Below are 56,581 nucleotides of genomic sequence, written 5' to 3' on the forward strand. Positions count from 1 at the left end.
CCGGTAATCAGCTCTGCGAGTTTGCGCCAGACGCTCATGCGCGCTTATCTGCACCGCAAAACCGGCAAACGGAAGAGGCAAATGGGCGCAGACAGCACCGCAATGTGGGAGATCTGGATAGATCGTGGCGGCACGTTCACTGATATTCTGGGCCTCTCGCCCGATGGTGAGCTGCGTGCGCTGAAACTCCTGTCTGAAAGCGCAGCCTATGGTGATGCCGCCAGTGAAGGTGTGCGCCGCATGACCGGCATGGCGGACGGCACCCCCCTGTCAGCAAGCGCGGTGCGCGGCGTGAAGATGGGCACCACCGTGGCCACCAATGCCCTGCTGGAAGAGGACGGCGCGAAGACGCTTTTCATCGTCAATAAGGGCTTTGAGGACTGCCTGCTGATCCAGGACCAGACCCGGCCGGACATTTTCGCCCTGCGCATTGACCGCCCCCGGCCCCTGCCCGCCCGCATCGAAGGGATTGCCGGGCGGCTGGATGTGGAGGGCCGTGAGATCGCCCCGCTGGACACTGCAGAGCTGCAGGATGTCCTCGTTTCAGCCCGCGCGCAGGGCATCCAGTCAGTCGCGATTGCACTCATTAATTCACATGTGAATAATATGCATGAAGCGCGCGTGGCAGAACTCGCCCGAGAGGCCGGGTTTGACCATGTCAGCCTGTCCAGCGAAGTCAGCCCGCTGGTGCGCCTGATCCCGCGCGCCTCGACCACCGTGATCGACGCCTATCTGGAGCCGGTCTTGCAGGATTATGCCGCCCGCGTGGGCGCGGGCCTTGGCGATATACCGCTCTATTTCATGCAATCATCAGGCGGGCTTGCCCGTTCGGGCCATTTCCGCGCGCGTGACGCCGTGCTGTCCGGCCCGGCAGGCGGCGTGGTCGGCATGGCCGAGACGGCGAAAGCCGAGGGCATTAAGCGCGTTATCGGCTTTGACATGGGCGGCACCTCCACTGATGTGTCGCGCTATGACGGGCAGGCATTTGAACGCCGCGAGCAGGTCTCCATCAGCGGGCGTCTCCTGCGTGCGCCCATGCTCGCCATCCACACCGTGGCCGCCGGCGGTGGGTCCATCCTGCATTTTGACGGCGAGCGCGCCCGCGTCGGCCCGCATAGCGCCGGCGCACGCCCCGGCCCCGCCGCCTATGGGCTTGGCGGACCGGCAACTATTACGGATGCGAACCTTGTCCTTGGCCGGGTGCACCCGGACTGGTTTCCCCACGTTTTCGGGCCGGACGGGACCGGCCCGCTGGACATGGAAGCCGCGCGCGCAGCGATCCGCCCGCTGGCAGAGGCGATGGGCGCGAACAGCATCGAGGCGGCGGCCGAAGGCTTCCTCACCATCGCCGCCGAAGCCATGGCCGGCGCCATCCGCCAGATCACCACGGCGCAGGGCATTGATCCGCGCGATTACGCCCTGAACGCCTTTGGCGGCGCGGGCGGACAGCATGCCTGCCAGGTCGCCGCCGCGCTGGGCGTGTCGCGCATCATCATCCACCCCAAAGCCGGGCTGCTCTCCGCGCTGGGCATTGGCATGGCGGCCCTGATGGACACCCGCCAGGCCGCGCTGGAAATGCCTCTGGACACTGATGGCCTGGAGGCAGCGCGGACACGCCTGTCCGCGCTGGAAGAAGACGCACGCGCGGCCCTCGACGCGCAAGGGGCGCGAGAGGTCCGCGACGCCCATCAGCTGCACATACGCGTCGCCGGATCGGACACCGCCCTGCCCGTCGCCATGGGCGATATGGCAGATATCCGCGACGCCCACGCCGCCGCCCACCTGCGGCTGTTCGGTTTTACCGCGCCAGCCTCTGCGCTCATCATTGAATCGGTCTCGGTGAAGGCCGAATCCCCCTCCGCCGCGGCGTTGCCATCCACGCCGCATTCAGGAGAAGCCAACGTCCCGCCGGACGGCGAGACGCGCCTGTTCTCCGGCGGGCGCTGGCATGAAGCACCCATTTATTCGCTTGCAAAGCTTGGCCGGGAGCAAGTCATCACCGGCCCCGCCCTTATCATGGAACCGGGACAGACCATTACGCTGGATGCGGGGTGGACGGCGCGGCCGGGACGCACCGGCGCGCTGATTATCGAGCGGGCGGGAGGGGCTGCGAAAGCTGCCGGTTCCACCGCGCTCGATCCGGTCACGCTGGAGCTGTTCAACCGCCGCTTCATGGGCATTGCCGAGGAGATGGGCGTGGTGCTGGAGCGCACGGCCCACTCGGTCAACATGAAGGAGAGGCTGGACTTCTCCTGCGCCGTTTTTGACGCGCAAGGCGGGCTGGTCGCCAACGCGCCGCACATGCCCGTCCATCTGGGCTCCATGTCGGCCAGCGTCCGCGCGGCGCTGGACGCCCACCCGGATCTCGCCGCAGGCGAAGCCGTGGCACTGAACGCGCCCTATAATGGCGGCACACACCTGCCCGATATCACCATCGTCCAGCCCGTATGTGACGAAGCAGGCGAGCGCCTCTTCTTCGTTGCCTCGCGTGGACACCATGCCGATGTCGGCGGGATCGCCCCCGGCTCCATGCCGCCCTTCTCGAAAACAATTGAAGAAGAAGGCGTGGTCTTCGATAGCGTCAAAATTCTTTCGGATACGAAGTTTGAGGATGACGCAGTGCGCGAAGTGCTGGCATCAGACCCGTATCCGGCCCGCGCGCCGGAGCGCAATATCGCCGATCTCAAAGCCCAGCTGGCCGCCTGCGCACGCGGCGCGCAGGAGCTGCAACGCCTGATCGCCGAGCAGGGTCTGGAAATCGTGCGCGCCTATATGGGCCATGTGCAGGACAATGCCGAGCGCGCCGTGCGCCGCGTTATCGGCGCTCTGGAAAGCGGTTCTGCCGTGATGGAGATGGAGGGCGGAGAGCGCATTTGCGTTGCCATCACCACAAGGCCACAAGACGGCACGGCGACCATTGATTTTACCGGTACATCGGCCCAGCTTCCCAGCAATTTCAATGCGCCCAGCGCCGTGGCCAGGGCCGCCGTGCTTTACGTGCTACGCTGTCTGGTCGAGGATCAGATACCCCTGAACGAGGGCTGTCTGAAGCCGGTGGAGATCATCATCCCCGAAGGCTCGCTGATCGCGCCCCGGCCGCCTGGGGCCGTGGTGGCCGGCAATGTGGAAACCAGCCAGCTCATTGTCGACGCCCTCTTCGCGGCCACCGGCCGCATGGCCGCCGCGCAAGGCACGATGAACAATTTCACCTTCGGAAACGAAACATATCAGTATTACGAGACGATCTGTGGCGGCTCCGGCGCAGGGCTTCTGGCTGACGGGACCGGCTTTGACGGCGCGGACGCCGTCCACACCCATATGACCAATTCACGCCTCACCGATCCTGAAATCATGGAGCTGCGCTATCCGGTGCGAGTGGCGCATCACCGCGTGCGCGAGGGCTCTGGCGGGGCAGGTAAACAGCGCGGCGGGCATGGCTCGGTACGCCGGATCGAGTTCCTCGAACCCATGGAGGCAAGCCTCCTATCCGGGCGCCGGCGCGTGGCTCCGCCCGGCCTCAAGGGAGGCGGAGACGGCGCGCCCGGCAAGGCGCGCATCATCCGCGCTGACGGCACGGTGGAAGAGCAGCCCGCCCTGTTCTCGGTCCAGCTATCGCCCGGCGATTCAATCGAGATCGAAACGCCGGGCGGCGGCGGGTTTGGGAAGGTCTAAGCCCTACCTTTCGAACTTCTGGAACTTCACACGCGTAGGCACCAGAGCATCGGTGCCGAGGCGGCGCTTCTTGTCTTCGAGATAGTCCGAGAAAGAACCCTCGAACCACTCCACATGGCTGTCGCCCTCAAAGGCGAGAATGTGGGTGGCGATCCGGTCCAGGAAGAAGCGGTCGTGCGAGATGACCACGGCGCAGCCGGGGAAATCTTCCAGCGCCGCTTCGAGCGCGGAGAGGGTTTCCACATCGAGATCGTTGGTCGGTTCGTCGAGTAGGAGCAGGTTTCCACCTTCTTTGAGCATCTTGGCCAGATGCACCCGGTTGCGCTCACCGCCAGACAGCAGACCGACCTTCTTCTGCTGGTCGCCGCCCTTGAAGTTGAACGCGCCGACATAGGCGCGGCTGGGTACTTCATGCCCGCCAAGCGAGATCATGTCATGGCCGTTCGAGATTTCCTCCCAGACGGTTTTCTTCGCATCCAAAGCATCACGTGACTGGTTCACATAACCAAGCTTCACGGTCTCGCCGATTTTCACCGAGCCGCTATCGGGTTGCTCCTCGCCGACGATCATCTTGAACAGCGTGGTCTTACCCGCACCGTTGGGGCCGATCACACCGACCACGCCGCCCGGCGGCAGCTTGAAGGCCAGATCCTTGATCAGCAACTTGTCGCCAAACCCTTTGGATACATTGTCGAATTCCACCACATTGCCGCCAAGGCGCGGCCCCGGCGGGATGCGGATGGTGGCGGTGGAGATTTTCTCCCGGTCGGCCGCATCGCGCATCTCTTCGTATGATTTGATACGCGCCTTGGATTTTGCCTGACGGGCTTTCGGGCTGGAGCGGATCCATTCCAGTTCGCGGGCGAGCGCGCGCTGCTTGGCGCCTTCCTCGCGTGATTCCTGTTCCAGCCGCTTGGTCTTCTGCTCCAGCCAGTCCGAATACCCGCCCTTGTACGGAATGCCCTGACCGCGATCGAGCTCCAGCGTCCAGCTGGTGATGGAATCCAGGAAATAGCGGTCGTGGGTGACGATCAGCACCGCGCCGTCATAGTTTTCAAGATGATGCTGGAGCCAGGCAACGCTTTCCGCGTCCAGATGGTTGGTCGGTTCGTCTAGCAGCAGCATGTGCGGCTTGGAGAGAAGCAGCTGGCAGATGGCCACGCGGCGGCGCTCACCGCCTGAAAGGTTCGTTACCGAAGCATCGCCCGGCGGGCAGCGCAGGGCCTCCATCGCCATCTCGATCTTGGAATCGATATCCCACGCATCGCGCGCATCAACCTGCTCCTGCAGGGCGGTCATCTTCTCCATCAGCTCGTCGGAATAATCCTCGGCCAGCTGCATGGCGATAGCGTTGTAGGCGTCGTAGATTGTCTTGTCTTCGGAGCCTTGAATCACGTTTTCCCAGACGGTCTTGGCCTCATCGAGTTTCGGCTCCTGCGGCAGATAGCCGACGCGCACGCCCTTCTCGGCCCAGGCTTCGCCGGTGAAGTCATTGTCCATACCGGCCATGATCTTCAACAGCGTCGACTTACCCGCGCCATTGACGCCGACGACACCGATCTTGGCGTCGGGCAGGAAGTGCAGCGAGATGCCGGAGAAGACCTGCTTGCCGCCCGGATAGGTCTTGGCCAGCTTGTCCATGTGATAAACGTATTGATAGGACGACATGCGCCGGACTCCTCGGACCTGACAGGGGAAAGCGTGGCTTGCGCTATAGCGCAGCCGGGCGGGTCAAGGCAATGGAACGGGTGAGCGAGAGGAGATATAAAAACCCCGCCCGGACATTGATCCGGGCGGGGCTCTGCTGTCTGAACGGATGGAGCGGTCAGCCGTCAGATTTACCCGGCATGAGGCGCTCGAAAGTGACCATGGCAATCACCATAACCGACGCAGCCGCCAATACCGCGGCATAGCTGCCCAGGATCGCAGTCAGATACTCGCCGACAACCGGTATCGCTTCCAGCGCACTGGCACCGACCAGTAGGAAAATCGCGGCAATCAGCACGCCGCGCCTGTGGTCTGCAGAGACAAAAAACCCGCTTGCAAGGCCCAGAACCGCAAGTATGGCACCGCCATACTCGAAGGTCACAAAAGCCAGAACGATCGCCGCCAGAATGCTGACAGCCCAGACAATTTTCGCAATAGACATAAGTCTCCTCCCGTCTGTTCTTTTTTATATGTCGCGCCCCTTAAAAGCACGATGGTTAACGCTAAGCTGAGTTCTCGCGATTCCACAAGACATAATGGAGTTGCCCCATCTGGTTTCCCGATGACAGGGGTCTGGGCGGGAGGATGACAAAGGGCGAAGGCGCTGGGCAGCCCCCCAACGATGAAACCCCGGACGCGAAGCGATCCGGGGCTTCAATCTGCTTTATCCTGCATCGGTCCCGGATCGCACTGCGTGCGTCCGGGATTTCCAAACACACCAGACTCTAACGCCCGTCGGCTACATGCACATCCGGTCCCAGCGGCACGATGCCGGTCGGGTTGATGGTGTCATGGCTCTCGTAATAATGGCGCTTGGCGTGCTCGAGACTGAATATATCCGCAATGCCGGGCAGGCCATGCAGGCGGCGCGCATAGGCCGCGATATGCGGATAGTCGATCAGGCGTTTGAGATTGCATTTGAAATGGCCGTGATAGACCGGATCAAAGCGCACCAGCGTGGTGTATAGCCGCCAGTCAGCCTCGGTCAGCGTGTCCCGGCACAGATACTCGCGGCCATCGGACAGAAGGCTTTCCAGCCAGTCCAGGCTCTCAAACAGGGTGGTGACCGCCTCCTCATACGCGCCTGTTGATGTGGCAAAGCCGGACTTGTAGACGCCATTATTGACCGTGTCGTAGATGCGCGCATTGAGGGCATCGATCTCGCCGCGCAGATGCTCGGGATAGTAATCTCCCGGCGCGGCGCCCACACCGTCAAAGGCGGAATTGAACATGCGGATAATGTCCGCGCTCTCATTGGAGACGATGGTGTTGGTCTGCTTGTCCCACAGCACCGGCACGGTCACGCGGCCCGAGTAATCCTTCTTCGCGGCGGTGTAGACCTGGTGCAGGTAGCGCGCACCATGCAGCGGATCGGGGATCACGCCCGGCCCGTCCTCAAACGTCCAGCCATGCTCCTTCATGCGCCAGTGCACGACCGACAGCGAAATCTTGCCGGTCAGCCCTTTGAGATGGCGGAAGATCAGCGTGCGGTGCGCCCACGGGCAGGCCAGCGACACATAGAGATGGTAGCGCCCGGCTTCCGCCTTGAAACCGCCTTCCCCCGTTGGCCCGGCAGAGCCATCTGCCGTCACCCAGTTGCGAAACACGCTGTCCTGGCGCTTGAACTTTCCGCCAGAGCTTTTGGTATCATACCATTCGTCTTTCCAGACGCCGTCCACGAGCCGGCCCATATCCGGTCTCCTTTTTCTTCTGCTGCTGACTGGCTAACGCGCGGCGCTCAGAACCGTCCCATCTGGTAGTCCAGCATGGCCTGACGCACCTCACCTTCCGTGTTCATAACGAACGGCCCGCCCCACGCGATCGGCTCGCCAATCGGGTAGGCAGCCGCCAGGATGGCGCGCGCGCCTTCCGGGCCGGCCTCGATACGTACCGTATCACCGGGGCCGAACACACCCAGATGGGCTTCTGGCAGAGCAATGCCCGATACGCTGACCGAGCCGGTATGAATGGCGAGGATGGTGGTCTTGTCCGCCAGTATCACCTCCTCAAACACCGCGCCCGGCTCCATGACCAGCTCGGCGTAGAAAGGCTCGGTCGTGACATTCTTCACCGGGCCTTCAATGCCGGTGGAGGTGCGCCCGGCAACGATGCGGGCGGTCACGCCCTCGCGCTTGTCCTCAGGCACCTCGGCGGCGCTATACTCCTGATAGGCGGCAGGCTTCATCTTCTCGGCAGCCGGCAGATTGATCCACAGCTGGAAGCCGCTCATCAGCCCGTCTTCCTGCTCGGGCATTTCCGAATGGATGATGCCGCCAGCGGCCGTCATCCACTGCACGCCGCCCGGCTCGATCACGCCTTCATGGCCCTTATTGTCCTTGTGGCGCATCCGGCCTGCGACCATGTAGGTCACGGTTTCAAAGCCCCGGTGAGGGTGCTCGGGAAAGCCCGCCAGATAATCGTCCGGATTATCGGAGTGGAATTTGTCGAGCATCAGGAACGGGTCGAGCACGCGCAGTTCGGGCGTACCCAGAAGCCGCGTCATCTTCACCCCTGCCCCGTCGGATGCGGCCATGCCGCGCGTCAGTTTCACAAACGGGCGGTAAATTCCGGCCATGACGATATCTCCTGCGCTGGAATGCATTGCCTGCACACATGGACCTCCGCGCGCTCCAGGTCGAGGCTTTCACGTTGCAGATATATCTTTCCGGGCGGGAAGAAATTGACTTTACCCCTGCGAGAAGGCCCGATGGACGCCAGATGAATTGCGCGCTAAAGGCACGCCCGCAATCAGGATCAGGACGCCAGAGGCTTTTGAGGATTTGATGGATCAGCCATTCGTACTGGGTTGGGAAGAATGGGCGTCCTTCCCGGAGCTGGGCATTCCGGCGATCAAGGCCAAGGTGGATACCGGCGCGCGCACCTCTGCGCTGCATGCCGTGTCTGTGGAGCCGTTTGGCCCTGACGACGCGCCCCAGGTCCGTTTCGTCATTCACCCCATTCCCAGCCAGCCCGATGTGGAGATCACCTGCGCCGCCCCGGCCGTGGACCGGCGCGAGGTGACCTCCTCCAATGGCGAGTCCGAGCTGCGCTGGGTGATCGAGGCGATGGTGCAGGTCGGGGACCGGCAATGGCCGATCGAGCTGACCCTGACCAACCGGGAGAGCATGAATTACCGCATGCTGCTGGGCCGCACGGCCATACGCGACGGCATCGTGGTGAACCCGGCCGATTCTTATGTGCAGGGCAAGATCGGTTACAAGGTCTATTCCGATTATCCGCGCCAGAAGCCGGTCAAGCGCCCGCTTCGCATCGCCATCCTGACGCGTGAGCCGACGAACTATTCCTCCAAACGCCTGAAAAAAGCGGCGGAGGAGCGCGGCCATGTCGCCGAGATGATCAATACGGCGCGCTGCTCCATGGGCATCAACACGCTCTCGCCCGCGATCTATTACGATGGCCGCCGCCTGCCGCGCTTTGACGCGGTAATCCCGCGCATCGGCGCCTCGATGACCAATTACGGCATGGCGGTGATCCGCCAGTTCGCCATGACAGGTGCCTATATCCTCAATCCGGCTGCTGCCATCGGGGCCAGCCGCGACAAGCTCTACGCCCACCAGCTGCTGGCGCGCGCAGGCATCGGCATGCCCTCCACCGCCTTTGCCCACTCGCCCAAAGACACCAAGACGCTGATAGAGCTGGTCGGCGGCGCGCCGCTGGTGGTCAAATTGCTGGAGAGCACGCAAGGGCGCGGCGTGGTGCTGGCCGACACGAAAAAGGCCGCCGAGAGCGTGATCGACGCCTTCCGGGGGCTGGAAGCCAATTTCATCGTGCAGGAATTCGTCAAGGAGGCCGGCGGAGCCGACATTCGCTGCTTTGTCGTCGGCGGCAAGGTGGTCGCCGCCATGAAACGCCAGGCCCAGGCTGACGAGTTCCGGTCCAACCTGCATCGCGGCGGCACGGCCGAAGGGGTGAAGATCACGCCTGAAGAGCGCTCAGCCGCCGTGCGGGCAGCCAAGGCGATGGGCCTCTCGGTCGCGGGCGTCGATCTCTTGCGCTCCAATAGCGGGCCGAAAATCCTTGAGGTGAACTCCTCACCGGGTCTTGAAGGCATTGAACGCACCAGCCAGAAAGACGTGGCCGGCATCATCATCGAATACATGGAAGGCCAGGTGCAGACCGTCTCCCTGCCGCGCGCCTCAAGGCGCAAGGGCGTGCTCAAAGCGTCCGACGCGCCGGAAAACACCGAGCTGAAAGCAATCGAGGCCAGCGGCAAGGCCAGCGAAGAAGCCGGGGACTAGGCGGTCGGGAGCGGGCGAAGGGCCCAAACCGCTATCAGTTCTCAGGGCCATGGCGTGCTGCCGCCAGCGACGCGCTGTCCTCATTAAGCAGGATGCGTGCTGCTGCGTGGATGCGTTCAAGGTCCGCATTCATCAATCCACGCGCATTGTCTATGCCTAACCGCTCTTCCAGTTCGGCAATAACCCGTGCATTCGCGTATGAATGAGGCAGGGCGGGATTATCCGAGCGGTCCTCGTAAAACCGGGTAAGGGTCTTTTCCATTGTGCTGTTGGCCAGTGTCAGCTCGGTCAGTTTCGCACGGTATTCAAGATGCCATGACTCCAGCTCGTTCCATTGCGCATAGTCGGCAAAATGCTGTGCCTCATGGGCGAGAAAATTGACCTCAAATTCCTCACCTTCGAGAGAATCGTAGCTCGGCACCACAGCGAACAGGCCGTCCTCCCTTGCCCAGCCGCCCACATTTCTGGCTGAACAGCTGGCATAGCTGATCCAGCCACGGCTGGCGAAATCATCCATAAAAACAACCCGAACCTCCTGCGTGCTCTCGGGCAGTTCGACTGTCCGGATTTCCTCCTCCTGAGAGCGCCACACCATAAGGTCGTGCACGGTGCCTGTTATGCCCATGATCGCGTAGTGGCCCTCGGCCTCGATCTCGCTGATGGCGCGGGCGTGCAGCTCCGCCGGCCAGGCAAGGTCAGAGATATCCTCAATACCGCGAGCGGCCATCTCGCCGCGGACCGCGTCTTCCAGCGCTGCTTCAAGGAGCTCCGCCTCTTGCGAGCCGGTAAACAGTGCATTCCAGTACGCCCGGTATCGTGCCAGCAGCCAGTCGGTGAAGCCTGCATCTGCCTCGGCGGCATAACCCGGATTTTCAGGATCAAAACGATCGATCATGCAGGCTCTGAACGCCTGGCACTCATCTGGAAGCCCGTCCGATGGCAATTCCAGTAGCAGGTCTCGCGCAAGCGCGGCATCGCCCTGCAAGGCATGACCAATTGCCGGCGCGGCTTCGTGCGAACGGCACCTTGTATCAGTGCGCTCTGTTTCGTCCTCAGCGCCAGACTCCGAGGCAAGGCAAATGGCCGCAATCGCGGTGACAACAAGCTGATACATGACGCGCCTCCGGTTTGAACCCGTATAGAGGTCTAGGGAGGCGATATGCGCGCGTATTGTAATTTTCTGAACCTGCGCCATTCCATCGGGCTCAAGCCCGTCTCGGCCTTGAAACAGCGGTTGAAGTAAGGCTGATCGGTATATCCGGCAGTTGCCGCCACGTCGGCGAGCGGCACTTCTGTGCGTTCCAGCATCTGCCTTGCGTGATGAAACCGCGCACGCTTGCGATACACAGCAGCCGTAACGCCAAATGCCCTGCGAAATTGCCGCGCGGCGTAGGACGGCGAAATACCGTAATGGCGCGCCCAGCGCGTCAGGGAGAAGCACGGGTTTTCCCGGATATGTTGCGCTAGCACGCCCGGCAGGTCGTCAATCTCGCGAAGAACGGGGCGGGCAAGGCAGAAAAGCTGCTCAGACGCCGCGCGCAGATCGGCCTGGGAAAGCCTGGCAATCAGATCGGGATCGGCAATTTCATAGTGCGCATGGCCCGGCACCGGCGATGGCAAGGGCAGGTTCAGGAGCCGCACGGGCCGCGCGGCCGTCTCATTCCTGTGAGCGTCGAATTCAGAGTGTACCAGCACAGCGCCGGGGACCACATGGCAACGCCCGCCATCGCCTGACTCCAGATAGCTCCCCTCCAGAACAACCGTTACATACCCATCGCGATGTACATGATAGGGCAGTTGAAACTGAGCCGGGAGCGTCTGGATGCCGAAGCGTTCCACGCATCAAAGTCCGCATACTTGTTGGCAATAGCGCCAGTATCACCGTTCGCGGCGGTGAAGGCAATTCATCAGCGGCTCGCAGGAGCAGGCAAAAGGGCCCGCCACCAGGGAGCGTGGCGGGCCCTTTGACATGCCGAATCTATGGAGGGGATCAGTTCGGCAGGATGACGGCGTCGATCACATGGATCACGCCGTTGGAGGCTTCGATATCAGCGGTGATGACATTGGCGCCATCAACCGTGACCGAGCCGTCTTCACCGACGACGACGTTGACGGCCGTGCCTTGCAGGGTCTCCAGATCATACGTGCCCGGATCAACGCTGTCGGAAGTATAGCTGCCCGCCACCACGTGATAGGTCAGCACGGCCTGCAGCTGTGCCTGGTTTTCCGGCATCAGCAGGGTGTCGACCGTGCCTTCGGGCAGAGCTGCAAAGGCGGCGTCGGTCGGCGCGAACACGGTGAACGGGCCTTCGCCTTTCAGCGCATCAACAAGGTCGGCGGCCTGAACGGCGGCGACCAGCGTGTTGAAATCATCAGCGGCCACAGCCGTGTCGACAATGTCAGCCGGGCCACGGTGATGGTCGGCGAGCACAGGCGCGGCAAGAAGCGCGGCGGCAGCAGCAGTCGAGGAAATGATTGCAGTAAGGCGCATGGATGTTGTCTCCGTTTCGGTTGTCGAAACGAGGCAGCGTGTCCGGGGGAAAATCCGTCAGCCTCGCGATACCAAAGGGGTGGCATCACGGAGTCTTACGGAACCGGCCCACTGCCGGATCACCGGTGCTGGAGACCTGCCTGCCCCCGAACCCCCGGGGCGCATCAGCGTCCGTCGAAGCAAAAAATGAGGGTTCATCTGGCAGGAGAAGTGGCTGGAGCGGGTGAAGGGAATCGAACCCCCAGGGCGCGCCCGCGCCCGTCGAAACAAAAGATCGAGGGTTCGCCTGAAAGCCGGGGAGGTCTGGAGCGGGTGAAGGGAATCGAACCCTCGTCTTAAGCTTGGGAAGCTTCTGCTCTACCATTGAGCTACACCCGCAAGATGCCTTGCAGGACAGCGTTTTAAGGCTCTGGCAGGCACAATGGCAAGCCTGCAAATCAGGCATAATCCGGAACAAACGGGCTACTTCGTGATACTCAGTCCCGAAATAGTCCCGAACGGCATTCGCGCTGCGAGACTAACAGAATAGGGGCTTCTTGTGGAGGGGGATGCCGCTCACCTGTTACACGTATGCTTGTGCCTTAAACGGTTCGCGTCGTCGGGTATGGCTTAACCCATCGTGTCAGAAACGGGCGATTGATGATTTCCAATCTTACTCGCACCATCGCGTGTACAGCTTCCGGACGCTTATCCGGAATTCTCGTGAAGGTCATATGCAACGATTCACATGGGCCTTGAGGTTCATATTTGCTGTGCCGCTCACCAGTATTGTCAACAAGACTTACGATTTCCGGGTGGAGCGATTTGACGGCTGTGATCCGAATTTCTCCCGCTGGATCAACCGCTATAATGAAACGGGCAGTCTCTTGGTTTGTATCTTGAGCTTGAGCCAGCAGGCTCATCGTGACCGTGGGCGGAAAAAAGTAAGGGCGGAAAAAGGTAGGCAGGAAAGCACCGAGAGCGAAGCCAAGTACAGGGCCAGCTATTGTCCAAACCTTCAGTATGGCCTCCATGTTCAAACCTCCCAATCGATTCTCACCTTCCCCTGATTATCAATTTCTTAGCCATATGTCCCATGTTCGGCCTATCCCGTAGTTGGCTGCGAATTCCTCCAAACTAACCCCGCCGAACAAGCCCTACTGGTCGCGCGGCCAGCGTGCGCCTAAGTGTGATAGCACTCCTGCCACCGACACCCGAAGGAAGCCCCATGGCCGAAGCCCTTTCCACTGCGCCTGCAGGCGAAACGCTGGAACAAGCCTATGCCCGTGTGCGCGAAGAGATCGCGGCCATTGTGGCGGGCGAGACCAGCGAGACGGCGCGCTTTGCTACCGCCGCCTGCGTGCTGGCGCAAAATTTCGCGCCGCGCTTTTTCTGGACCGGGTTTTATGTGGTTGATCCGCTAAAGCCCGCAGAGCTGGTGGTTGGCCCGTATCAGGGTACGCTGGGCTGTTTGCGCATCCCGTTCGGCAAAGGCGTTTGCGGCGCGGCGGCGGCAAGCGGCGAGACGCAGCTGGTGGCAGACGTGCACGCCTTCCCCGGCCATATCGCCTGCGACAGCCGGTCAAACTCGGAGATTGTCGTGCCGGTGTTCCGGGCCGATGGATCGCTGGCAGCGGTGCTGGATGTGGATTCAGAAAGCCTCAATGCCTTCAGCTCCGAAGACAAAGACGGGCTTGAAGCGATCTGCCAAGTTTTGCTGACGGCCTAGAACAGCCCCAGGAATTTCTTGCGCTTGCGCGGCGCTTCTCGTTCCGGTGTGCCGTCTGCCCAATCCGCATCCGCGTCCGGCGCAACGGGCGACACGGCCTGCGCCTCGCCCGCAAAGCCCGCATCAACGCGCTCCCCGGCAATCGCCGGAGCGGGCTGCGCCTTCGGCCTGTCCGCCGCGCCGGTCTGAGGCGGTTCTGGCGTGCAGATATCGGCGTCGCACAGCGCATGGCCGATCACGCCCGACATGTTCAGCGGCAGGGGGGAATACGGCCCTTGCGTATCGGCAAGACCCAGCTGGCTGCGGAGTTCCATGCGGAACGACCCGGCGCGCGTGGCGATACGGTGGCGGCGCTCATCCTCTTCGCGCAGGCGCGACAGATCGGCCGGGCGCGGCGCGCGCACCGCAATGGCGCTTTCCTCGCGAGCCTTTGCCAAGGCGGCGCGGGCGCGGTCCAGATCAAGCCGGGACGGGGTGTCGTTCATGTCACTGCTCATCGATCAAGCTCCTTGCCCGCCAGCCATCAGGCTTTGCGAGCATACCATTCAACGCCACCTGTTTGCGAGATCATCACCACATCGACATCGCCGCCCACCCCGGTCTGGGTCTGGTGCAGGCTGCCTTTGAGGATGTTGAGCTCCACCAGCGCCTTGGAGGTTTCGGCGATCTGGCGCTTGCCGGAGGCCGAGACCACCTGGATGAACGGGTTGATAAACTCTTCCTGGCTGACCGCATGGGCTGCCTTGATGAAATGCCCTGTCAGGGCGGGCAGCGTGCCCTTGCCTATCCGCTCCATCACCTCAGCCGCGGCGGCCGCGTCCAGCCCCGCCTCGCGCAGGGCTGCATCGGCGGCGGCCTCATTGGTGATGAGGTTCATCGAGATCATCATGTCGAACATGAGCGGGTGGATGCCGCGCAGGAAGGCATGGGTCATGTCGGCCTGCGCAAACGTGCGCACAAAGGCGTTTGGCCCGTCATCCACCCCCACGGCCGTCGTCTCGTCATGGGCGCGCTTCATCACCCCGTCGACCAGGATGGAGGCATAGTGATGGACATAGACCGGGAAAATGTCCGCTGTCCCCAGACCGGCGAACACAAGGCCCGCATAGGGCTCCAGAAAGGCCGGCTTGGTGACGATCATGTAGGCAAAGTCGAACAGGCGCGCGCGCATCGCCTCTTCCTGCCCGAACGCGCCCAGCGCATCGGCGATCAGCTGGTCCAGCATCGCGCCATAAAGCTCGTAGAAGCGTTCGCGCGTAAGATGCCCGAACACGTCCAGATCTGCGCGCGGACGCCCGCTTTCGTCATGGGCGAGATGGCTGCGGTATAGCTCCAGCGCGGCCTCGAAGGCCGCCGCATCATCCTCATACCCGGCGCCGGGATAGCTCGCCATGGCGCGGGCATGGTTCATCAGGGTGAGGAAGGCCGCGCGCATCAGCGCCTCGAACTCCTCGCGTTCCTCGCGCTCGGGGAAAAGCTTGCGATTGCCATCCACGAAGGCGAAGAAGGCCGTCGCGCATTCGGCCACGCTTTCAAATTCGGCGCTGCCATGCTGCTGGCGGAAGGCATGGGCGATCTGCGACCAGGACCGGCCGAGCACATCGCCGCGCGAATAGACCATCAGGGCGACCGAGCCACTCAGCGGCAGGATTTTCTCCGCCTCCAGCGTGACGACCGGATCAGGGCCGCCGCCATAGGTGACAGCGCTGTCAGCGGCCAGTGCCACGGCCTGCCGATTCATAATCATCACTTCAGACGTCATCGGCCCTACTTCCCCTCACCGGCGCGTCTGTTACTGCACCGGCCCAGATCACGGTCCCTCCGCTGCCCGCCGGGCAGCCCGTTAACAGAAGGTTACCGCGAAAAATCGGGCAATGTTAAGGACAAAACCGCCGGTTAACCGCGATTGCACGGCCCGTATGTGCGCTAAATGACACGCCGCACGCCGCGCGGCGTCAGGCTGGCACCCTGGTCTCCCGGCGCGCCAGCCAGTGATCCACAGACCACCGCCCCGGCCCTGCCAGCGCGAAATGCAGCGGGATGAAGACCAGCACCAGCGCCGGCCACCAGTTGCGGAAATCTCCGCCCCAATGGACCATGGCAAGAGCCACCACGAAGTTGAACACCATCACCAGGCTGGCCGCCCGCGTGAGCGCACCCACAAGGATCAGCGCGCCGCATATGAACTGGGCATAGACCGAAAGCGGGGCCATCAGCTCGGGCATGATAAAGCCGTGATGGCCAACAAAGCCCACAAACTCGGCCATGCGCTCAGCCGACAGGATATTGTCCTGCGTCTCCCACATCAGAAAACTGCCAACCAGCAGGCGCAGCGCCAGCAGGCCAGTGTCGGCCGGCGCGCCCTGCGGCGGTGCGCCGCGTACGAACAGAATGGATTTGAGCATGTTTGCCTCCCCGGTATTTTGCCGGGAAGGCTAGAGCATGGTTGCTCGTTTGAATATCAAACCCTTGTGAGCCTACGCTGGGCCTACTCGCGCAAATGCCGGTCGAAGAAGGACATCTGTGTCCTGAGAAGATGGATCTGCAAGGGCGGCGGGCGGATGCCGTGGCGTTCACCGGGATAGGTCATTATCTCGAACAGCTCCCCGCGCTCCTGCAGTTCGGCAAAGAGACGCGTGGAGTGATCGAAGGTCACATTGTCATCGGCCATGCCGTGAATGATGAGCAGCGGCGTCTCATACCCGTCGAGATGGGCAAAGGCTGATCCGGCCTCATACCCGTCCGCATTATCCTGCGGGGTGGACATGTAGCGCTCGGTGTAATGGGTATCGTAAAGCGCCCAGTCGGTGACCGGCGCGCCCGCAATCCCGGCGGCGAACCGGCCCGGCGCCTGCAGCGTGGTCATCAGCGTCATGTAGCCGCCATAGGACCAGCCCCACAGGCCGACCCGGTTGCCATCAACAAAATCGCGCGCCTGCAGCCAGTCGAGACCGGCCAGCTGGTCCTCGACCTCCAGAACGCCCATGCGCAGGTGCAGCTCAGCCTCAAAGGCATGGCCCCGGTTCCACGTGCCACGATTGTCGACCTTGAAGAGCACATAGCCGGACTGGACGAGTATCTGGTCGCGAAGCGGCTGCCAGCCCGCGTGCACGGTCTGCACCAGCGGCCCGCCATAAACCTGCACGATGGCCGGGCAGGGATGGGCGGCTGTGCAATGATCCGGGCGGTACATCTGCCAGTAGAGCTCGGTCTCGCCGTTCGCCGCAGTGAGTGTGCCGTATTCCGGCGTCACATGGGAGGGCAGGAAGGGCGCGTAGGGGTGGGCGTCATCCAGCCGGTTCTCCTCCACCCAGGCGATGCGCGTCCCGTCAATGGCGTAAAGCGCAGTGTTTGGAGGCGTTCCCACACCGGAATGCGTGCCGATAAAGCCTGACCCGCCAGTGCCAACCGCTGCGACCCAGCGGCCATCGGCTTGCGTGATGCGCACCGGCTCCCCGCCCTCCAGGCTGACCGCATAGAGATGACGCTCCAGCGGGCTTTCCATCCAGCCGGTAAACCAGACCGTCCCGGTGTCCTCATTCACGCCCGCAATATCGTCCACCACCCATTCGCCGGAGGTGATGTTTTCCGCCGTGCCATCGGCGTGAACACGCCGGATATGGCGAAAGCCCGATTGTTCGGAAAGATAGAGCAGCCCCCCGCCGCTCGTGACACGCAGATCATGGGTCAGATTGATCCAGGTGTCAGCCGTTTCGGTGATGCGCCGTGTGGCATCTTCAGCTCCGGTCGTGGGGTTCAGCGCCAGCAAGTCCCACTGCGTCTGCGCGCGGTTCTGGCGCTGCACCCATAGCGTCCCGCCAGACTGGCTCCAGTCAACACGATTGAGGTAGATATCGGTCTCACGGCCCATATCCATGTCGGTGACCTCGCCAGAGGCCAGATCGATCACATGCAGGGTGACAATGGCGTTCGGCGTGCCGGCGCGCGGATAGCGCTGATCGGAGACAGAGACGCCTTCGGCGGAGATACCAAAGCGTTCGACCACCATGACCGGGTTTTCATCGACGCGGGCAACCGCGATGCGGCTGTCATCAGGCGACCACCAGTATCCGGTATAGCGGCTCATCTCTTCCTGGGCGACGAACTCGGCCATGCCCCAGCTGATCGCGCCGCCGCCTTCAGTGGTCAGGGCGCGCTCCTCACCGGTGGCAAGGTCGTGCACCCAGAGATTCTGCTCGCGGATGAAGGAGACATAGCCGCCGCGCGGGCTGACCTTGGCATCGGTCTCGAACTCTTCGGTTTCGGTGAGGCGGCGCGCCTCGCCGGTTTCCACATTGACGTAGAAGACATCACCATCCAGCGGCACCAGCACCGCCTCGCCCGCCTGATCCCAGTCATAGCTGACCACGCCTGTGGCGGTAATGCGCGCGCGTTCGCGATACTGGATTTCGGCCTCGGTCAGCTCGCGCTCTTCAGGTGCCAGCTGGTGCGCGTCAACGAGTACGTAGGTGCGCCCTGTCTCGACATCCATCGCCCAGAGATCCTGCACCGTGCGGTCATCCTCCTTGGCGCGCAGGAAGCTGATCCGGCTGCCATCAGGTGAGAAGCGCACCGAACGCGCCGTGGGGCCGGTGAGATCAGGCGAGCCATATAGCCGCTCGATTGTCAGGCGTTCGCCGGCAGCATGTTGTGTCCCGGCGGCGGGCGGCGCCTCACCGTTCTCGCAGGCAATAAGGGCAAGCGGCAGGAGGGCAGCAAGGGCAGCGCGCATGAAAAAACGTCCGGTCAGTTGAAACTGACCGGACGCTACTAGGCTGATCGATTATTGGCCAGAGTTTGAAGGCGCATACGTTTGATCCGTTGTCATCCTCCGGCCGCGTAGCGGTCCGGGGGACCCATGCCTGCAAGGATACCGCTAGCTCTCACTTCTCAGGCATGGATGGCCCGCATGAAGCGGGCCATGACACTTGTTAGGCAGCCTTCACCCCGCCTCGCGGAAATTGTCCACTTCGAGATCGTATTCGCGCACCTTGCGGTAGAGCGTGGAGCGGCCAAGGCCGAGCCTGCGCGCCACTTCCGCCATGCGGCCCGAATAGGTCTCGATGGCAAAGGCAATCAGATCGCGCTCAATGGATTCCAGGGGGCGCAAATGCCCGCCCGCATCGGTGATGTCCACCGGGAAGGCCGATGCATGACCGTTGGTCTCGCCCCCGGCCTCCTCCACCGGCTCAGCCGGCGCCGCCGTATCGGCAACTGGAGCCGGACGCTCGGTTTCAGCCGACCGCAGGGTCGGGTTGAGACCGGAAATCTGCGGGAAGTCCTCAGGGGTGAGATAATCGCCATCGCACAGCACCACGGCTCGGAAGACGGCGTTTTCCAGCTGGCGCACATTGCCCTTCCAGTGATGGCGGGCCAGCATGTCCATTGTCTCCGATGTGGCATCCAGCACGGTCTTGCCCTCTTGCGCGTTGAAGCGGGCGATGAAGTGGCGCACCAGCGCCGGGATGTCGTCCGCGCGCTCGGAAAGGCTCGGCACCTCGATCGGGAACACGTTGAGGCGGTAGAACAGGTCTTCGCGGAACGCGCCGGATTTGACCTGCTCAGCCAGATCGCGGTTCGTCGCCGAAATGATGCGCACATCGACCTTCACCGGCTTCTTGCCGCCGACCGGATCGACTTCGCCTTCCTGCAAGGCGCGCAAGAGCTTCACCTGCATGTCCAGCGGCAGCTCGCCAATCTCGTCGAGGAAGAGCGTGCCGCCATCAGCTTCCTGGAACTTGCCCATATGCTTGGCCACCGCGCCGGTAAAGGCGCCCTTCTCGTGACCAAACAGGGTTGATTCCACCAGATTTTCCGGGATCGCGCCGCAGTTCACGGCCACGAACGGACGTCCCGCCCGGTCAGACGCCGCCATGATGGAGCGGGCCACCAGCTCCTTGCCGACGCCGCTTTCGCCGGTAACAAGGATCGGGATGTTGGACTTGGCCGCCCGCTCACCCAGACGCACAACCTGGCGCATGGCAGGGGCAGACGCGATCATGTCTTTAAAGCCCAGCTGACCGGACTGGGCGCGTTTGAGGCGCGTCACCTCGCCGGTCAGATCCTTCACCTTGAAGGCATTGCGGATGGAGACCGCGATGCGCTCCGGGCTGGCGGGCTTCACGAAGAAGTCCACCGCCCCGGCGCGCATGGCTTTCACCACCGTCTCGATGCCGCCATGGGCTGTGAGGACAATGACCGGCAGGTCCGGCTCACGCGCCTTTATGGCTTCAAGCGTTTCCTGACCGTCCATGCCCGGCATGACCATGTCGAGCAGCACGACATCAATACCGCCGCGCCGGATACGCTCCAGCCCAACCTCCCCGCTCTCGGCCATTTCGGGGTGATGCCCCTGCTTTTCGAGAACCGCCTGCATCAGCCGGCGTTGCGTCGGATCATCGTCGACGATCAGAATAGTCTTGGCCATGTCACCCACACCCTTTTGTCCCACCTTGGTGAGGCGTGTCCCGGCCCTTGATGGCCGCCCCGCAGTGTTCTGCGTGAACGGCCAGGCTCTTGGTGGACCCGCCCCTGATGCGCACCGTTATGGGACACCTCCGGTTAAGGTCACGTGTAGAGGTCGGTGAGAATTGGTTAGGGTAAATAGAGGGTTAGCAATAGGTTGCCGGAGCTGTGAACCGCGTTGATTGACGCGGGCCTGCCTGCGGCCTACCCAGTGTCTCCCTTCCTTTGCCGGGTGCTGCACACCCCGCCCCGTTTTGCGAATGGACCTTGCCTCATGGCTGACCGCGAACGCCCGCCCTCCCCGCTTGCCGCTCTTAAAGGTGAAAAGCTGGCTGGCCCGAAATGGTTTGTGCGCACGCAGGAAACTGCATGCGAAACCGGACAGGCCGAGCGCCTCGGCATCGCGCTCAGCTGGAAGGCATGGGGGGAGCGCGGCGCACCGGGACTGATCCTTGTCCATGGCGGCACGGCGCATAAAGGCTGGTGGGATGCTATCGGGCCGTTTCTGGCGGCTGAAGGCTACCGCGTCGTCGCGCCGGATCTGGCCGGCATGGGCGATAGCGGCTGGCGCGACGTCTATTCCATGAATGACCATGCAGCCGACGTGCTGGCCGCCGCCGAGGCTGGCGGCGCGTTCGAGGCGGCCAAGCCCGTACTCGCCGGGCATTCCTTTGGCGGATTTGTCACACTGACGGCCGCTATTACACTGGGTGACCGGCTGCGCGCCGGAATCATTCTCGACAGTCCTATCCGCCCGCAGACCGAGCAGCGTGAAGGCTCACCGCCCCGGCGCGGCGGACGGGTTTACAAGGATACGGCTACCGCGCTGGCGCGCTTCCGCCTGCTGCCCGACCAGCCCTGCGAGCATCTCTGGCTGCTGGACCATATCGCGCGCGGCTCGCTGAAAGAGGCTGAAGGCGGGGTGACATGGAAGTTCGACCCCGATCTCTGGGCCAAGCTGACCTGGGAACGCCGCGACCCGGAGAAGGCGGCTGCCAGCCTGAAATGCCCGCTGGCCTTCGTGCGTGGCGCGCAATCGCGCCTGATGCAGGCAGAGACATGGGACTATATGCGCGGCGTGTTCACCCGCTCGCCCTTCATCAGCGTGCCTGACGCCAAACATCATCTCATCCTCGATCAGCCGCTGGCTGTGGCAAGTGTGCTGCAGGCTTTGTGCGAAGGCTGGGCACCGCGAGCGTAACCGCGCTTCTGCATGGTCTTGGCCACCGGACAAACCCATGCTACTTGCCGTTCAAACAGCCTCAATCGACCAGACGGAGTCCCGACATGGCATCTGATTATACCCGCGGCGAAATGGATATTTCCGAGCAGCACGGCATGTATGTCGGCGTGATGAAAGCGGGCGTGTCCTGCTCGCTGATACTGACCTATTCGATTGTGTTCCTGACTTTCGCCTTTGCCACCGGGACCGGCTGGTTCACCTCGCTGGGCATCGCCCTGGCGGTGGGTGTCATTGGCGGCGTCATCATGAAGCAGGGGCCGTGGTACTGGCTGACGACGGGTGTCCTGACGGTGCTGACGGGCATTGTTGGCCTCGCCATCGCGGTATTTGCAGGTTAGCGCCACGCTTAACCAAATTTCGTCTTTGCGCATCTGCGAGATTCGCGCATGGTGACACCCTGAACACTTCCCCTTCCGGGCCAGACAGGATGTCACCATGCGCATAGCCGTTCTCACCGAAAGCTTTCCCGGCGAAGCCCGTGTGGCCGCCACGCCGGATTCGGTGAAGGCGCTTGTGAAGGCCGGTGCCAGCGTTTCGGTCGAAAAGGGTGCCGGGCTGTCTGCCAGCGTCACCGACGCGGCGTTCGAGGCCGCTGGCGCGAAATGCGTCACGCGCGCCGCAGCCATCAAGGATGGCCAGCTTTTCCTCACCGTGCGCCGCCCCGATGCGGCAACCCTTGCCAAGCTGCCACGCGGCGCTGTGCTGGTCGGCCTGCTCGATCCCCATGGCGACAAGGATTTCGCCAAGGCGTGCGCGGATGCGGGTGTCAATGCGCTGGCGATGGAGTACACGCCGCGCATCACGCGCGCCCAGTCCATGGACGCGCTTTCCTCACAATCCAATCTGGCTGGCTACCGCGCGGTCATCGAGGCCGCTGCGCTATATGGCCGCGCTTTCCCGATGATGATGACCGCTGCCGGTACGGTTGCTGCCGCCAAAGCCTTCATCATGGGCGCTGGCGTCGCCGGCCTGCAGGCCATCGCCACCGCGCGTCGGCTGGGCGCGATTGTATCAGCCAATGATGTGCGCCCCGCTGCCAAGGAACAGGTCGGCTCGCTGGGCGCGAAATTCATCGCGGTCGAGGACGAGGAATTCAAGGCCGCAGAGACCGCTGGCGGCTACGCCAGGGAGATGAGCGACGCCTACAAGGCCAAACAGGCCGAGCTGGTCGCCGCCCACATCGCCAAGCAGGACATCGTGGTGACGACCGCGCTGATCCCCGGCCGCCCCGCCCCGCGCCTCATCACCAAAGCCATGGTGGAGACAATGAAGCCCGGCTCGGTCATCATCGATATTGCCGCCGGCACGGGCGGAAACTGCGAGCTGACCAAGGCCGATGAGATTGTCGAGCATGGCGGGGTGAAGATCGCCGGTTACACCAATCTGCCTGCACGCCTGGCCGCCGACGCCTCGCAGCTTCTGGCCAAGAATTTCGTCAATCTCGCCCCGCTTCTGCGCGGTGAGGATGGCGCACTCTCGCCTCAATGGGAGGACGAGATCATCAAGGGGATGACGCTGACGCGCGATGGCGCAATCGTTCATCCTTCCCTCGGAGGATAGTCCATGAAACGCCGCATTACCCAGATCGTGATGGCCGGTGTGGCCATTGTTACGCTGAGCGCCTTTGCCGCCGCAGCGGTTTTCCTCGGCTAGCAGACAGAACCTCTCTTGACGGGGCGGAGTGAGACGTATGGAAGCCATTGATCCGAACATCTACCGGCTGGCGATTTTCGTGCTCGCCATCTTCGTGGGCTATTACGTGGTGTGGTCGGTCACCCCGGCCCTGCACACGCCGCTGATGAGCGTGACCAACGCCATTTCCTCGGTGATTATTGTCGGCGCGCTACTGGCCGCCGGAGCCGCCGCCATCGGGCCGGACAGCCGGTTTGCACAAGGCACGGGCCTGCTCGCCGTGCTGCTCGCCTCGATCAATATTTTCGGCGGCTTCCTCGTCACCCAGCGCATGCTGGCCATGTACAAGAAGAAAGAGCGGCCTGCGGCAGCGCCCAAGGAGTCCGGTGAATGACCCCCAATCTTGCCGCCCTGTTCTATCTCGGCTCGGGCATTCTCTTCATTCTGGCGCTGCGCGGGCTGTCCAGCCCTGAAACCTCGCGCCGGGGCAATTATTTCGGCATGGCGGGCATGGCGATTGCCATCACCACCACGCTGCTCATGCTCAATATCGGCTTTACCGGCTTTATCGTGATCGCGGGCGCGATAGCCATTGGCGGCACGATTGGCGCGGTCGTCGCGCGCCGTATCGCCATGACGGCCATGCCCCAGCTGGTGGCCGGTTTCCACTCGCTGGTCGGCCTGTGCGCGGTGCTGGTCGCTGCCGCCGCGCTCTATGCGCCCACCGCGTTCGGCATTGCTGACGAGACCGGCAGCCTCAAGGCGCTCTCCCTCATCGAGCTGGGCATCGGCACGGCCATTGGCGCGATCACCTTCTCCGGCTCCATCATCGCCTTCCTGAAGCTGCAGGGCATCATGTCCGGCGCGCCTCTGGTGTTCAAAGGCCAGCACTGGCTGAACCTTGGTCTTGGCATTGCTTCGGCTGTCTTCATCGCCTTCCTGGTCGCGTCTGGCGGCGACGCGAAAATGGCGTTCTGGATCATCGCCGTTCTGGCGCTCGCGCTTGGCGTATTGCTGATCGTGCCGATTGGCGGCGCGGACATGCCCGTCGTCGTCTCCATGCTCAATTCCTATTCGGGCTGGGCGGCTGCCGCGCTCGGCTTCACGCTGGAAAACACCGCGCTTCTGGTCACCGGCGCGCTTGTAGGCTCATCGGGCGCGATCCTCTCATACATCATGTGCAAGGGGATGAACCGCTCCTTCATCTCGGTCCTGCTGGGCGGATTTGGCGGCGAGAGCGTCGCCTCCTCAGCCGAAGATACCGGCGGGCGCATCGTCAAGCAGGGTTCGGCCGAGGACGCCGCCTTCATCCTGAAGAACGCCGGCAAGGTCATCATCGTGCCGGGCTATGGCATGGCGGTGGCGCAGGCCCAGCATGCGCTCAAGGAAATGGGCGATGCGCTCAAAGCCGAAGGCGTGGACGTCGCCTACGCCATCCACCCGGTAGCGGGGCGCATGCCCGGCCATATGAACGTGCTGCTGGCCGAAGCCCAGGTGCCTTATGACGAGGTGTTTGAGCTGGAAGACATCAACTCGGCTTTCTCGCAGGCCGATGTGGCCTTCGTTATCGGTGCCAATGACGTGACCAATCCGGCCGCCGAGGACGACCCCTCCAGCCCGATTTACGGCATGCCTGTGCTGCAGGTGTGGAAGGCGGGCACGGTGATGTTCATCAAGCGCTCGCTGGGCTCTGGCTACGCTGGCGTCGAAAACCCGCTCTTCTTCCGCGACAACACGCTGATGCTGCTGGGCGATGCCAAGAAGATGACCGAGAGCATCGTCAAGGGCATGCACTAGGGGTGCTTTCCCTCGTACTTCGAGACGCGGCTTTCAGCCGCTCCTCAGCATGAGGGAGCTGCACAACACCCCTCACCCTGAGGGCGAGCGAAGCGAAGTGTCTCGAAGGGCGAGGGGCTACGCAGGCTGATCCACCCGCGTGTTGATCTCCTGGGTGATGCGCGCAATCACATCCTCCACGCTCACCGTGCCGAGATCGCCATGATCGCGGTGGCGCAGGGCCACCGTACCGGCTTCGGCCTCGGCATCGCCGACCACCAGCATGTACGGAATTTTGCGGTTCTGCGCGTTGCGGATTTTCTTCTGCATGCGCTCGCCAGCCAGATCCGCTTCCGCGCGAATGCCCGAATGCACAGACTTGGTCTCCGCGTTGAACAGGCGCTTTTCCACCTCTCTGGCGTAGTCCTCATGCCGGTCGGCAATCGGGATCACGACCGCCTGTACGGGCGCCAACCAGACCGGGAATTTGCCGGCATAGTGCTCGATCAGGAAGGCAACAAAGCGCTCGTGTGAGCCCAGCGGCGCGCGGTGGATCACATAGACCGGCTGCTTGGAGCCGTCTTCGGACGTGTATTCCAGATCGAAGCGCTTGGTGGCCATGAAGTCGAGCTGGTTGGTGGAAATGGCATATTCGGTCCCGACGACGGACTTCGCCATGAAGTCCACTTTCGGGCCGTAGAAGGCCGCCTCGCCATCAACTTCCTTGTACGGATAACCGGACTCGTCCATCGCCTCTTTGAGGATACCCAGCGCCTTCATCCAGCCTTGCGTATCGTCGACATATTTGTCGAGATTATCGAAATCGGGCAGGGAAAGCCGCATCCAGAAATCCTCGATGCCAAACATGCGGTAGTATTTCGCGTGCATGTGCATCACGGCCAAGAACTCGTCCTTGGCCTGGTCTTCACGGCAATAGATATGCGCATCGTTCTGGCAGAAGCCGCGCACGCGCATCAGGCCCGAAAGCCCGCCCGACGCCTCATAGCGATAAACCTGTCCGTATTCCGACAGGCGCACCGGCAGATCGCGATAGCTCCACTGGTCATGGGCGTAGATCATGTGGTGGTGCGGGCAGTTCATCGGGCGCAGGTAATACTCCTGCTCGTCGATCATGATCGGCGCGTACATGTCATCGGCATAGTACGGCAGATGCCCGGACTTGTGATACAGCTCGCCCTTGGTGATGTGCGGCGTGGAGACACGGCTGTAGCCTGCGGCGCGCTCTTCCTGACGGGCCAGATGCTCCAGCTCGTCGCGGATCACATTGCCCGCCGGCAGCCATAGCGGCAGGCCCGCGCCGACCTCTTCCACGATGGTGAAAAGCCCCAGCTCCTTGCCGATCTTGCGGTGATCGCGCTTGGCCTGCTCTTCAAGGCGCAGCACCTCGGCGTCCAGCTCTTCCTTGCTGTCAAAGCACAGGGCGTGGATCCGCTGCAGCTGGGGGTTTTTCGCATCCCCGCGCCAATAGGCACCGGCGATGGAGCGCAGCTTGAAATGACCGACCTGCCCCGAATGATCGACATGCGGGCCGCGGCACAGATCAACGAAATTGCCGAGCTTGTAGAAGCTGACGGAATCCAGGCCATCACCGGCCACGCTCTCATCACCCGTTTCCTTGGCAATCGCCGTCGAACCCTTGTCACGCAAGAGTTCGAGAAGCTCGACTTTGAAGTCCTGCCCCTCGCGGCGCATATACTCGATGGCGCTGTCAATCGGCAGCTCCTCGCGCACCATGGCGATACGCTCTTTGCGCATCTCTTTCATGCGCTTCTCGATCGTGGCGAGATCTTCCGGCGTCAGTGTATTGGGCAGGTTGATATCATAGTAGAAGCCGGTCGCGGTCGCAGGCCCCACACCGAACCGGGCCTCTGGCCAGATTTCCTTCACGGCAGCGGCCATCAAATGGGCCGCCGTGTGGCGCTTCGTATCAAGGGGGAAGTCTTGCTGTGACATGGGCTTCTTGACGGTAAAGGGTGAACGGTAAGGGACCGGATTTAAGCGCGTGCGCTGCACAAGTCCATGACCGGATTCCATGTAAGTGTAATATTATTACATTGTGGTGCGCCGGAGCGCATCCGCCCAGCCCGCCAGATGACGTGTCCGCCAGCCCGGATCAGCCGCCGGAGCAAAGCGCTGATCTGCCTTCCACAGGCTTGCCGCCTCATTGATTGAGGCAAAATGCCCGGCCCCGAGCCCCGCCAGAAAGGCCGCGCCCCAGGCGGTGGTTTCGGTGTTCACAGGACGCACCACCTCCAGATCGCAAATATCCGCCAGCCGCTGCAGGAAGGCATTATTGGCCACCATCCCGCCATCCACTTTCAGAGTTAGCGTCTGCGCCCCGTCGGCGCGCATGGCGGTTAGCAGGTCATGGGTCTGGAAGGCGGTGGATTCCAGCGCCGCGCGCGCAATCTCGGCCCGGCCTGCCCCGCGCGTCAGCCCGGTGATGAGGCCGCGTGCTTCGGGCTTCCAGTGCGGCGCGCCAAGCCCGGTAAAGGCTGGCACCAGATAGACCGGCGCGTCCGGGTCGGCCCCGGCCGCCAGCGCCTCCACTTCGGACGCCTTCGAGATCAGGCCCAGCCCGTCGCGCAGCCACTGGATCGTTGCACCCGCTGATAGCACCGACCCCTCCAGCGCAAACGCGGATTTGCCCTCCAGCCGCCAGGCGGTCGTGGCCAGCAGGCGGTTCTGCGAGGTCACGCGCGTCTCGCCCGTGTTGAGAATCATGAAGGCGCCGGTGCCATAGGTGGATTTCATCTCGCCGGGCGACAGGCATGCCTGACCGATGGCGGCGGCCTGCTGGTCGCCCGCCGCGCCAGTTATGGGTATCGTCTTGCCGAGCACCGATTTGTCAGCGACGCCCAGATCGCCCGCACAATCGACCACGTCTGGCAAAATGGCGCGCGGAATGTTGAACAGGCGCAAGAGTTCGCCATCCCAGCTCTGAGCCTCAAGATCATATAGGCTGGTCCGGCTGGCATTGGTGGCGTCGGTGATGTGGCGCTTGCCTTTTGTCAGCCGCCAGATCAGGAAGCTTTCCACCGTACCGAAGGCGAGCTTTCCGGCCTCAGCCCTTTTGCGCGCGCCCGGCACAGAATCGAGTATCCAGCCGATCTTGGTAGCGGAAAAGTAAGGGTCCAGCACCAGCCCGGTCTTGCCCGCCACCATCGCGCCTGCGCCATCGGCTGCCAGCTTCGCGCAAGCCTCGCCCGTGCGCCGGTCCTGCCAGACAATCGCATTGTGGACCGGCTCACCGGTCTGGCGGTCCCAGACCAAAGTCGTCTCGCGCTGATTGGTCACGCCAAGGCAGGTGATTTCATGGCCTTTGGCTTCACCGGCCTTGATCGCCTTGCGCGCGGTGGAGAGGACAGTCGCCCAGATCACTTCCGGGTCATGCTCCACCCAGCCGGGCCGGGGATAGATCTGGTTGAATTCCTCCTGTGCCAGCGCGATTACCTTGCCTTCCAGGTCAAACACCATGGCACGGCTGGAGGTCGTACCCTGATCGATGGCCAGAATGGCGGGCGCTTTGCGCGAACGGCTGAGCATGGCTTCTCCCCCTGATGCCAAGATGGTGGCAGCGGCGAGAGAATGCAGGCTAAACTCATCAAAGCAAAGCGTAAGGGGGTGTTGATGGGCGGGTTCCAGCCAGAGTTCGTGGAGAGTGCAACCGGCGCGCGGCTGGCGCTGCGGGTGATGGAGGCGCAAGGCCCCGCCAAGGCCATTGTGATGATCCATCACGGCCTTGCCGAACATGGCGGGCGCTATGAGCGCTTTGCCCGCTATCTCTCAGGCCGCGGCTTTCACGTCAGCGCGCACGATCATCGCGGCCACGGCCAGACGACCGCCCCGGATGCGCCGCCGCGAATCTATGCGCTCAAAGATGGCTGGAACAAGCTGATGGGCGATGCCCGCTTCGTGCGAGAACATATGCAGGCGCGCTTTCCCGGCTTGCCGGTGATCGTGTTCGGCCACTCCATGGGCGGTGTCATCACCATGAACCAGGCGATGGACGAGCACACCCATCTCGCCGGTGTCGCGGTGTGGAATTCCAATCTGGCGCTGGGCAGCCTGACCGGACTGATGCGCACCGTGATCTGGCTGGAAGGCTTTGTGCGCAAGCAGACAGAGCCAAGCCTGTGGATGAACGCTTTGACCTTTGAAGCCTGGGGCAAGCGGATCAGGAAAGCCCGCACCGATTGCGACTGGCTGTCGCGTATCCCTGAAGAGGTCGACGCCTATATTGCTGACGCCGGGTGCGGCTGGGTCGCCTCACGCGTGCTGTGGCGCGATTTCGTCAATGGATTTGAACGCGCCGAAGATGGCGCACGGCTGGAGAACATGGCCCGCGACCTGCCGATCCATCTGGCGGGCGGCGGCGCAGACCCGGCAACGAATAACGGCAAGGCGCTGAAAATTTTCGCCGGACGGCTCTACAATAACCGCTTCACGCGCGTGACGATGCGCCACGATCCCAAGGCCCGCCACGAAACCCTCAACGATATCGGCTATGAGCAGGCGATGAGCGATTTTGCTGATTGGGCGGAACGCATCATCGCCGAAGGACGCGAGGCATAATGACCATCGAGACCATTCCGGCCCGTAAAGGGCTTCGCCTGCGCTCGCTTCTGGGCCGCCGCATGGCCCGCAAGGCTGGCCGGTCCAGCCTGTCGCCCACCACCAGCGCCAAACACGGCCGCGCCCGCATGGACAAGGCGGGCCGCCAGCTTCCCATGCCCAGGGGCGTGGAAGTGGCACGCACGGAGATTGGCGGCTGCGACGCGCTGGCCTTCGCCCCTGAAAATGCCCGCAAAGGTGTGCTGATCTATCTGCATGGCGGCGGGTATTCGCGCGGCTCTGCGCTCAGCCACCGCGCGCTGGTCGCCCGCATGGCAAGCGCATTCTCCCTCAACGCGGTCTCGGTCAATTACCGCATGGCACCCGAACACCCCTGCCCCGCAGCGATCGAGGATGCCGTCGCCGCCATTGAGGCCGTGATGGAAAACGAAAAAGGTCCGGTCATCCTCAGCGGCGATTCAGCCGGTGGCGGACTGGCACTGTCAGCAACGATCCGCCTGCGCGATGCGGGCAAGCGCATTCCCGATGCGCTCTACCTTCTGTCCCCCTGGACCGACCTCTCCATGAGCGGGGAGAGCGTGGCAACCAAGGCCATGCGCGATCCCATGCTGAACCCCGGCTATCTGGCCGCAGGCGGCGAGCTTTATCTGGGCGGTCGGCCCGGCAATGACCCGGAAGCCTCGCCCATCTTTGCGGAGATGAACGGCCTGCCGCCAACCCTCATTCAGGTCGGCTCCGACGAAATTCTCTTGAGCGATTCCACGCGTCTGGCCGAAAAGCTGGAAGCCGCCGGCGTGCCGGTCGATTGCGAGATCTGGGAAGATATGTGGCACGACTTCCAGATCTTCTCCCCCCTCATCCCGGAAGCCGACTGGGCCATTGACCGCGCACGCGTCTGGGTGGAACTGCAGCTGGCTTAGACCTCTTTCCTCCCCCGTTTACGGGGGAGGTGTCAGCGCAGCTGACGGAGGGGGAAACTTTTATGGACAATCCCCCCCCTCGGCCCTTCGGGCGTTCAAAGCTTCGCTTCTCACCCCACCCGTGAACGGGGGGAGAAACCGCCGTCCTCATCCTTTCGGACACAATGGCGCTCGAAGGGCGAGGGAAAAGCAGCCTCCCGGGCCGCGTTGCGGCCAGCAAGCGCGACCGCGCGCCCGAGCTAATGCGAGGAGCGAAGCCCGGATGGGCTGAGCATAAGAAAAAGATGGATCACCCGCATGAAGCGGGTGATGACAAAGAGGTGTTACACCCCCTCCCAATCCGCATCATCGCGAGTTCGAAGCGTGCGGGCAAAGCGGGTGGCAAGGCCCTCCCAGTTCTGGGTGATGACGCCGTCTGCCGTCTTGTACCAGGAGGGGCAGTCTCCCGCCCACACGGTCTTTGAGAGGCGCTTTTGCAAATCCGCATTATAGCGGTTTTCCGCCTCCGGCCGGACGGCAAGCGTTTTCAACCCGCCATCAAGGATCAGGCCCGCCTTGTCGGCGATATATTCGGCCTGCCGCTCCACCATGAAGATGATGGAGTTATGGCCCAGATTGGTGTTCGGCCCGTAGAGCATGAAGAGGTTGGGGAAACCGCCGACCGCCACGCCCTTGTACGCGCGCGGCGAGGCGCCCCATGCATCCCGCAAGGACCGGCCATCTGAGCCCGTCACCTCCAGCGTCGGCAGGAACTCGGTGGTCACAAAGCCGGTGGCGAGGATGAGGGTATCAGCGGGGATGATTTCGCCATTGGTTGCTTCCACGCCATCGGCATGGATGCGGGCGATACCATCCGTGACGAGGTGGACATTCCCGCGCTGCATCACCTCGAAGAAATCATTGGAGAGCAGGATGCGTTTGCAGCCGGGCGGATAGTCCGGCGTCAGCTTCGCGCGCAATTCCGGATCCTTGATGCCTTTGGCGATCTTGCGTTTACCCGTCCAGCGCGTGAAACGGCTGGCGAGCGATCCCTTTACAAGCGCCGAGTAGCGCAGCTCGTGGATGAGAAAACTCCCCCAGCGATAGAGTCTCTGCCAGCTGGGGATATGCGCAAAAGCCCATTTCTCGAACGCGGTAAAGGCCCGGTCCGGCTTGGAAATGATCCAGTTGGGCGTGCGCTGGAAGATGGTCAGCTCGCGGGCACGCTCGCTCACTTCAGGGAGAAGCTGGATGGCGCTTGCAGCATTGCCGATCAGCGCCACACGCTGGCCGTCGAGCTTTACCGAACTGTCCCAGCGCGCCGTATGCATCACGGGGCCGGCAAAATCTGAAAGGCCCTCAATCTCAGGCGTGAAGGGTTCGGAAAGCTGGCCGACCGCGCTGATGACCACGCGCGCGCTGGTCTGGCTGCCATCCCAGAAACGGACCTGCCAGCGGCCTTCGCCTTCGTCGAATGTCAGTGAGCGGACGGTGAAGCCAGTGCGCAGATGCGGCCCCAGCCCGAAGCGCTCGGCGCACTCTTCAAAATAGTCGAGGATTTCGGCCTGCAGAGCGTATTTCCGGCTCCAGTCAGGCTTTAGCGCGAAGGAGAAGGAGTAAAGATGGCTTGGCACATCGCAGCCAGCGCCGGGATAGCGGTTATCGCGCCAGACACCGCCAAAACCGTCTGATTTCTCCGCGATCAGGAAATCATCCAGCCCGCGCCGTTTCAGGTGATAGCCCATGGCGATGCCGGACATGCCCGCCCCGATGACAAGCGTGTCCAGCCTCTCCGGCAAGGGCCTGCTATTTGGCATAGAGGCTTTCAACCGTCTCCCGGTGGCGTTCAATCACCACCTTGCGCTTCACCTTCATGGTCGGTGTCAGCTCCCCGCCCTCCACGCTCAGCGCGCCGGGCAGGATGGCAAACTTGCGGATATTCTCCACGCGCGCATGGCGGGTGTTGAGATCATCAATGCCCGCCTGAATGGCCTCCAGCACCTTGGGGTGATTGCGGATATCGCCTTCAAGGCCGTGCTTTTTGGCGAAAGCGGCCAGCCCGTCCGCGCTCAAGGTGAGAAGGGCGGCGAGATAGGGCTTGGCATCGCCCACCACGACGGCGTGCTCGACCAGCGGAATGTTCATCAGATCGGTTTCAAGATTGGCCGGCGTGATGTTCTTGCCGCCCGCCGTGATGATGATGTCCTTGATGCGGCCAGTGATGAAAATGAAGCCGTCATCATCGATATTGACGACATCGCCGGTGCGCATCCAGCCATCGCTCGTGAAGCTGTCGGCGGTGGCGTCATTATTCTTCATATAGCCCTTGAAGATGTTCGGGCCCTTGACCAGCAGCTCGCCCTCTTCGGTGACGCGCGCCTGCATGCCCGGCACCAGACGCCCCACCGAGCCGAGGCGCGCTGCGCCGGGGCCGTTGAAGCTGGACGGGGCAGAGGTTTCCGACTGGCCATAGCCCTCATAGATGACCAGATCGAGCCCGGCGAAGAAGCGCAGCACTTCGGTCGAGATCGGCGCCGCGCCGGAGATCAGCATGCGTGATTTGTCCAGCCCCAGCGCGTCCTTGACCTTGGAAAGAACGAGCTTGTCGGCGATGGCCTTCTGGGCTTTGAGAAGCGGGGAGACGGACTTGTTGTCCACCTGGGCAAGATTGACCTCGCGCGCCGTGTCCATCGCCCATTTGGCGAGCTTGGCCTTGGGGCCGGTCGCTTCGGCAAGGCGGCCCTGAATGGTCTCGGCCATCTTCTCCCAGACGCGCGGCACGCCGAAAAAGATGGTCGGCCGGCAGGCTTTCAGATCCTCGGCCAGCGTCTCCATGGAGCGCGCAAACCAGAGCGTGCCGCCTGCGGCCGCGTGATTGTGCACCGAAGCCTGCTGCTCGGCGATGTGGGCAATCGGCAGATAGGAGAGCGAGCGGTCATTGCCGCTGCGCCCGAACATCCCGATCAGCGCTGACGCGCTCCACGCCACATTGCCATGGCTCAGCATCACCGCCTTGGGCGGGCCGGTCGTGCCGGAGGTATAGATGAGCGTGGCGATGCCGTGCTCTTCCAGCGCGTCGAGCCGGTCCGTGAGTTCGGCCTCATGATCCTCGGTGCCGAGCGCCATGAAGGCGTCCCAGCTCATGGTGCCCTCAGGGGCCTCTGCCCCGCGCATGACAACGATATGGGAAAGGTTCGGGCACTCGGCTTTGAGCTCCAGCGCCTTCTTGGCCTGCTCGGTATCTTCCACCAGATAGACCGGGCTTTCGGAATGCTGGAGGATGTAGGCGATTTCCGGCGGCGCGCTCGTCCAGTAAATGCCTGCAGGCCGCCCGCCCGCCATCATCGCCGCGTTGGCCATCACCGTCCATTCAGGCCGGTTAAAGCCCAGGATCGCAACCGACTGATCCTTCTGGAAGCCCAGCGCGACCAGCGCGCGTCCGGCTTGGCGCGCCTCATCGGCATATTCGCGCCAGCCCCGCGTTACCCAGCCAGACCCGTCATGGAAGACATAGGCCGGTGCATCCGGTTTGGTCTCACCATTTTCGATCAGACGGGCCGGTGTAGACGCGAAGCGTTTGCCTCCGGCCAGACGCGGCAGATCAGCGGCGGTAGCAGCTACCATGATTATCCTCCCCGAAGGTTCATCAGCGCGCGGGCTTCTGACGGAGAGGCAATCTCCCGGCCCGCATTTCTCGCACATTGAACCAGAGCTTCGATCAGAGCGCCATTGCCAGATGCGCGCTCCCCGTCCGGCAGATAAAACGTGTCCTCCAGACCAGTGCGCAGCATGCCACCGAGCTCCGCCGCGCGCTGATGGACCGGCCAGATTTCACTGCGCCCGATCAGCGTGGTCTGCCAGGGATCGCCCTCGCGCTTGTACTCGGTCAGCAGCTCCAGCAGGCGCGCATCGCACGGCATGCCCGACGCCACGCCCATCACGAAATTATAGTGCGCAGACGGGGCCATCCCGTTCTCGATATACATGTTGACCGAGCGGACAATGCCGACATCGAAGCACTCGAACTCCGGATGCGCGCCGGTCTCGGCCATGGCGTCGATCATGGTCTGGATCTTCTCTACTGGATTATCAAACATCATGGGCGGCCAGGCCCATGACCCGTCGCTCCTGAGTTTGAGATAGTTCAGCGAGCCCGCATTGCAGGCCGCGATTTCCGGCTTCACCTTGCGGATGCAGGCGACCGGGCCGGAGACATCCGGGCCGACAATGCCGGTCGTCTGGTTGATGATGACGCCGGGGCAGGCATCGCGGATCGCGTCGCACATTTCCAGCGCCAGATCCGGGTCCCAGCTTGGAAACCCGCCCATCCCCTCTTCCTGCATGCGAAAATGCACGTGCATGACGGCGGCGCCCGCGTCATAGGCCTCGCGCGCGCTTTTCGCCATCTCGGCTGGCGTGACGGGCACCGGGTGCTGCTTGGGATTGGTCAGCACGCCATTGATCGCGCAGGTGATGACGGCCTTGCTCATGGCTTTGATCCTTCAAGTTCCAGTTCAATCAGAAGCGTGCCGCCTGCGGCCTGCTGGCCTGCGGCTGCATGCACAGCCTTCACCACGCCGTTCGCGGCGGCGGTGAGGCGCATTTCCATCTTCATCGCTTCCATCAGGGCCAGCACATCGCCGGCCTTCACCGCGTCGCCGGGCTTCACATTCACCGCCACCAGAGCGCCGGAAACGGGCGCGGTAATGCGCGAGGGATCGGACGCATCGCTACCTGAGAAGGCAGACGGTTCACGCACCGCCACGATGCGGCGCTCCAGCGCGATGTGAAGCGTGCCGTCTTCGCCTTCGGCTACCTGGCATTGCCGGTCCACCCCGTCGAGGCGGTAGCGCAAATGGGGCGCGTCTTCTTCAAGGAGGGTGATCGAATGGCGGGCCTCGCCGAGGCTCACCGTGACGGCGTGCGCGCCCTCCTGCTCCACGAAAACGTCAACAGCTTCGCTGTTCGCTTCCAGAGGCAGGGTGAAGCGCTTTACCGATCCGCCGCGCACCGCGCCCTCTGCAGGGGAGGCCAGCAAAGCTGCCGCCACCGCTATCGCCTCACCGGGTACAGGTTCCGGCGCGAACGGGCCACTGGCGGACGCCGCCCACTCATCCAGATCAGAGATCGTCACCGCGCCGGTGCGGAAGGCTTTGCTATCGAGAAGCCGGATGAGGAAATCGCGATTGGTCTTCACGCCCAGCATCGGGGCCTTGGAAAGCCCGGCGATCAGCCGGTCTATCGCCTCATCGCGATTGAGCGCAAAGGCAATCACTTTGGCCACCATCGCGTCATAGGCGGTGCTCACCGCGTCGCCGGTTTCAAACCCGGTATCGATGCGCACTTCGCGCGCGGCATCGTCAGGCTCGAAATAGGCGATGGTGCCCGATTGCGGCTTGAACCCGTCCAGCGGGTCTTCTGCGTAGAGCCGCACTTCGATGGAATGGCCGTCCGGCGCGATCTGCTCCTGCGTGGCGGGCAGTATGCCACCAGAGGCGACCACAAACTGCCATTCCACAAGGTCCATCCCGTAAACCTCTTCGGTCACGGGGTGTTCGACCTGCAGGCGGGTATTCATTTCGAGGAAGTAGAATTTCCCGGCCGCATCCAGCAGGAATTCCACCGTGCCTGCGCCGACATAGCCCACGGCCTTTGCCACCCGCACAGCCTCTGCGCCCATGGCGGCGCGAAGCGTCTCGTTGACGGCGGACGAAGGTGCTTCCTCGATCACTTTCTGGCGGCGGCGCTGGGCCGAGCAGTCGCGCTCGCCGATATGGATAGTGTTGCCATGATGATCGGCGAAGACCTGCACCTCGACATGGCGGGCAGGATGGATCAGCTTTTCCAGAAGCACTGCGTCATCGCCAAAAGCAGACTTTGCCTCGCGGCGGGCCGATTTCAGGGCTTCGGCGAACTCTTCCCTTGCGTTGACCGCGCGCATACCGCGCCCGCCTCCGCCTGCGACGGCCTTGATCAGCAGCGGATAGCCGATTGCCTCGGCTTGGCTTGCGAGATTGCCGTCAGACTGATCCTCGCCCTGCCAGCCGGGCACCATGGATATGCCGGAGGCGGCCAGCAGCGCCTTGGCGCGCGCCTTGTCGCCCATTGCCTCGATGGCGTCTGCCGGAGGGCCTATGAAGACAATGCCTTCGGCCGCGCAGGCCCGCGCGAAGGCCGCATTCTCCGACAGGAAGCCATAGCCTGGATGGATCGCATCCGCGCCGGTCGCTTTAGCCGCCGCAATGATCGCCTCGATTTTCAGATAACTCTCCGAGGCCGCTGCCGGGCCGATATGCACGGCCATATCCGCTTCGCGCACATGCAGCGCGTCCGCATCGGCATCGGAATAGACGGCAATCGCGCGGATATTGCGGCTCTTGGCGTAGCGCAGCACGCGTACGGCTATCTCGCCGCGATTGGCCACCAGCACAGATTTGATGGGTGTGGTCATGGCGCGGCCCTCGTCGGGCTAGAGAGGGTGTCCTCCCCCGCTTGCGGGGGAGGTGTCAGCGAAGCTGACGGAGGGGGGAAACTTCTCTTTTCAAAATCCCCCCCTCGGCCTTTCAGGCCACTCCCCCCGTAAACGGGGGGAGAAACCGCCGTGCCGGGACTGATCGCGCTCATCCCTGCACCCATTTCGCGGGGCGTTTCTCGATGAAGGCAGAGAGCCCTTCCGCGCCCTCCTCGCTGCGCACAGCGGCGGCAAACACCTTGGCCGCATCGTCAATGAGCGAACCCGCATCGTGCAGGCGCGCGCGGCGCATCAGGCGCTTGGTCTCGGCTATGGCGTTCGGCGCGCCCTTGCGGATATCGGCGAGCACCGCTTCCAGCGCCGCATTCATCGCCTCCTCGCCCTCATGCACGCCGTGAACGAGGCGTAAGGAGAGTGCCGCCTCCGCATCGATCTTCCCGCCTGTCACGGCAAGCCGTCGCGCTTCAGAATATCCCAGACGCTCCACCAGAAACGGCGCGATTTGCGCCGGGACGAGGCCAAGCCCGGTTTCGGGCAGTCGGAACAGCGCCGTCTCGCGCGCCAGCGCCACATCGGCCACGCACGCCAGGCCAAACCCGCCGCCCATCACCGCGCCTTCCAGCACGACGATCACCGGCAGGCCGGTCTCCGCATAGGCTTTGCATAGATGCCCGAACTGGGCGTTGACCTTCGCTGCCGGGTCTTCACCATCCGGGCCGGGGCCTGCATAGGCCGCGCCCAGATCCTTCACATCCCCGCCGGAGCAGAAATGCCCGCCCGCGCCTTTGAGGAGAATCGCACGCACGCCGTCACTCTCGGCGCTTTTAAGCGCGGCCAGCAGCTCGTCCACCATGGCCAGCGACATGGCGTTGCGGGTCTCCGGCCGGTTCAGCGTCACATGACGCACCCCGGCACGGGTTTCGATCAGGATTGTCTCGGGCGCGCTCATCAGTCCTTCCGGCGTTTGGGAAGGGTGCCTTCCAGCTTGCAGATAATGCCCAGCATGATCTCGTCCGTGCCGCCACCGATAGAGATCAGGCGGCCATCGCGGAAAGAGCGGGCGATGGGGTTGTCGGACGTGTAGCCCATGCCGCCCCAGTATTGCAGACAGCTATCGGCAACTTCACGCGTCAGGCGGCCGCATTTCAGCTTCGCCATGGAGGCAAGCCGGGTCACGTCCTTGCCTTCCATGAAGTCCGCCACGGCGCGGTAGGTCAGCGCGCGCAGCGCCTCCACCTCGGTACGAAGTTCGGCCAGGCGGAAATGGACGACCTGATTATCCAGCACCGAATGGCCGAACGCCTTGCGGTCGCGCGTGTATTCAATGGTCAGATCAATCGCCCGGTCGAGGCTTTTGAGCGAAGAGGCCGCGCCGAACAGGCGTTCTTCCTGGAATTGCAGCATCTGGTAGAGAAAGCCCGCGCCCTCATCCCCGATCCGGTTGCGCTTGGGCACCCGCACCTCGTCAAAGAAGAGCTGGGCGGTGTCCGAGCAGTGCATACCGATCTTGTGGATTTTCTGGCGGGTAATCCCCTTGGAATTCATCGGCACGATGATGAGGGATTTATTGCCATGGGCCGGGCCGTCGGAGGTGTTGGCGAGCAGGCAGCACCAGTCGGCCTTCATGCCATTGGTGATCCACATCTTGGTGCCGGTGATGACGTAATCATCGCCGTCTGACTTTGCTGTGGTTTTCAGCGCTGCCACGTCAGACCCGCCGCCCGGCTCCGACACGCCAAGGCACACCACCGCATCGCCGGAGATGGCCGGGGCCAGGAACTCGGCGCGCAGCTCGTCAGAGCCGAAATTGGCCAGCGCCGGGGTCGCCATATCGGTCTGCACACCGATGGCCATCGGCACGCCGCCGCAGTTTACAAGCCCCAGCTCCTCGGCGAGCACCAGCGCGTAGGAGAAATCGAGCCCCGCCCCGCCGAACTTCTCCGGCCAGCGCAGGCCCAGAAGGCCCAGATCGCCCATCTTCTTGAAAAGCTCGTGGGAGGGGAATTCTTCGGCCTTCTCCCACTCCTCCACATGAGGGTTGATCTCGGTCGCGACGAATTTGGCAATCGTGTCGCGAAGCTGGTTGTGTTCGGTCGTGAACTGCATGGGAGCGTTCCTTCAAGGGTCTAGAAGCGGGCCACGCCAAACGTGTTGGGGTGGAGCGTGCGGGCATCAGCTTCCGCACAGATATTCAGGCTCTCGGTTAGGATGGCGCGGGTATCGCGCGGATCGATAATGCCGTCATCCCACAGCCGCGCCGTGCCGAAGAGGGCGTAGGACTGCTCCTCCAGCCCGGTGCGGATCATGTCGCTCATGGCTTTGAGGCCATCTTCATCGGTCGGCTGGCCGGCGCGCTCATTCTTGGCGCGGGTGATGATCTCCATCACCTTGGCAGCCTGCGCCCCGCCCATCACGGCGGTGCGGGCGGTTGGCCAGGCGAAGATGAAGCGCGGATCGAACCCGCGCCCGCACATGCCGTAATTGCCCGCGCCATAGGAGCCGCCAAGCACGATGGTGATCTTGGGTACGCGCGCATTGGCGACGGCCTGGATCATTTTCGAGCCGTGCTTGATCGCGCCATCGGCCTCCGCCTTCGAGCCGACCATGTAGCCGGTGGTATTCTGTAAAAAGATGAGCGGCGTGCCGGACTGATCGCAGAGTTGAATGAACTGCCCTGCCTTCATCGAGCCTTCCGGCTGGATCGGGCCGTTATTGCCCAGAATGCCGACGAGATGCCCGCCAATGCGGGCATGGCCGCACACCGTCTCCGCGCCATAGCGCGCCTTGAACTCAAGGAAGTCGGAACCGTCCACGATGCGGGCGATCACTTCCTTCACGTCATAGGGCGTGCGGTCATCAGCCGGGACGACGCCCAGCAATTCCTCGCTGGCAAATTTGGGCGGCTCGCCCTGTCCCGGCGGGGTGGCCGCATCCCAGTTCAGCTTGTCCATGATCTCGCGGGCATAGGCGATGGCCTGCGCATCATCCTCGGCGACATATTCGCCAAGGCCCGTGACCTCGCCATGGAGCTTTGCGCCGCCAAGGCTTTCATCGTCCGCGTCCTCGCCAATCGCGGCTTTGACCAGCGGCGGGCCGGCGAGGAAGATTTTCGAATTGCCCTTCACCAGCACCACGTAATCCGAGAGGCCCGGCAGGTACGCCCCGCCCGCCGTTGATGAGCCATGCACCACCGCGATCTGCGGAATGCCGGCAGCAGACAGGCGCGCCTGATTGGCAAAGCTCCTGCCGCCATCCACGAAAATCTCGGCCTGATAGAGCAGGTTTGCGCCGCCCGATTCTACCAGGTGGATCATGGGCAGCTTGTTCTCAAACGCGATCTGCTGCGCGCGCAGGGACTTCTTGAGACCCATGGGCGCGACCGTGCCGCCCTTGATGGCGCTGTCGGACGCGCCAATGATGACGCGCTTGCCGCAGACCTGCCCGATACCGACAATGGAGCCGCCGCCAGAGGCGCCGCGATCTCCGTCATCATCGTGCATTTTCAGGCCCGCCAGCGGGGAGAGCTCGATAAAGGGCGCATCCCGGTCCAGGAGCCGCGCCACGCGCTCGCGGGGCAGTAGCTGGCCACGCTTTTCAAAGTCTGCGCGCTTGCGTTCGGAATTGGCGCGGACCTTCTCTTCCAGCGCGCGCACTTCGGCGAGGCGCTCGGCCATCTTGTCCGCATTGGCGCGAAACTCGTCGCTTGAGGCGTTGAGGCGGGACGACAATACAGGCATTAGCTGCCACCTCCGCGCAGGACGTCCGGGTCCACCGCCCGGTGGAAGCCATTATAGGCCACGCTCTTCTCATGGTCAGGCAGCGGGAAGACCGCGCTGCCGAGCGGCGCGCCGCCATCAATGGCCAGCGTCACGCCGGTGATGAAGCTCGCGCCCTCGCTCAAGAGGAACACGATGGCAGAGGAAACTTCCGCCTCCGTCCCCATGCGCTTGGCGGGCAAGTGCTGGCGCAGGTGCGGGATCATGGCGCGCACCGCGCCGCCATACGTGTCCATGCCCGACGAGGCGATCCAGCCCGGTGCCACCGCGTTCACCCGCACGCCATACTGCGCCCACTCGAAGGCTGCCGTCTTGGTGAGATTGGCCATGCCTGCGCGCGCGGCACCGGAATGAGCCATGCCCGGCATGCCGTTCCACATGTCTGCCGTCATGTTGACGATCGTGCCGCCATGTTCGGCCATGGAGGCATCGAACACGGCACGCATCATCAGGAAGCCGCCGGTCAGATTGGTCGCGATCACCGCGTCCCAGCCCTTCTTGGAGATGTCCTGCATGCTGGCTGGGAACTGCCCGCCCGCATTGTTGACGAGGCCATGGATGGGGCCGTGCTGCGCGACGATCTCCGCCACGGCGGCCTTCACGGCCTCCTCATCGCGGATGTCGAAGCTTGCCATGTGGCAGGCGCCGCCATCTGCCGTGATCTCGGCGGCGACGCTCTCCAGCTTCTCTGTCTTGCGCCCGGTGATGATGACCGTTGCGCCAAGGCTTGCCAGCTCATGGGCCGTGCAGCGGCCGATACCGGACCCGCCCCCGGTGACGATTACCGTCTTCCCGGCGAACAGATCATCGCGAAATACGCTGTCATACCCCTTGGCGGTCACAGGTGTGCGTCTCCTCCCTGACTGGCCCGTCTGGCGGGGCTCTTGTCATCTCCCTCAGGCTGGCGCATGCTTACGTATACGTCAAGCAGTTCTTGTAAGCGTCAGGCAGCGTGAAAATGGCCAGAGCGGCAGCAGACATGAAGGCAGAGCGGACAGGCGAAACCCTCTACGGGATCGCCGATCTCGCTGCGCATTTCTCGATCAGCCAGCGCACGATCCGATTCTATGAGGACAAGGGGCTCATCAGCCCGAAGCGCGTCGGCACCCAGCGCATCTATACCGAGACGGACCGCCAGCGCCTGTCGCTGATCCTGCGGGCCAAATCCATCGGCTCGAAGCTCTCCGAAATCCGCACCTTCCTTGAACTCTTCGGGCGCGAGGGCGAGGGCCGGGAGAAGCAGCTGCGCTATGTGATCGAGCGCACGGGCGAGAAGATTGCCGAGCTGGAAGACAAGCGCCGCCAGATCGACGAGACGCTGGACGAGCTGCGCCTGATCCATGAAGGCTCAAAGGAGCGCTTGAGGAAGTTGAAGGGGTAGTTGTCCCTCGTCCTTCGAGACGCTCACTACGTTCGCCCTCAGGATGAGGGACATGGCGAAAACCTCCCTCATGCTGAGGAGGCTTCGCAAGAAGCCGTCTCGAAGCACGCAACTACCCCCGCACCGCCTTGCCCGCCTCCACGCTCACATATTGCACGCCATCCCCGAACGCCTCGAACAGGCTCTTCTCCACGCCCGTCAGCCACGCCTGGCAGCCTATGGCGGCAATCGCGCTGGCAAGGCCCTCGCGGCGGTCCACATCCAGATGCGCGCACGCCTCATCAAAGATCATCACCGGCGCGGCACCGCGCTCGCGCGCCAGCGCCGCGCCATGGGCGAGCGCGAGGCCCAGCAGCAGGGCTTTCTGCTCGCCAGTGGAGCAATCTGCCGCCACCTGATCCTTCTCGCGGTGGCGCGCTTCGAGCTCGGTGCGGTGCGGGCCGGTCAGCGCGCGCCCCGCCGCGCCATCCTTGCGGCGCGTGTCTTTCAGACGCTCGGCGAAGCGGGTCTGGGCTGCCGCCTCATCCTCGATCAGCAGCCCTTCCAGATAGCCTGAGAGCGCAAGATCAGCCTTCGGGAAGGCAGATGCCGGGCGGTCATTGATCTCGCCCTGCAGGGCATTGAGCGCCGCCAGACGCGCACGCGCCATTGCGGTGCCCGCTTCGGCCATTTTGGCTTCGAGTGCATCGAGCCATGACAGATCGACGCTGAAGCCCTCATCCATGCGCTCCAGCAGGCGCTGGCGTTCGCGCATCGCCTTGTCATAGGCATTGGCCTGCGTGCCGTGGCCCGGCTCACCGGCCAGCACCAGACGGTCGAAAAAGCGTAAGCGGTCACTGCGCGGGCCTGCCCATAGCCGGTCCTCGCGCGGGGTCAGCCAGATCATGGGAAAGAGACGCGCCAGCTGGGTCTGGGTTGTCGCCACGCCTTCGAGGCGCGTCTTGCGCCGGGCCGGATTATCCGGGTCGGCACCGGTGGCCAGCGTTACCGGGCCGTCGGCGGTTTCGGCTTCGGCATGGACGGCCCAGACCGGCGCCTCACCGCCAGCGCCGCGCTGGCGCACCGCGTCGGAACCAGCCGCGCGGAGCCCCCTGCCCGGCCCCAGAAACGAGACCGCTTCGACCAGATTGGTCTTGCCCGCGCCATTGGGTCCAAACAGGCAGACAGGGGGCGCATCCAGCGCGAGATCCAGCCAGGCGTAATTGCGAAAGCCGGTGAGCTTCAGGCGTGTAACAGCAGCCGTCCGGCCCATGGCCGGACCTACACCCGCAGCGGCATCAGCACGTATTCAGCGTCCGGATCGCCAGAGTCGGTCACGCGCGTGGGCGAACCGGAATCGGCAAATTCGAACATGGCCTCATCACCAGCGATCTGCGCAGCGACGTCCAGCAGATAGCGCGCATTGAAGCCAATGACGATTTCGCTGGACGAATAGTCGGCATGCAGCTCTTCGCTCGCCGTGCCGCTTTCAGGGTTATTGACCGCCAGCACCAGCGTGGAGTCCGACACGGTCAGCTTGATCGAGCGGGATTTCTCCTGGCTGATCGTGGCCACCCGGTCGACGGCCTGCGCGAACGGGGCGCGGTCCACCTTCATGATCTTGTCATTGCCGCGCGGGATCACGCGCTCATAGTCCGGGAAGGTGCCGTCAATCAGCTTGGAGGTCAGCACCGCTGCACCCAGCTCGAAGCGGATCTTGCCTTCGGAGACCTGCACGCGGATTTCATCATCCACATCTTCGAGCAGGCGGCGCAGTTCCTGGATGGGTTTGCGCGGCACGATGACGGCCGGCATGCCTTCGGCGCCTGCAGGCAGATCGGTTTCGGCCAGCGCCAGACGGTGACCGTCGGTGGCGACAGCGCGCAGCGTCTTGCGGCCATCACGCTCAGCCGCATGCAGATGGATGCCGTTGAGATAATAGCGCGTCTCTTCGGTCGAGATCGCAAAGCGCGTCTTGTCGATGAGGCGGGCAAAGGCGGCGGCAGGCAGGGTGAAGCTGGTCGCCAGATCCTCGGTCGGCATGACCGGGAAATCGCCTGCCGGGAGTGCGGGCAGATTGAAGCGCGAGCGCCCGGCAGAGAGCTGCAGGCGCGGATCATCACCGGCCATCTGCAGCGTCACATCCGCGCCTTCGGGTAGCTTGCGGGCGATCTCGTAGAGCGTATGGGCCGGAGCCGTCACGATGCCGGCCCGCTCCACATGGGCGGGGGCCTCTTCCACGATCTCGGTATCAAGGTCCGTCGCGGTCAGGCGCATATGCTGCCCATTGGCATTGATCAGCACGTTGGACAGGATCGGGATGGTATTGCGCCGTTCCACCACCGCCTGGACGTGTCCAAGTGCCTTCAAGAGGGCCGCGCGCTCTATGGTGAGCTTCATCTCTATCGCCTTTTGACCAGATTTGGCGGAAAGCCCGGAATGCGCAGCCTCCCGCCTGACAGAATCGCAAGTAAACCGGGTTATTCACCATAGACCAAAAAAAACGACCGCAAGAAGGGGTCTCTTGCGGTCGCCGGGGGGCATTGCAGCGCAATTAGCCGCGAAGACGCTTTCTGATCGCCTCGATATCCTCAGCCAGCAGCGGATCAGCACCGAGCTGGGCAGTGATTTTCGTGACCGCATGAATGACCGTTGAATGGTCGCGTCCGCCAAAACGCCGCCCGATATCGGGCAGGGAACGCGTCGTCATCATCTTGGCCAGATACATGGCGATATGGCGCGGACGCACGACCGACTGGGTGCGGCGCTTGGAGTTGATGTCGGCAGGCGTGATCGAGAAATAGGCCGCGACGGCCTTTTGTATCTCGTCCACCGTCACCCGCTTCTCGGCCTTCAGCGGCAGATCACCCAGCACCTCTTCCACCGACTCGATGGTCACAGGGCGATCCATATAGGCCGTACGCACGATGACATTGTTGAGCACACCTTCCAGCTCGCGCGCCGAGCTTGTTACACGCGCCGCCAGGAAATCGCGCACCTGTTCGGGCACATCGAGATTGGGGCAGTGCGAGCGGGCCTGAGCCACCTTGCAATCGACAATCTTGCGGCGCAGATCGAGATCGGGGCCGAACAGCTCACAGGCAAACCCGCCGCGCAGCAGCGAGCGCAGGCGCTCATCACCGACACCCAGCTCGGCCGGTGCGCAGTGAGAGGCCAGCACGACCTGGCGGTTCTCCGCGATCAGGGCCGCAATGGTGTGCAGGAATTCGCTTTCCGTGCTCGGCTTGCCCGCGATGAAATGCACATCATCAATCAGCAGCACATCGCAAGTGCGCACCTGATCCTTGAACGGCTGGACATCACGCGCGCGCAGGGCCGACTGGAAGCCGTTGAGAAACTCCTCGGCCGTCAGATAGAGCACCTTGCGCCCGGACTCCCCAAGGCTCACCGAATGGGCGATGGCGTTCAGCAGGTGCGTCTTGCCCACCCCGTACCCGCCATGGAAAAACGCCGGATTGAACGGGGGGACGGATGCGCCGGCAATGGCCTTGGCCGCCGTGCTGGCCATCGCGTTGGCAGACCCCACCATGAAAGTGTTGAAGGTAAAGCGGCCATCACTGCGCGAGGTGCGCTCCGGCGCGCCAAGAGCGGCAGACGAGGCCGAGCTGGTCAGCGCTTCACGCACAGGCACGATGGCAGCGCTGGCGGCCGGGCGCACGGGCAGGCTATCGCCCGCCGGAACCTGACGCCCTTCACGGACGCTGGCGCGCGCGGTCGGCGCGCCCTCACAACAGATCACGATATCGCGCGGGCCGGTGTCGAAAATTGCCCACAGCGCGCGCAGGCGGGTTCCCAGATTATCCTCTACCCAGGCCCGGCCGAAATCGCTCGCACAGATGATCTGGATCGATCCGCTCGCATCCTCGGCGACACGCAATCGCGCGATCTCGGAAACATAGATCACGTCGCCATATTCCTGGCGTAGCCGGGCGCGTACATCGCGCCAGACATCGCTGACGGCCGGCCCATCGTGCATGACGCCCCGCTGCTGTGTTCTGGCGTTAGAAACTGAGTTGTTAAGCCCCATGAGTCCCCAACCTCAAACCTGCGAACTGCGGGTCAAGCGCCGCAGCTAAATCTTTGATTTCAGACAAGACTTCTCCAGCCGGTGGCAAGCCATATGCTCGCCCCCGAAGCCCGCTCTTGGTCCGTATGGAGATCAGTCGCGTCGGTTCACACAGGTTAGCCAGAGCGCGCCGGGAATCAACATCATTAACCGTGATTCCGGAGCGATTCGGCGCTTGACAAGGAGATTTCCCTGATTGCGCTGGACGTTGCGCAGTGAAAAAAGATTCAGCTGCGGTTTACGTTCCGCAGGCGTTCCTGCCGGGGCGGGTCCGCCGCCATCACGCAGGGAGAAAATTACAGTTCGGAAAGCTGTGCGAACGCCTTGCAGAACAGGCGATCCCGGTAGTTTTCTGAACAGAGAACCAATAAAAAAGCGCGCCTGCAGAACCCCTGCAGACACGCTTTGAACTTGTCCGGCTAAGGACGAGTTTTTATTAAGCTGTCATCGACTTGATGCGGGCCGAAAGGCGCGAAACCTTCCGCGAGCCGGTGTTCTTGTGGATGACGCCCTTGGAAACGGCGCTCATCACTTCAGACTCGGCCGCGCGCAGTGCGTCGCGGGCCTCGGTCTGATTGCCGGCCGCGATGGCCAGCTCCACCTTCTTCACGAAGGTGCGCATGCGTGAACGGCGGGTTTTGTTGGTGGCGGTACGGCGCGCAATCTTGCGCACCATTTTCTTCGCCGAACTCGTATTCGCCATGGATACTCCAGGGGCCTGAAACAGTCGTTGAAACCTATTGCTCTCACTTTCGCGCCGCGCCTCTTGAAAGGCAAGCGATCAGCGATGTGAGGCGCGGCGTATACCTGTGCGCCCCGCCCGCGTCAACCGCGCAGCGCGCTAAATCAGCGGTGGCGGAAATGCGCAGCACGCTTGCTGGCAAAGGCCGCCATGCCTTCCTTCTGGTCTTCGGTGGCAAACTGGGACTGGAAGACGCGCCGCTCAAAGCGGATGCCCTCGGTCAGGCCCATCTCATAGGCCATGTTGACTGCCTCTTTCGTCATCATCGCGATCGGCAGGGATTTGGCACCAATCGTCTCGGCCGCTTCCATCGTGATGTCGAGAAGGTCTTCAACCGGCACGATGCGCGAGACGAGGCCGGCGCGCTCTGCTTCCTCGGCATTCATCATGCGCCCGGTAAGGCACAGATCCATGGCCTTGGACTTGCCGACAGCGCGCGGCAGGCGCTGCGTGCCGCCTGCGCCGGGCATCACGCCCAGATTGATTTCCGGCTGGCCAAATTTGGCGTTCTCGGCGGCGATGATGAAATCGCACATCATGGCGATCTCGCAGCCACCGCCCAGCGCATAGCCCGCCACGGCGGCGATAATCGGCTTGCGGAAGCGCGCAACCGACTCCCAGCTCTTGGCGAAGGGATCGTGCATGTAGAGCGAGACGAAATCGCGATCCTGCAATTCCTTGATATCGGCACCGGCAGCAAATGCCTTGGCAGAGCCGGTCAGGACAACACAGCCAATATCCTCATCCGCCTCGAAAGCCTCCAGCGCTGCCGCCAGCTCCGAGGTCAGCTCGTCGCAAAGCGCATTGAGCGCGGCGGGGCGGTCAAACGTGATGACGCCTACCCGGCCTTCGGTTTTGGTCTGGATCGTCTTGTAGGCCATCTTGAGTACTCCTTGAGGATGACGCGCTGTCTGCCGTGTGCGCGAAGTCCGATGCGGCGGACTGCATACAGGAACCCCGCCGCCGGGTCGACACCCGGCGGCGGGCCGTATCTGCATAACGCTGAAATGCGTCCAGGTGTTCAGTCGCGGCGGGTGACCGTATGACCTTGTGCCTGCAGTAATGCGACGACCCCGTCATCACCGGGCATATGGCCTGCACCCACGGCGACAAAATGCGTGCCGCCCGCGGCAAGCATCGCCTCGATATGAGGCACCCAGTCGTGATTGCGGTTCACCATCAGGGCTTCATACAGCTCCGGGCTGGCATCACGGATCGAGCCGTTCACCTGGGAGTCGAGCATGTCCATGTCCCCGGTGGCCCAGGCCGTCACCATCCGGTCCAGCTCACCGCGCAGATCCCCCATCTCGTCCAGGCTCACCCGCAACCACTCGATCTGGATGTCCATCGGCAGATCGGCGAGAATACGCAGCTGGCCTTCAGCCGTTTCCAGATAGCCGATGGATTTGCCTTGCGCGTTTGCCTGCGCGCTCAGGACCGCTTCCACGCCCATCGCCGGGTTGAACCCGAAGGACTGAAGCTGCATGGCGCCCAGCGTGATCCCGGCAAGCCAGGGCTGCACCGGCTCGAAATTGCCCGCCGGAACACCAAGCTCGGCCGTTTGCGCCTCGAACGCCGCAAATGTATCGGGACCCAGAAGCGAGGAGAGGGTTACACCTTGCGGGTTCAGGCCAAGCTGCGGGATCAGCGCCTGCATCCGGGCTTGCGCCTCGGCGCTGAGCACATCGGCTTCAAGCCAGAGCGTATCGGCCTCATCAAAGGCCGCATTCACGGCATCAGACCGCCAGTTCAGGGCATCGGGCAGCAGGTGGAAGGTACCCAGCAGATGAACCGTCGCGCCATCAGCCTCGATGGTCCACAGGGCCGGAGACGCCTCAATGGTGGCATAGTCGGTGGCGTGGCTGTGCTCAGGAGATAAAAGACCTGTCCCGGCGAGCAGGCCCAGCACCGCAAAGCCCGCATTCCTGATAACATTCTTCAGCATAGATAAGACCTTCCAGCTTCATGTTGGCGTGACCATCATGGACCGCGCCGGGGTGCCACCACCAGACCGCTGGTGACGTTCGCGATCATCGCTGGCAATCGGGACAGAAAAAAGTCGAGCGGCCCTGCTGCACGATGCGCGATATCGGCTTTGCACACACACCGCCGGCAGAGCTGCCCCGGCATGGCTCGCCCTCGCGGCCATAAGCGTCAAACCGGTGCTGGAAATAACCCAGCGCGCCGTCCGCGCCCGCATAGTCGCGTAAAGTAGACCCGCCTGCCTCGATCGCCTCGGCAATGACATTACGTACCGCCACGGCCAGCGCTTCAGCGCGCTTGCCGGCAATGGTATGGGCCAGCCGCCTGGGGCTGATGCGCGCGCGCCATAGCGCCTCGCACACATAGATATTGCCCAGCCCCGCCACGACGCGCTGGTCCAGCAATGCGGTCTTGATGGGCGAGCGCCGCCCTTTCAGCGCTGCTGCCAGATGAGGGCCGGAAAACTGATTTGAGTCTGGCTCCGGCCCCAGCAGTGCCAGATAGGGGTTGTGCGCCTCCTGAGCGGTATCAAACAGCGCCATGAAGCCGAAACGGCGCGGATCATTATAGGTGACCCTCACACCGCCCTCCATCTCCAGCACGACATGATCGTGGGCGGGATTGGCGGGCGCCGCATACACAAAATCGCCCGGCTGGCGCGCCATGTCATCTGCGGCAATCGAGAACCGGCCCGACATGCCCAGATGCATGAGCAGGGTTTCACCTGATCCCAGCCGCGCGAGCAGATATTTCGCCCGCCGGTCGAGCCGCTCCACCTGGATGCCGGTCAGGCGCTCGGCCATGCGCTCCGGGAAGGCAAAGCGCAGATCGGCCCGGTTTACCTGCGCGGACACAATGCGCCGCCCTTCCATGGCCGGAATGAGACCCCGTCGAACCGTTTCCACTTCAGGCAGTTCAGGCATGGCAGGGCCTCGTTCTCTAAAATGATGCGTCTTGCAGCTTAGAATGTGGCCGCGCGCTGTGCTAAGGCGAGGGCCAGTATCACATGAAGGCCCGCCATGATCCGAATACTTGCCCCGATTATCACGCTTGGCCTGCTTCTGGCCGCCTGCAGCCCGTTTGACGAGACCGCGCCGCGCACGCTGACCGCCACGCTGAGCGTGGGTGAGCCCGTGCGCCTGCCAGACGGGACAGCCGTGCTGGTGGAGCTGATCCCGGTTAACGGAGACGGCGACGTGGTCGCGGAAGCCAGCGCTGTGCTGGACGGGGCCGACCTGCCGTTGGAAGTGAGCCTGACCATCGATCCGGCCCAGCTTGAGGACGCTTCAACCTATGCGGTGCGTGCGGCACTGGCATGGGATGGTGAGCTGCGCTGGCTGAGCGCCGCCATTCCGGTGGATGTCCGCCGGCAACGGATCAATGCAGGCGAGATACATCTGGACCCGTTCGACACAAGCCTGCCCGCAGCGGCAGACGAAACGCCCGTGGCGGAGGCCGAGGAAGCGATATTCCTGTGCGCAGACGGCCTGGTGATCCTCGACCGCACGCCAGTGGGCGCCACGCTCTCGGTGGAAGACGCCGAATACCCGCTTGGCCCGGCCATGGCAGGCGAGGCCGAAGGCGTGCTGCGCCATGAAAGCGCAGACGGACAGACATGGTTTGACGATGCCGGGGCCACTGCAAGATACGCTGTTGAGGGCGAGGCCGGGCCGGACTGCGTGCGCCTTTACTGATCCGGTCCATCTGCCGCACTGGCAGCTTTCAATGACGAGGGATAGGCTAACCCCATGAGCGATACCAACACCACATCCTTCGGCTTTCGCGAGGTCGCGCGCGAGGAAAAGCAGGGCCTTGTGCGCGGCGTGTTCGACCGCTCGGCGCGCCGCTATGACCTGATGAATGATGTGATGAGCCTTGGCATCCACCGGGTGTGGAAAGACATCACCATTACGCGCGCAAGGCCAAAGCCCGGCGAGCGCCTGATCGATGTGGCGGGCGGAACGGGCGATCTGGCCCGCGCCTTCATCGAGCGCTCCAGACGCCCGGGCGAAAAGCCCGCCACCGCCATCGTCGCCGATATCAATGAGGAAATGCTGCGCGCTGGCATCAAGCGCGGCCAGGCCGACGGCATTGAATGGACCGTCGCCAACGCCGAATGCCTGCCCTTTGACGATAAAAGCGCCGACTGCGTGATGATCGGCTTTGGCATCCGCAATGTGACCGACCGCATGCAGGCCCTGCGCGAGATGCACCGGGTATTGAAGCCCGGCGGGCGTTTCCTGTGCCTGGAGTTCTCCCGGCCGGTCACGCGTTCAATCGCGAACATCTATGATCTGTGGTCGTTCAAGGCGATTCCCGAGCTGGGCGCCCTCATCGCGAAAGACCGCGACAGCTATCAGTATCTCGTCGAATCCATCCGCCGCTTTCCCCATCAGGAAGCCTTCGCCGCCGAGCTGCGCGAGGCAGGCTTTGGAGAAGTGAAGGTGACGAACCTGTCCGGCGGCATCGCCGCCCTGCACACCGGCTGGCGGGTAGGTTGACGGTAAAAGCGCCGCACATGCGCCCCCTCGCCAAACCGGGCTTTGCCCCCTAAACCTCGCGGCGTGATGTTTGGACCTGTCTTCACCTTCTTCCGGCTTATCCGCGCGGCGTGGACGCTGGCGCGTCATGACGCCATGTTCCCGGTTGAGTATCAGGCCGTCTTCCCGGCACCGGCACGCTTCGCCGGGCGGGTGGCGCGCCTTGTCGCCATTCGCGGACGGGCGGACAATCCCGGCGAGCGGCTGGCCCGCGCACTGGAGACGCTGGGCCCGTCCTATGTGAAGCTGGGTCAGGTACTGGCCACCAGAGCCGATGTGGTGGGCGTGCATTTCGCGCGCGGCCTGTCGCGCCTGCAGGACCGGATGGACCCCTTCCCCGATGCCGAGGCCCGCAAGGTGGTCGAAGCCGAGCTGGAAGCGCCGGTAGCGACCCTGTTTGCGGAGTTTGGCCCGCCCGCAGCCGCCGCCTCCATCGCTCAGGTCCACAAGGCGGTCACCCATGATGGCCAGACCGTCGCGGTGAAAGTGCTGCGTCCCGGTATCGATCAGCGCATCCACAAGGACATTGCCGTGCTGCGCATGGGCGCGGGTCTGGCGGTACGCTTCTTCCCGGCTTCACGCAGGCTGGAACCGCGCGCCTTTGTCGAGACCGTTGCCCGCTCGCTTGTGCTGGAGCTGGATCTGCGCATGGAGGCAGCTGGTGCCAGCGAGCTGATGGAAGCCGCCGTCGCCGCGCAGAACCTCCACATCCCCGAAGTGATCTGGCCGCTGACCGCCAAGCGCGTGCTGACCACCGAATGGATCGACGCCATCCCGCTGACCGATATCGACGCCGTTGACGCCGCCGGTATCGACCGGATCAAGCTCGCCTCCGACATCACCGATGCCTTCCTGACCTGCGCGCTGGAGCGCGGCGCGTTTCATGCCGACATGCATGCCGGCAATCTGTTCGTGGGCCGCGATGGAAAGCTGTGGGCGGTCGATTTTGGCATCGTAGGGCGGCTGGAAGGCCCGGAGCGGCGCTATCTGGCGCGCATCCTTCACGGCTTCCTCACCCGCGATTATGACCGCGCCGCCGATGCCCATTTCGATGCCGGCTATGTGCCCTCTCACCATGCGCGCGCGGACTTCTCCGCTGCGCTGCGCTCAGTCGCCGAGCCGATCTTCGGCAAGCGCGCCGACGAGGTGCCGATGTCGCGCGTGCTCCTGCAGCTCTTTGAAGTAACCGAGCTGTTCGACATGCACCTTCAGCCACAGCTCATCCTCCTGCAGAAGACCATGGTGCAGGTAGAGGGCGTCTGCCGCACCCTCACCCCCGCCCATGATATGTGGGAGGCATCCGCGCCCGCCGTAGAACGTTTCATGCGCCGCGAGCTGGGGCCGGAAGGGCGGGTGCGCGATATCTTCCGCGATCTCGAACGCCTGCATACCAGCCTTGTCGCCCTGCCCGTCACGCTGGAGCGCCTGACCGAAGCCGCCGAGCGCATGAACGCGCCTGATGATCTGGCCCAGCCCGCCCGGCATGCCTGGGTGACCGGTGCGGCCATCGCCGTGGCAGCCGCCAGCCTCGCCGTGCTGCTCACCCTTGCCCTGACAGGTCGCCTTGCAATGTAAGCACGCATGTGCTTATATAGAGGTGGAGGTGCATGATGCGCGAACGGCCCGGACATCCCTTTGATCACGAAACGGCTCAGTCAGCGGATGCGCCGGTGAACGAGACACGCAAGCTGCGCAAGACCGGCAATAGCTATGGCGTAACGCTGTCGCGGGCCGCGCTGGATGCGGCAGGCTTTTCGCCTGACCACCCGGTGGCGGTCATCGCCGAACCGGGACGCGTCATCATCCGCGCCGCAGGCGGCGCTTATGACGACACGGTGGAAGCAGGCCGCGAAGCGATGGCCCAATACCGTTTTGCGCTTGAGGCGCTGGCGCGATGAGCGTGCGCCTGCCCGATTATGCAGGCTATCTCGCGGTTATGGGGGAAGTGCTCGCCGAAAGCGGCGGCACGCCCCTGCAGCTGCGCGATGAGGGTCTGCTGCAATCCGCCTTCGCCCGGCCTGAAAACCTGATGGCCTACGCCAACGGGTCCGAGGATGTATTCGGCGTAGCCGCCAGCCTTGCAAACGGCATTGCGCGTAACCACCCCATTGTGGACGGGAACAAGCGCGCTGCTGCAACGGCGTTTCTGATTACGCTGTTTCTCAACGGCATCAGGATGGATACAACGCAGGCAGACTTGGCTGAAACCTTTCAGTCCCTTGCCGCCGGCACACTCGACGAGCACACTCTCGCCGACTGGGGCAGGCACCAGGGCGTTGAAGACCCCCGCTTTGTCCGGTAGGGCGGCAGTGATCCAATTGCGTGTCGCACAGCTCGCGGAGACGACATGACCCGGCGCATCCTTCTCATCATTTCCGGCGGTATCGCCGCCTATAAATCGCTGGAGCTGATCCGCGAGCTGAAACGGCGCGAGGTGGGCGTCAGCTGCATCCTCACCGATGCCGCCAAGCAGTTCGTGACGCCCATGAGTGTCGCCGCGCTGTCGGGCGAGAAAGTCTATGACAATCTCTTCTCCCTCACCGACGAGACCGAGATGGGCCATATCGAGCTGTCGCGCTCGGCAGACCAGATCGTCGTTGCCCCTGCCACCGCCAATATCATGGCCAAGGCCGCCCACGGGCTGTGCGATGATCTGGCCTCCACCGCGCTGCTGGCCACCGACAAGCCCGTCCTGATGGCCCCTGCCATGAATGTGCGCATGTGGGAGCATGCCGCAACTCAGGCCAATCTCGCCACGCTGAAAAGCTATGGGATAGCCTTTGTGGGACCGGACGAAGGCGAGATGGCATGCGGAGAGTTCGGGCCGGGCCGTATGGCCGAGCCTATGCGCATCGCGGAGGCGGCGCTCAGCCTCCTGAACGCATGATGACACCGCACATCATCGTCACGGCCGGGCCGACGATCGAGCCGATTGATCCGGTACGCTTCCTTTCCAACCATTCTTCCGGGCGGCAGGGCTATGCGCTGGCCGCAGCCTTGGCGGCGCGCGGCGCGCGCGTGACGCTGGTTTCAGGCCCGGTCAGTATTGAACCGCCAGCAGGCATCGATCTGGTCAGGGTCCAGACCGCGCTGGAAATGCACGACGCCGTGATGGCCGCCCTGCCGGCTGACGCCTATATCGGCGTCGCTGCCGTGGCCGACTGGCGCCCGGCCACCCGCCATGCCAGCAAGATGAAAACCGACAAGGCGGGCTTTGCGAGCCTGCAGCTCGTTGAAAACCCTGACATATTGAAAGCCGTCGCAAGCCTCGACCGAGACCGCCGCCCGGCACTGGTGGTCGGGTTTGCCGCGGAGACAGCCGCCGATCAGGACACGCTCGAGGCGCTTGCGCGCGCCAAGCTGGAGCGCAAGGGCTGCGACCTCATCATCGCCAATGACGTGTCGGGCGACGCGATGGGCGGGGCAGAGAATGCGGCGCTGATCGTGTCGCGCAACGGGACGGAAGTCTTGCCGCGTGCGCCCAAGGAAGCCATTGCGGCGAAACTGGGCGATTCAGTGATGGCCTTGTTACGCATGCCTATGCAGCGCTAGGCTCCGGGGCGTTCTGGCCGATGGATTGAAGGTCTCCGTCCGCGGCTGCTATCAGGAGTTTCTCCATGAAGACTTTGTTCGCCAGCGGTGCCGCCCTTATTGCGAGCTTTGCGATGGGCGCGCCTGCGCTCGCCAATTGCTTCGCCATTCCGGGGGAGGCCGGCGCCCAGCCAACAGTTATCCAAGGTTTCTCCGTGCAGGAGGCCACCGCCCGGCCCGGCCCGCTGCAATTGCCGCCTTTGCCTGAAGGAACGGGCGCCATCCTGTGCGACCGCGACAGCGTTGTGCCGGCCCGCAACGACTTCAAGGTCCTGTTGACGGGCCTGCCGCTGATGATCCGTGCCGGCACGGCCGATGACCCCACCGTTCTCAGCATGGGTATTGATGACGGCAACTACTCCATCAGCATCATGATGGGATCGATTGATGACGCGGAGCGCTCGGCCATCATCGAGGCTGTGGAAGGCTTTGACGACGGCATTGACGAAATGGAGCGCTGGATGGAAGAAAATCCGCAATAGCGGCTTCCAGCGGGGGATTCTTTCATGGTTCAGGTGCGCATCAAGGCGCTGGAGCATTTTGCGGGCCTGGACCTTCCCCGCTACCAGACACCGGGATCGGCGGGCATGGATTTGCCCGCCGCACTCCCCGAAGATGCGCCGGTCACCCTGCAACCCGGTGAGTGGCAGCTTATCCCCACCGGCCTCGCGATTGCCCTGCCCGAAGGCTATGAGGCGCAAGTGCGGCCCCGCTCGGGCCTGGCCGCAAAGTTCGCCATTTCCTGTGTCAACACGCCCGGCACAATCGATGCCGATTATCGCGGCGAAATCCGTGTGAACCTCATCAATCATGGCCGCGAACCGTTCGTGGTACGCCGGGGCGAGCGCATAGCCCAGATGGTTATCGCGCCCGTGGTTCAGGCCGAGCTGGTACCGGCTGACACGCTGGACGAAACACAGCGCGGCGCGGGCGGCTTTGGCTCGACGGGCGTCTAGGCTGACAGGGCTGCAGGCGCAGGGTCGCAATAGCTTTTCACGTCGAATATGCGCTGATCGACAATGATGTCGGACGGGCGCAAGGGGCGTGACAGCTCCATTCCTTCCAGCGTGCGCGCACGCGACAGGGCGACATACGCCTGACCGTGCGCAAACAGGCGGCCCGGCAGATCGAGATAGACCCGGTCCAGCGTCAGCCCTTGCGCCTTGTGAATGGTCATCGCCCAGGCGAGCCGCAGCGGCATCTGGGTAAAGCTGCCGACCGTTTCCTTCTTCAGCGCCTTGGCCGCCGCATCATAGCTATAGGCGTGGCGGTCCCACTGCACCGGCTCGATGCGGTGGACCTCATCGCCGATTTTCACCATCACGCCGGCCTCGGCAAAGCCCACCACCTCGCCCAGCGAGCCGTTGACCCAGCGCCCGCCCGGATCATTCCTGAGCAGCATGACGCGCGCACCGCGTTTCAGGATCAGCGGATCATCGGTCGGCATGATGCGCTGATCGAACTGGCCGCTCGTCTTGCCCTCGATCAGTTCAGGCTTGCCGGGCAGGGCATCCAGGCGCTGCGCATTGATGCGGAAGGCAGCTTCATTGGTGGGGGTCAGCACGACATGGGTGGCGCTGGC

The 56,581-nt window shown here is 63.3% G+C and carries 49 protein-coding genes, 1 tRNA gene and 1 pseudogene (1 of these 51 cut by a window edge); 19 read left to right on the plus strand and 32 right to left on the minus strand.

Annotated features, from left to right (window positions below):
- Positions 1 to 81 precede the first annotated feature (81 nt).
- Positions 82 to 3,672 (plus strand): hydantoinase B/oxoprolinase family protein, encoded by a 3,591-nt coding sequence (locus ACQ5ID_RS07830; protein WP_429911893.1) that lies wholly within the window; start codon positions 82 to 84, stop codon positions 3,670 to 3,672.
- Positions 3,673 to 3,675: 3 nt separating this feature from the next.
- On the opposite strand, the gene ettA is transcribed toward ACQ5ID_RS07830, so the two are convergent.
- From ettA to ACQ5ID_RS07850, 4 genes are all read right to left on the minus strand, one after another.
- Complete coding sequence (gene ettA / locus ACQ5ID_RS07835) at positions 3,676 to 5,340, minus strand: energy-dependent translational throttle protein EttA (protein ID WP_429911894.1); 1,665 nt, start codon at positions 5,338 to 5,340, stop codon at positions 3,676 to 3,678.
- 157 nt (positions 5,341 to 5,497) lie between these two features.
- Complete coding sequence (locus tag ACQ5ID_RS07840) at positions 5,498 to 5,821, minus strand: hypothetical protein (protein WP_429911895.1); 324 nt, start codon at positions 5,819 to 5,821, stop codon at positions 5,498 to 5,500.
- 283 nt (positions 5,822 to 6,104) lie between these two features.
- A complete protein-coding gene (locus ACQ5ID_RS07845) occupies positions 6,105 to 7,070 on the minus strand; it encodes a glutathione S-transferase family protein (RefSeq protein WP_429911896.1) in 966 nt (321 codons plus the stop codon).
- 47 nt (positions 7,071 to 7,117) lie between these two features.
- Complete coding sequence (locus ACQ5ID_RS07850; protein ID WP_429911897.1) at positions 7,118 to 7,954, minus strand: pirin family protein; 837 nt, start codon at positions 7,952 to 7,954, stop codon at positions 7,118 to 7,120.
- Positions 7,955 to 8,162: 208 nt separating this feature from the next.
- Here ACQ5ID_RS07850 and rimK point away from each other — a divergent pair, with 208 nt between their 5' ends.
- A complete protein-coding gene (rimK, locus tag ACQ5ID_RS07855; RefSeq protein WP_429911898.1) occupies positions 8,163 to 9,638 on the plus strand; it encodes a 30S ribosomal protein S6--L-glutamate ligase in 1,476 nt (491 codons plus the stop codon).
- Between the two features lie 34 nt (positions 9,639 to 9,672).
- Here the strand turns inward: rimK and ACQ5ID_RS07860 are convergent, their stop codons facing one another.
- From ACQ5ID_RS07860 to ACQ5ID_RS07880, 5 genes are all read right to left on the minus strand, one after another.
- Positions 9,673 to 10,752 carry a hypothetical protein gene (locus ACQ5ID_RS07860; protein ID WP_429911899.1) on the minus strand — a complete coding sequence of 360 codons (1,080 nt, stop codon included), beginning with the start codon at positions 10,750 to 10,752 and terminating at the stop codon, positions 9,673 to 9,675.
- Positions 10,753 to 10,784: 32 nt separating this feature from the next.
- The gene (locus tag ACQ5ID_RS07865) at positions 10,785 to 11,477 is read right to left on the minus strand and encodes a helix-turn-helix domain-containing protein (protein ID WP_429911900.1); all 693 of its coding nucleotides are present in this window, start codon (positions 11,475 to 11,477) and stop codon (positions 10,785 to 10,787) included.
- 151 nt (positions 11,478 to 11,628) lie between these two features.
- Positions 11,629 to 12,129 (minus strand): fasciclin domain-containing protein, encoded by a 501-nt coding sequence (locus ACQ5ID_RS07870; protein WP_429911901.1) that lies wholly within the window; start codon positions 12,127 to 12,129, stop codon positions 11,629 to 11,631.
- A 304-nt stretch (positions 12,130 to 12,433) separates the two neighbouring features.
- A tRNA-Gly gene (locus ACQ5ID_RS07875) sits at positions 12,434 to 12,507 on the minus strand.
- A gap of 203 nt (positions 12,508 to 12,710) precedes the next feature.
- A complete protein-coding gene (locus ACQ5ID_RS07880) occupies positions 12,711 to 13,142 on the minus strand; it encodes a hypothetical protein (protein ID WP_429911902.1) in 432 nt (143 codons plus the stop codon).
- 194 nt (positions 13,143 to 13,336) lie between these two features.
- On the opposite strand from ACQ5ID_RS07880, the gene ACQ5ID_RS07885 reads away from it, so the two are divergent.
- Entirely contained in the window at positions 13,337 to 13,837 is a 501-nt protein-coding gene (locus tag ACQ5ID_RS07885) for a GAF domain-containing protein (RefSeq protein ID WP_429911903.1), read from the plus strand.
- Here ACQ5ID_RS07885 and ACQ5ID_RS07890 read toward each other — a convergent pair.
- The 5 genes from ACQ5ID_RS07890 to ACQ5ID_RS07910 form a co-directional block, all read right to left on the minus strand.
- On the minus strand, positions 13,834 to 14,334 hold the full coding sequence (locus tag ACQ5ID_RS07890; RefSeq protein WP_429911904.1) for a hypothetical protein: 501 nt from the start codon (positions 14,332 to 14,334) through the stop codon (positions 13,834 to 13,836). The two genes, ACQ5ID_RS07885 and ACQ5ID_RS07890, sit on opposite strands and share 4 nt — an antisense overlap.
- 26 nt (positions 14,335 to 14,360) lie before the next feature.
- A complete protein-coding gene (locus ACQ5ID_RS07895) occupies positions 14,361 to 15,578 on the minus strand; it encodes a hypothetical protein (RefSeq protein ID WP_429911905.1) in 1,218 nt (405 codons plus the stop codon).
- A gap of 214 nt (positions 15,579 to 15,792) precedes the next feature.
- Entirely contained in the window at positions 15,793 to 16,242 is a 450-nt protein-coding gene (locus ACQ5ID_RS07900) for a DoxX family protein (RefSeq protein ID WP_429911906.1), read from the minus strand.
- 83 nt (positions 16,243 to 16,325) lie between these two features.
- Positions 16,326 to 18,569 (minus strand): DPP IV N-terminal domain-containing protein, encoded by a 2,244-nt coding sequence (locus ACQ5ID_RS07905; protein ID WP_429911907.1) that lies wholly within the window; start codon positions 18,567 to 18,569, stop codon positions 16,326 to 16,328.
- A 210-nt stretch (positions 18,570 to 18,779) separates the two neighbouring features.
- Positions 18,780 to 20,264, minus strand: a complete 1,485-nt coding sequence (locus ACQ5ID_RS07910) for a sigma-54-dependent transcriptional regulator (RefSeq protein WP_429911908.1) — start codon at positions 20,262 to 20,264, stop codon at positions 18,780 to 18,782.
- A 312-nt stretch (positions 20,265 to 20,576) separates the two neighbouring features.
- Here ACQ5ID_RS07910 and ACQ5ID_RS07915 point away from each other — a divergent pair, with 312 nt between their 5' ends.
- The 5 genes from ACQ5ID_RS07915 to ACQ5ID_RS07935 all read left to right on the plus strand — a co-directional run bounded on the left by ACQ5ID_RS07915 (position 20,577) and on the right by ACQ5ID_RS07935 (position 24,974).
- Positions 20,577 to 21,503, plus strand: a complete 927-nt coding sequence (locus tag ACQ5ID_RS07915) for an alpha/beta fold hydrolase (protein ID WP_429911909.1) — start codon at positions 20,577 to 20,579, stop codon at positions 21,501 to 21,503.
- Between the two features lie 86 nt (positions 21,504 to 21,589).
- Positions 21,590 to 21,883: a hypothetical protein gene (locus ACQ5ID_RS07920; protein ID WP_429911910.1), complete on the plus strand. Its 294-nt coding sequence runs from the start codon at positions 21,590 to 21,592 to the stop codon at positions 21,881 to 21,883.
- A 97-nt stretch (positions 21,884 to 21,980) separates the two neighbouring features.
- Positions 21,981 to 23,105 carry a Re/Si-specific NAD(P)(+) transhydrogenase subunit alpha gene (locus ACQ5ID_RS07925; protein WP_429911911.1) on the plus strand — a complete coding sequence of 375 codons (1,125 nt, stop codon included), beginning with the start codon at positions 21,981 to 21,983 and terminating at the stop codon, positions 23,103 to 23,105.
- Positions 23,106 to 23,235: 130 nt separating this feature from the next.
- Positions 23,236 to 23,571 carry an NAD(P) transhydrogenase subunit alpha gene (locus tag ACQ5ID_RS07930; RefSeq protein ID WP_429911912.1) on the plus strand — a complete coding sequence of 112 codons (336 nt, stop codon included), beginning with the start codon at positions 23,236 to 23,238 and terminating at the stop codon, positions 23,569 to 23,571.
- Complete coding sequence (locus ACQ5ID_RS07935) at positions 23,568 to 24,974, plus strand: NAD(P)(+) transhydrogenase (Re/Si-specific) subunit beta (protein WP_429911913.1); 1,407 nt, start codon at positions 23,568 to 23,570, stop codon at positions 24,972 to 24,974. Before ACQ5ID_RS07930 ends, ACQ5ID_RS07935 begins: the two co-directional genes overlap by 4 nt.
- A 117-nt stretch (positions 24,975 to 25,091) precedes the next feature.
- Here the strand turns inward: ACQ5ID_RS07935 and thrS are convergent, their stop codons facing one another.
- Both thrS and glpK read right to left on the minus strand, forming a co-directional pair.
- Positions 25,092 to 26,927, minus strand: a complete 1,836-nt coding sequence (gene thrS, locus ACQ5ID_RS07940; protein ID WP_429911914.1) for a threonine--tRNA ligase — start codon at positions 26,925 to 26,927, stop codon at positions 25,092 to 25,094.
- A gap of 96 nt (positions 26,928 to 27,023) precedes the next feature.
- Positions 27,024 to 28,520, minus strand: coding sequence for a glycerol kinase GlpK (glpK, locus tag ACQ5ID_RS07945; protein WP_429911915.1), 1,497 nt, complete (start codon positions 28,518 to 28,520; stop codon positions 27,024 to 27,026).
- 84 nt (positions 28,521 to 28,604) lie between these two features.
- On the opposite strand from glpK, the gene ACQ5ID_RS07950 reads away from it, so the two are divergent.
- Both ACQ5ID_RS07950 and ACQ5ID_RS07955 read left to right on the plus strand, forming a co-directional pair.
- Complete coding sequence (locus ACQ5ID_RS07950; protein ID WP_429911916.1) at positions 28,605 to 29,549, plus strand: alpha/beta fold hydrolase; 945 nt, start codon at positions 28,605 to 28,607, stop codon at positions 29,547 to 29,549.
- Positions 29,549 to 30,469, plus strand: coding sequence for an alpha/beta hydrolase (locus tag ACQ5ID_RS07955; protein WP_429911917.1), 921 nt, complete (start codon positions 29,549 to 29,551; stop codon positions 30,467 to 30,469). The genes ACQ5ID_RS07950 and ACQ5ID_RS07955 overlap by 1 nt, the downstream gene beginning before the upstream one ends.
- 323 nt (positions 30,470 to 30,792) lie before the next feature.
- Here the strand turns inward: ACQ5ID_RS07955 and ACQ5ID_RS07960 are convergent, their stop codons facing one another.
- From ACQ5ID_RS07960 to ACQ5ID_RS07995, 8 genes are all read right to left on the minus strand, one after another.
- Complete coding sequence (locus ACQ5ID_RS07960) at positions 30,793 to 32,265, minus strand: flavin-containing monooxygenase (protein ID WP_429911918.1); 1,473 nt, start codon at positions 32,263 to 32,265, stop codon at positions 30,793 to 30,795.
- Positions 32,255 to 34,072: an AMP-dependent synthetase/ligase gene (locus tag ACQ5ID_RS07965; RefSeq protein ID WP_429911919.1), complete on the minus strand. Its 1,818-nt coding sequence runs from the start codon at positions 34,070 to 34,072 to the stop codon at positions 32,255 to 32,257. Before ACQ5ID_RS07965 ends, ACQ5ID_RS07960 begins: the two co-directional genes overlap by 11 nt.
- Before the next feature lie 2 nt (positions 34,073 to 34,074).
- Positions 34,075 to 34,938 carry a 3-keto-5-aminohexanoate cleavage protein gene (locus ACQ5ID_RS07970; protein ID WP_429911920.1) on the minus strand — a complete coding sequence of 288 codons (864 nt, stop codon included), beginning with the start codon at positions 34,936 to 34,938 and terminating at the stop codon, positions 34,075 to 34,077.
- Positions 34,935 to 36,899, minus strand: coding sequence for an acetyl/propionyl/methylcrotonyl-CoA carboxylase subunit alpha (locus ACQ5ID_RS07975; protein ID WP_429911921.1), 1,965 nt, complete (start codon positions 36,897 to 36,899; stop codon positions 34,935 to 34,937). The genes ACQ5ID_RS07970 and ACQ5ID_RS07975 overlap by 4 nt, the downstream gene beginning before the upstream one ends.
- A 169-nt stretch (positions 36,900 to 37,068) precedes the next feature.
- Positions 37,069 to 37,869: an enoyl-CoA hydratase/isomerase family protein gene (locus ACQ5ID_RS07980; RefSeq protein ID WP_429911922.1), complete on the minus strand. Its 801-nt coding sequence runs from the start codon at positions 37,867 to 37,869 to the stop codon at positions 37,069 to 37,071.
- Positions 37,869 to 39,026, minus strand: coding sequence for an acyl-CoA dehydrogenase family protein (locus tag ACQ5ID_RS07985; RefSeq protein ID WP_429911923.1), 1,158 nt, complete (start codon positions 39,024 to 39,026; stop codon positions 37,869 to 37,871). Before ACQ5ID_RS07985 ends, ACQ5ID_RS07980 begins: the two co-directional genes overlap by 1 nt.
- A gap of 20 nt (positions 39,027 to 39,046) precedes the next feature.
- Complete coding sequence (locus ACQ5ID_RS07990; RefSeq protein ID WP_429911924.1) at positions 39,047 to 40,657, minus strand: acyl-CoA carboxylase subunit beta; 1,611 nt, start codon at positions 40,655 to 40,657, stop codon at positions 39,047 to 39,049.
- Positions 40,657 to 41,538: an SDR family oxidoreductase gene (locus ACQ5ID_RS07995; RefSeq protein ID WP_429911925.1), complete on the minus strand. Its 882-nt coding sequence runs from the start codon at positions 41,536 to 41,538 to the stop codon at positions 40,657 to 40,659. Before ACQ5ID_RS07995 ends, ACQ5ID_RS07990 begins: the two co-directional genes overlap by 1 nt.
- 116 nt (positions 41,539 to 41,654) lie before the next feature.
- On the opposite strand from ACQ5ID_RS07995, the gene ACQ5ID_RS08000 reads away from it, so the two are divergent.
- Positions 41,655 to 42,077: a MerR family transcriptional regulator gene (locus ACQ5ID_RS08000; RefSeq protein ID WP_429911926.1), complete on the plus strand. Its 423-nt coding sequence runs from the start codon at positions 41,655 to 41,657 to the stop codon at positions 42,075 to 42,077.
- A gap of 112 nt (positions 42,078 to 42,189) precedes the next feature.
- On the opposite strand, the gene recF is transcribed toward ACQ5ID_RS08000, so the two are convergent.
- The 7 genes from recF to mutM all read right to left on the minus strand — a co-directional run bounded on the left by recF (position 42,190) and on the right by mutM (position 49,791).
- Positions 42,190 to 43,329 carry a DNA replication/repair protein RecF gene (recF, locus tag ACQ5ID_RS08005; protein WP_429911927.1) on the minus strand — a complete coding sequence of 380 codons (1,140 nt, stop codon included), beginning with the start codon at positions 43,327 to 43,329 and terminating at the stop codon, positions 42,190 to 42,192.
- An 8-nt stretch (positions 43,330 to 43,337) separates the two neighbouring features.
- Positions 43,338 to 44,456: a DNA polymerase III subunit beta gene (dnaN, locus tag ACQ5ID_RS08010; RefSeq protein ID WP_429911928.1), complete on the minus strand. Its 1,119-nt coding sequence runs from the start codon at positions 44,454 to 44,456 to the stop codon at positions 43,338 to 43,340.
- 154 nt (positions 44,457 to 44,610) lie between these two features.
- A complete protein-coding gene (gene dnaA / locus ACQ5ID_RS08015) occupies positions 44,611 to 46,053 on the minus strand; it encodes a chromosomal replication initiator protein DnaA (protein WP_429911929.1) in 1,443 nt (480 codons plus the stop codon).
- A 526-nt stretch (positions 46,054 to 46,579) separates the two neighbouring features.
- On the minus strand, positions 46,580 to 46,846 hold the full coding sequence (rpsT, locus tag ACQ5ID_RS08020; protein WP_429911930.1) for a 30S ribosomal protein S20: 267 nt from the start codon (positions 46,844 to 46,846) through the stop codon (positions 46,580 to 46,582).
- Positions 46,847 to 46,989: 143 nt separating this feature from the next.
- Positions 46,990 to 47,766 (minus strand): enoyl-CoA hydratase, encoded by a 777-nt coding sequence (locus tag ACQ5ID_RS08025; protein ID WP_429911931.1) that lies wholly within the window; start codon positions 47,764 to 47,766, stop codon positions 46,990 to 46,992.
- A gap of 140 nt (positions 47,767 to 47,906) precedes the next feature.
- Entirely contained in the window at positions 47,907 to 48,830 is a 924-nt protein-coding gene (locus ACQ5ID_RS08030; RefSeq protein ID WP_429911932.1) for a TraB/GumN family protein, read from the minus strand.
- Positions 48,831 to 48,915: 85 nt separating this feature from the next.
- Complete coding sequence (mutM, locus tag ACQ5ID_RS08035; RefSeq protein WP_429911933.1) at positions 48,916 to 49,791, minus strand: bifunctional DNA-formamidopyrimidine glycosylase/DNA-(apurinic or apyrimidinic site) lyase; 876 nt, start codon at positions 49,789 to 49,791, stop codon at positions 48,916 to 48,918.
- A gap of 96 nt (positions 49,792 to 49,887) precedes the next feature.
- Between mutM and ACQ5ID_RS08040 the strand changes: the two genes are divergently transcribed.
- The 8 genes and pseudogenes from ACQ5ID_RS08040 (at position 49,888) to dut (ending at position 55,955) form a co-directional block, all read left to right on the plus strand.
- Positions 49,888 to 50,562 (plus strand): YbaY family lipoprotein, encoded by a 675-nt coding sequence (locus tag ACQ5ID_RS08040; protein WP_429911934.1) that lies wholly within the window; start codon positions 49,888 to 49,890, stop codon positions 50,560 to 50,562.
- A 54-nt stretch (positions 50,563 to 50,616) separates the two neighbouring features.
- On the plus strand, positions 50,617 to 51,369 hold the full coding sequence (locus ACQ5ID_RS08045; RefSeq protein ID WP_429911935.1) for a class I SAM-dependent methyltransferase: 753 nt from the start codon (positions 50,617 to 50,619) through the stop codon (positions 51,367 to 51,369).
- Between the two features lie 66 nt (positions 51,370 to 51,435).
- The gene (gene ubiB, locus ACQ5ID_RS08050; RefSeq protein WP_429911936.1) at positions 51,436 to 52,983 is read left to right on the plus strand and encodes a 2-polyprenylphenol 6-hydroxylase; all 1,548 of its coding nucleotides are present in this window, start codon (positions 51,436 to 51,438) and stop codon (positions 52,981 to 52,983) included.
- A gap of 32 nt (positions 52,984 to 53,015) precedes the next feature.
- Positions 53,016 to 53,306: an AbrB/MazE/SpoVT family DNA-binding domain-containing protein gene (locus ACQ5ID_RS08055; RefSeq protein WP_371393539.1), complete on the plus strand. Its 291-nt coding sequence runs from the start codon at positions 53,016 to 53,018 to the stop codon at positions 53,304 to 53,306.
- Complete coding sequence (locus tag ACQ5ID_RS08060; protein ID WP_429911937.1) at positions 53,303 to 53,710, plus strand: type II toxin-antitoxin system death-on-curing family toxin; 408 nt, start codon at positions 53,303 to 53,305, stop codon at positions 53,708 to 53,710. Before ACQ5ID_RS08055 ends, ACQ5ID_RS08060 begins: the two co-directional genes overlap by 4 nt.
- A 45-nt stretch (positions 53,711 to 53,755) precedes the next feature.
- Positions 53,756 to 54,960 (plus strand): annotated as a pseudogene (coaBC, locus tag ACQ5ID_RS08065) (bifunctional phosphopantothenoylcysteine decarboxylase/phosphopantothenate--cysteine ligase CoaBC).
- Positions 54,961 to 55,025: 65 nt separating this feature from the next.
- Complete coding sequence (locus ACQ5ID_RS08070; protein ID WP_429911938.1) at positions 55,026 to 55,481, plus strand: hypothetical protein; 456 nt, start codon at positions 55,026 to 55,028, stop codon at positions 55,479 to 55,481.
- A 24-nt stretch (positions 55,482 to 55,505) separates the two neighbouring features.
- Positions 55,506 to 55,955 carry a dUTP diphosphatase gene (gene dut / locus ACQ5ID_RS08075; RefSeq protein WP_429911939.1) on the plus strand — a complete coding sequence of 150 codons (450 nt, stop codon included), beginning with the start codon at positions 55,506 to 55,508 and terminating at the stop codon, positions 55,953 to 55,955.
- Here dut and ACQ5ID_RS08080 read toward each other — a convergent pair.
- A protein-coding gene (locus ACQ5ID_RS08080; RefSeq protein WP_429911940.1) for an ATP-dependent DNA helicase crosses the window boundary here: on the minus strand, positions 55,952 to 56,581 show its end. The gene runs 678 nt beyond the window's last position; 630 of the gene's 1,308 nt are visible here — the last part of the coding sequence; its start codon lies beyond the right edge, outside the window; it ends in the stop codon at positions 55,952 to 55,954. The two genes, dut and ACQ5ID_RS08080, sit on opposite strands and share 4 nt — an antisense overlap.

Origin of the sequence: Glycocaulis sp., from assembly GCF_050485565.1 — a bacterium.
Classification (GTDB): domain Bacteria; phylum Pseudomonadota; class Alphaproteobacteria; order Caulobacterales; family Maricaulaceae; genus Glycocaulis.

Excerpts from the sequence above, each read along its gene's own strand:
- ACQ5ID_RS07830 (WP_429911893.1), top strand. The coding sequence starts at position 82 with ATGGGCGCAGACAGCACCGCAATGTGGGAGATCTGGATAGATCGTGGC.
- ettA (WP_429911894.1), bottom strand. The coding sequence starts at position 5,340 with ATGTCGTCCTATCAATACGTTTATCACATGGACAAGCTGGCCAAGACC.
- ACQ5ID_RS07840 (WP_429911895.1), bottom strand. The coding sequence starts at position 5,821 with ATGTCTATTGCGAAAATTGTCTGGGCTGTCAGCATTCTGGCGGCGATC.
- ACQ5ID_RS07845 (WP_429911896.1), bottom strand. The coding sequence starts at position 7,070 with ATGGGCCGGCTCGTGGACGGCGTCTGGAAAGACGAATGGTATGATACC.
- ACQ5ID_RS07850 (WP_429911897.1), bottom strand. The coding sequence starts at position 7,954 with ATGGCCGGAATTTACCGCCCGTTTGTGAAACTGACGCGCGGCATGGCC.
- rimK (WP_429911898.1), top strand. The coding sequence starts at position 8,163 with ATGGATCAGCCATTCGTACTGGGTTGGGAAGAATGGGCGTCCTTCCCG.
- ACQ5ID_RS07860 (WP_429911899.1), bottom strand. The coding sequence starts at position 10,752 with ATGTATCAGCTTGTTGTCACCGCGATTGCGGCCATTTGCCTTGCCTCG.
- ACQ5ID_RS07870 (WP_429911901.1), bottom strand. The coding sequence starts at position 12,129 with ATGCGCCTTACTGCAATCATTTCCTCGACTGCTGCTGCCGCCGCGCTT.
- ACQ5ID_RS07880 (WP_429911902.1), bottom strand. The coding sequence starts at position 13,142 with ATGGAGGCCATACTGAAGGTTTGGACAATAGCTGGCCCTGTACTTGGC.
- ACQ5ID_RS07885 (WP_429911903.1), top strand. The coding sequence starts at position 13,337 with ATGGCCGAAGCCCTTTCCACTGCGCCTGCAGGCGAAACGCTGGAACAA.
- ACQ5ID_RS07890 (WP_429911904.1), bottom strand. The coding sequence starts at position 14,334 with ATGAGCAGTGACATGAACGACACCCCGTCCCGGCTTGATCTGGACCGC.
- ACQ5ID_RS07895 (WP_429911905.1), bottom strand. The coding sequence starts at position 15,578 with ATGAATCGGCAGGCCGTGGCACTGGCCGCTGACAGCGCTGTCACCTAT.
- ACQ5ID_RS07900 (WP_429911906.1), bottom strand. The coding sequence starts at position 16,242 with ATGCTCAAATCCATTCTGTTCGTACGCGGCGCACCGCCGCAGGGCGCG.
- ACQ5ID_RS07905 (WP_429911907.1), bottom strand. The coding sequence starts at position 18,569 with ATGCGCGCTGCCCTTGCTGCCCTCCTGCCGCTTGCCCTTATTGCCTGC.
- ACQ5ID_RS07910 (WP_429911908.1), bottom strand. The coding sequence starts at position 20,264 with ATGGCCAAGACTATTCTGATCGTCGACGATGATCCGACGCAACGCCGG.
- ACQ5ID_RS07915 (WP_429911909.1), top strand. The coding sequence starts at position 20,577 with ATGGCTGACCGCGAACGCCCGCCCTCCCCGCTTGCCGCTCTTAAAGGT.
- ACQ5ID_RS07920 (WP_429911910.1), top strand. The coding sequence starts at position 21,590 with ATGGCATCTGATTATACCCGCGGCGAAATGGATATTTCCGAGCAGCAC.
- ACQ5ID_RS07925 (WP_429911911.1), top strand. The coding sequence starts at position 21,981 with ATGCGCATAGCCGTTCTCACCGAAAGCTTTCCCGGCGAAGCCCGTGTG.
- ACQ5ID_RS07930 (WP_429911912.1), top strand. The coding sequence starts at position 23,236 with ATGGAAGCCATTGATCCGAACATCTACCGGCTGGCGATTTTCGTGCTC.
- ACQ5ID_RS07935 (WP_429911913.1), top strand. The coding sequence starts at position 23,568 with ATGACCCCCAATCTTGCCGCCCTGTTCTATCTCGGCTCGGGCATTCTC.
- thrS (WP_429911914.1), bottom strand. The coding sequence starts at position 26,927 with ATGTCACAGCAAGACTTCCCCCTTGATACGAAGCGCCACACGGCGGCC.
- glpK (WP_429911915.1), bottom strand. The coding sequence starts at position 28,520 with ATGCTCAGCCGTTCGCGCAAAGCGCCCGCCATTCTGGCCATCGATCAG.
- ACQ5ID_RS07950 (WP_429911916.1), top strand. The coding sequence starts at position 28,605 with ATGGGCGGGTTCCAGCCAGAGTTCGTGGAGAGTGCAACCGGCGCGCGG.
- ACQ5ID_RS07955 (WP_429911917.1), top strand. The coding sequence starts at position 29,549 with ATGACCATCGAGACCATTCCGGCCCGTAAAGGGCTTCGCCTGCGCTCG.
- ACQ5ID_RS07960 (WP_429911918.1), bottom strand. The coding sequence starts at position 32,265 with ATGCCAAATAGCAGGCCCTTGCCGGAGAGGCTGGACACGCTTGTCATC.
- ACQ5ID_RS07965 (WP_429911919.1), bottom strand. The coding sequence starts at position 34,072 with ATGGTAGCTGCTACCGCCGCTGATCTGCCGCGTCTGGCCGGAGGCAAA.
- ACQ5ID_RS07970 (WP_429911920.1), bottom strand. The coding sequence starts at position 34,938 with ATGAGCAAGGCCGTCATCACCTGCGCGATCAATGGCGTGCTGACCAAT.
- ACQ5ID_RS07975 (WP_429911921.1), bottom strand. The coding sequence starts at position 36,899 with ATGACCACACCCATCAAATCTGTGCTGGTGGCCAATCGCGGCGAGATA.
- ACQ5ID_RS07980 (WP_429911922.1), bottom strand. The coding sequence starts at position 37,869 with ATGAGCGCGCCCGAGACAATCCTGATCGAAACCCGTGCCGGGGTGCGT.
- ACQ5ID_RS07985 (WP_429911923.1), bottom strand. The coding sequence starts at position 39,026 with ATGCAGTTCACGACCGAACACAACCAGCTTCGCGACACGATTGCCAAA.
- ACQ5ID_RS07990 (WP_429911924.1), bottom strand. The coding sequence starts at position 40,657 with ATGCCTGTATTGTCGTCCCGCCTCAACGCCTCAAGCGACGAGTTTCGC.
- ACQ5ID_RS08000 (WP_429911926.1), top strand. The coding sequence starts at position 41,655 with ATGGCCAGAGCGGCAGCAGACATGAAGGCAGAGCGGACAGGCGAAACC.
- recF (WP_429911927.1), bottom strand. The coding sequence starts at position 43,329 with ATGGGCCGGACGGCTGCTGTTACACGCCTGAAGCTCACCGGCTTTCGC.
- dnaN (WP_429911928.1), bottom strand. The coding sequence starts at position 44,456 with ATGAAGCTCACCATAGAGCGCGCGGCCCTCTTGAAGGCACTTGGACAC.
- dnaA (WP_429911929.1), bottom strand. The coding sequence starts at position 46,053 with ATGCACGATGGGCCGGCCGTCAGCGATGTCTGGCGCGATGTACGCGCC.
- rpsT (WP_429911930.1), bottom strand. The coding sequence starts at position 46,846 with ATGGCGAATACGAGTTCGGCGAAGAAAATGGTGCGCAAGATTGCGCGC.
- ACQ5ID_RS08025 (WP_429911931.1), bottom strand. The coding sequence starts at position 47,766 with ATGGCCTACAAGACGATCCAGACCAAAACCGAAGGCCGGGTAGGCGTC.
- ACQ5ID_RS08030 (WP_429911932.1), bottom strand. The coding sequence starts at position 48,830 with ATGCTGAAGAATGTTATCAGGAATGCGGGCTTTGCGGTGCTGGGCCTG.
- mutM (WP_429911933.1), bottom strand. The coding sequence starts at position 49,791 with ATGCCTGAACTGCCTGAAGTGGAAACGGTTCGACGGGGTCTCATTCCG.
- ACQ5ID_RS08040 (WP_429911934.1), top strand. The coding sequence starts at position 49,888 with ATGATCCGAATACTTGCCCCGATTATCACGCTTGGCCTGCTTCTGGCC.
- ACQ5ID_RS08045 (WP_429911935.1), top strand. The coding sequence starts at position 50,617 with ATGAGCGATACCAACACCACATCCTTCGGCTTTCGCGAGGTCGCGCGC.
- ubiB (WP_429911936.1), top strand. The coding sequence starts at position 51,436 with ATGTTTGGACCTGTCTTCACCTTCTTCCGGCTTATCCGCGCGGCGTGG.
- ACQ5ID_RS08055 (WP_371393539.1), top strand. The coding sequence starts at position 53,016 with ATGATGCGCGAACGGCCCGGACATCCCTTTGATCACGAAACGGCTCAG.
- ACQ5ID_RS08060 (WP_429911937.1), top strand. The coding sequence starts at position 53,303 with ATGAGCGTGCGCCTGCCCGATTATGCAGGCTATCTCGCGGTTATGGGG.
- ACQ5ID_RS08070 (WP_429911938.1), top strand. The coding sequence starts at position 55,026 with ATGAAGACTTTGTTCGCCAGCGGTGCCGCCCTTATTGCGAGCTTTGCG.
- dut (WP_429911939.1), top strand. The coding sequence starts at position 55,506 with ATGGTTCAGGTGCGCATCAAGGCGCTGGAGCATTTTGCGGGCCTGGAC.